The 57,671-nt window shown below is 52.6% G+C and carries 59 protein-coding genes, 2 tRNA genes and 1 other annotated feature (1 of these 62 running past the window's edge); of the genes, 2 read left to right on the top strand and 59 right to left on the bottom strand.

What is annotated here, in order from left to right; translation table 11 throughout:
• From lysS to IEW70_RS12270, 29 genes are all read right to left on the bottom strand, one after another.
• A protein-coding gene (gene lysS / locus IEW70_RS12130) for a lysine--tRNA ligase (protein WP_188648188.1) crosses the window boundary here: on the bottom strand, positions 1-43 show its 5' end (the start). 1,445 nt of this gene lie to the left of the window's left edge; only the first 43 of its 1,488 coding nucleotides appear in the window; the start codon lies at positions 41-43; the stop codon falls past the left edge of the window.
• 360 nt (positions 44-403) lie between these two features.
• Complete coding sequence (gene dusB, locus IEW70_RS12135) at positions 404-1,465, bottom strand: tRNA dihydrouridine synthase DusB (RefSeq protein WP_188648189.1); 1,062 nt, start codon at positions 1,463-1,465, stop codon at positions 404-406.
• Positions 1,386-2,042 carry a 2-amino-4-hydroxy-6-hydroxymethyldihydropteridine diphosphokinase gene (gene folK, locus IEW70_RS12140; protein ID WP_188648190.1) on the bottom strand — a complete coding sequence of 219 codons (657 nt, stop codon included), beginning with the start codon at positions 2,040-2,042 and terminating at the stop codon, positions 1,386-1,388. Before folK ends, dusB begins: the two co-directional genes overlap by 80 nt.
• Entirely contained in the window at positions 2,039-2,398 is a 360-nt protein-coding gene (folB, locus tag IEW70_RS12145) for a dihydroneopterin aldolase (RefSeq protein WP_188648191.1), read from the bottom strand. Before folB ends, folK begins: the two co-directional genes overlap by 4 nt.
• Before the next feature lie 12 nt (positions 2,399-2,410).
• Entirely contained in the window at positions 2,411-3,274 is an 864-nt protein-coding gene (gene folP / locus IEW70_RS12150; protein WP_188648192.1) for a dihydropteroate synthase, read from the bottom strand.
• Between the two features lie 417 nt (positions 3,275-3,691).
• Positions 3,692-4,288 (bottom strand): aminodeoxychorismate/anthranilate synthase component II, encoded by a 597-nt coding sequence (gene pabA, locus IEW70_RS12155; RefSeq protein ID WP_188648193.1) that lies wholly within the window; start codon positions 4,286-4,288, stop codon positions 3,692-3,694.
• A gap of 221 nt (positions 4,289-4,509) precedes the next feature.
• The gene (gene cysK, locus IEW70_RS12160; RefSeq protein WP_188648194.1) at positions 4,510-5,433 is read right to left on the bottom strand and encodes a cysteine synthase A; all 924 of its coding nucleotides are present in this window, start codon (positions 5,431-5,433) and stop codon (positions 4,510-4,512) included.
• Between the two features lie 148 nt (positions 5,434-5,581).
• On the bottom strand, positions 5,582-6,496 hold the full coding sequence (hslO, locus tag IEW70_RS12165; RefSeq protein ID WP_188648195.1) for an Hsp33 family molecular chaperone HslO: 915 nt from the start codon (positions 6,494-6,496) through the stop codon (positions 5,582-5,584).
• Positions 6,497-6,535: 39 nt separating this feature from the next.
• A complete protein-coding gene (locus IEW70_RS12170) occupies positions 6,536-7,303 on the bottom strand; it encodes a type III pantothenate kinase (RefSeq protein ID WP_188648196.1) in 768 nt (255 codons plus the stop codon).
• Positions 7,304-7,478: 175 nt separating this feature from the next.
• The gene (locus IEW70_RS12175) at positions 7,479-9,182 is read right to left on the bottom strand and encodes a formate--tetrahydrofolate ligase (protein WP_188648197.1); all 1,704 of its coding nucleotides are present in this window, start codon (positions 9,180-9,182) and stop codon (positions 7,479-7,481) included.
• Between the two features lie 223 nt (positions 9,183-9,405).
• Complete coding sequence (gene ftsH / locus IEW70_RS12180; RefSeq protein WP_188648198.1) at positions 9,406-11,367, bottom strand: ATP-dependent zinc metalloprotease FtsH; 1,962 nt, start codon at positions 11,365-11,367, stop codon at positions 9,406-9,408.
• Positions 11,368-11,429: 62 nt separating this feature from the next.
• Positions 11,430-11,975, bottom strand: coding sequence for a hypoxanthine phosphoribosyltransferase (gene hpt, locus IEW70_RS12185; RefSeq protein ID WP_188648199.1), 546 nt, complete (start codon positions 11,973-11,975; stop codon positions 11,430-11,432).
• A 205-nt stretch (positions 11,976-12,180) separates the two neighbouring features.
• Positions 12,181-13,596, bottom strand: coding sequence for a tRNA lysidine(34) synthetase TilS (gene tilS, locus IEW70_RS12190; protein ID WP_188648200.1), 1,416 nt, complete (start codon positions 13,594-13,596; stop codon positions 12,181-12,183).
• Positions 13,597-13,749: 153 nt separating this feature from the next.
• Positions 13,750-16,212: a stage II sporulation protein E gene (spoIIE, locus tag IEW70_RS12195; RefSeq protein WP_188648201.1), complete on the bottom strand. Its 2,463-nt coding sequence runs from the start codon at positions 16,210-16,212 to the stop codon at positions 13,750-13,752.
• Between the two features lie 332 nt (positions 16,213-16,544).
• A complete protein-coding gene (locus tag IEW70_RS12200; protein ID WP_188648202.1) occupies positions 16,545-17,033 on the bottom strand; it encodes a ribonuclease FAU-1 family protein in 489 nt (162 codons plus the stop codon).
• 186 nt (positions 17,034-17,219) lie between these two features.
• Positions 17,220-17,296: transfer RNA gene (locus tag IEW70_RS12205), tRNA-Met, on the bottom strand.
• 69 nt (positions 17,297-17,365) lie between these two features.
• A tRNA-Met gene (locus IEW70_RS12210) sits at positions 17,366-17,441 on the bottom strand.
• Between the two features lie 71 nt (positions 17,442-17,512).
• Positions 17,513-18,760: an exo-beta-N-acetylmuramidase NamZ family protein gene (locus IEW70_RS12215; RefSeq protein ID WP_188648247.1), complete on the bottom strand. Its 1,248-nt coding sequence runs from the start codon at positions 18,758-18,760 to the stop codon at positions 17,513-17,515.
• 248 nt (positions 18,761-19,008) lie between these two features.
• Complete coding sequence (locus tag IEW70_RS12220) at positions 19,009-19,383, bottom strand: FtsB family cell division protein (RefSeq protein ID WP_188648203.1); 375 nt, start codon at positions 19,381-19,383, stop codon at positions 19,009-19,011.
• A 40-nt stretch (positions 19,384-19,423) separates the two neighbouring features.
• Positions 19,424-20,026, bottom strand: coding sequence for a spore cortex biosynthesis protein YabQ (gene yabQ, locus IEW70_RS12225; RefSeq protein WP_188648204.1), 603 nt, complete (start codon positions 20,024-20,026; stop codon positions 19,424-19,426).
• Positions 20,023-20,316 (bottom strand): sporulation protein YabP, encoded by a 294-nt coding sequence (gene yabP / locus IEW70_RS12230; RefSeq protein WP_188648205.1) that lies wholly within the window; start codon positions 20,314-20,316, stop codon positions 20,023-20,025. Before yabP ends, yabQ begins: the two co-directional genes overlap by 4 nt.
• Positions 20,317-20,383: 67 nt before the next feature.
• Positions 20,384-20,659, bottom strand: coding sequence for an RNA-binding S4 domain-containing protein (locus tag IEW70_RS12235; RefSeq protein WP_188648206.1), 276 nt, complete (start codon positions 20,657-20,659; stop codon positions 20,384-20,386).
• Positions 20,659-20,931 (bottom strand): HU family DNA-binding protein, encoded by a 273-nt coding sequence (locus IEW70_RS12240; RefSeq protein ID WP_188648207.1) that lies wholly within the window; start codon positions 20,929-20,931, stop codon positions 20,659-20,661. Before IEW70_RS12240 ends, IEW70_RS12235 begins: the two co-directional genes overlap by 1 nt.
• A gap of 159 nt (positions 20,932-21,090) precedes the next feature.
• A complete protein-coding gene (gene yabN / locus IEW70_RS12245) occupies positions 21,091-22,557 on the bottom strand; it encodes a bifunctional methyltransferase/pyrophosphohydrolase YabN (RefSeq protein WP_188648208.1) in 1,467 nt (488 codons plus the stop codon).
• Between the two features lie 13 nt (positions 22,558-22,570).
• The gene (locus IEW70_RS12250; RefSeq protein WP_188648209.1) at positions 22,571-24,202 is read right to left on the bottom strand and encodes a putative polysaccharide biosynthesis protein; all 1,632 of its coding nucleotides are present in this window, start codon (positions 24,200-24,202) and stop codon (positions 22,571-22,573) included.
• A gap of 100 nt (positions 24,203-24,302) precedes the next feature.
• On the bottom strand, positions 24,303-24,845 hold the full coding sequence (gene spoVT, locus IEW70_RS12255; protein WP_188648210.1) for a stage V sporulation protein T: 543 nt from the start codon (positions 24,843-24,845) through the stop codon (positions 24,303-24,305).
• Between the two features lie 176 nt (positions 24,846-25,021).
• Complete coding sequence (locus IEW70_RS12260; protein ID WP_188648211.1) at positions 25,022-26,032, bottom strand: peptidylprolyl isomerase; 1,011 nt, start codon at positions 26,030-26,032, stop codon at positions 25,022-25,024.
• Entirely contained in the window at positions 26,019-29,558 is a 3,540-nt protein-coding gene (gene mfd / locus IEW70_RS12265) for a transcription-repair coupling factor (RefSeq protein ID WP_188648212.1), read from the bottom strand. The genes IEW70_RS12260 and mfd overlap by 14 nt, the downstream gene beginning before the upstream one ends.
• Before the next feature lie 100 nt (positions 29,559-29,658).
• Entirely contained in the window at positions 29,659-29,946 is a 288-nt protein-coding gene (locus IEW70_RS12270) for an anti-sigma-F factor Fin (RefSeq protein ID WP_373285962.1), read from the bottom strand.
• Positions 29,947-30,110: 164 nt separating this feature from the next.
• Here IEW70_RS12270 and IEW70_RS12275 point away from each other — a divergent pair, with 164 nt between their 5' ends.
• Entirely contained in the window at positions 30,111-31,103 is a 993-nt protein-coding gene (locus IEW70_RS12275; RefSeq protein WP_188648214.1) for an aromatic acid exporter family protein, read from the top strand.
• Positions 31,104-31,128: 25 nt separating this feature from the next.
• On the opposite strand, the gene pth is transcribed toward IEW70_RS12275, so the two are convergent.
• The 20 genes from pth to IEW70_RS12365 form a co-directional block, all read right to left on the bottom strand.
• On the bottom strand, positions 31,129-31,692 hold the full coding sequence (gene pth / locus IEW70_RS12280) for an aminoacyl-tRNA hydrolase (protein WP_188648215.1): 564 nt from the start codon (positions 31,690-31,692) through the stop codon (positions 31,129-31,131).
• A gap of 98 nt (positions 31,693-31,790) precedes the next feature.
• Entirely contained in the window at positions 31,791-32,441 is a 651-nt protein-coding gene (locus IEW70_RS12285) for a 50S ribosomal protein L25/general stress protein Ctc (RefSeq protein WP_188648216.1), read from the bottom strand.
• Positions 32,442-32,556: 115 nt separating this feature from the next.
• On the bottom strand, positions 32,557-33,507 hold the full coding sequence (locus IEW70_RS12290) for a ribose-phosphate diphosphokinase (RefSeq protein ID WP_188648217.1): 951 nt from the start codon (positions 33,505-33,507) through the stop codon (positions 32,557-32,559).
• Between the two features lie 41 nt (positions 33,508-33,548).
• Positions 33,549-34,928, bottom strand: coding sequence for a bifunctional UDP-N-acetylglucosamine diphosphorylase/glucosamine-1-phosphate N-acetyltransferase GlmU (gene glmU / locus IEW70_RS12295; protein WP_188648218.1), 1,380 nt, complete (start codon positions 34,926-34,928; stop codon positions 33,549-33,551).
• Positions 34,929-35,228: 300 nt separating this feature from the next.
• A complete protein-coding gene (gene spoVG, locus IEW70_RS12300) occupies positions 35,229-35,519 on the bottom strand; it encodes a septation regulator SpoVG (protein ID WP_188648219.1) in 291 nt (96 codons plus the stop codon).
• Between the two features lie 104 nt (positions 35,520-35,623).
• The gene (locus IEW70_RS12305; RefSeq protein ID WP_188648220.1) at positions 35,624-35,998 is read right to left on the bottom strand and encodes a RidA family protein; all 375 of its coding nucleotides are present in this window, start codon (positions 35,996-35,998) and stop codon (positions 35,624-35,626) included.
• Entirely contained in the window at positions 35,986-36,825 is an 840-nt protein-coding gene (purR, locus tag IEW70_RS12310; protein WP_188648221.1) for a pur operon repressor, read from the bottom strand. Before purR ends, IEW70_RS12305 begins: the two co-directional genes overlap by 13 nt.
• A gap of 84 nt (positions 36,826-36,909) precedes the next feature.
• Positions 36,910-37,779, bottom strand: a complete 870-nt coding sequence (gene ispE / locus IEW70_RS12315) for a 4-(cytidine 5'-diphospho)-2-C-methyl-D-erythritol kinase (RefSeq protein WP_188648248.1) — start codon at positions 37,777-37,779, stop codon at positions 36,910-36,912.
• A gap of 273 nt (positions 37,780-38,052) precedes the next feature.
• Positions 38,053-38,223 (bottom strand): small, acid-soluble spore protein, alpha/beta type, encoded by a 171-nt coding sequence (locus IEW70_RS12320; protein WP_188648222.1) that lies wholly within the window; start codon positions 38,221-38,223, stop codon positions 38,053-38,055.
• A 60-nt stretch (positions 38,224-38,283) separates the two neighbouring features.
• Complete coding sequence (locus IEW70_RS18170; protein WP_268234872.1) at positions 38,284-38,406, bottom strand: hypothetical protein; 123 nt, start codon at positions 38,404-38,406, stop codon at positions 38,284-38,286.
• A 6-nt stretch (positions 38,407-38,412) separates the two neighbouring features.
• The gene (locus IEW70_RS18535) at positions 38,413-38,574 is read right to left on the bottom strand and encodes a hypothetical protein (protein ID WP_373285963.1); all 162 of its coding nucleotides are present in this window, start codon (positions 38,572-38,574) and stop codon (positions 38,413-38,415) included.
• 227 nt (positions 38,575-38,801) lie between these two features.
• The gene (veg, locus tag IEW70_RS12325; protein WP_188648223.1) at positions 38,802-39,086 is read right to left on the bottom strand and encodes a biofilm formation stimulator Veg; all 285 of its coding nucleotides are present in this window, start codon (positions 39,084-39,086) and stop codon (positions 38,802-38,804) included.
• A 153-nt stretch (positions 39,087-39,239) separates the two neighbouring features.
• Complete coding sequence (locus IEW70_RS12330; RefSeq protein ID WP_188648224.1) at positions 39,240-39,713, bottom strand: ribonuclease H-like YkuK family protein; 474 nt, start codon at positions 39,711-39,713, stop codon at positions 39,240-39,242.
• Positions 39,714-39,742: 29 nt separating this feature from the next.
• Positions 39,743-40,624 carry a 16S rRNA (adenine(1518)-N(6)/adenine(1519)-N(6))-dimethyltransferase RsmA gene (gene rsmA / locus IEW70_RS12335; RefSeq protein ID WP_188648249.1) on the bottom strand — a complete coding sequence of 294 codons (882 nt, stop codon included), beginning with the start codon at positions 40,622-40,624 and terminating at the stop codon, positions 39,743-39,745.
• Entirely contained in the window at positions 40,608-41,195 is a 588-nt protein-coding gene (gene rnmV, locus IEW70_RS12340; protein WP_308423160.1) for a ribonuclease M5, read from the bottom strand. The genes rsmA and rnmV overlap by 17 nt, the downstream gene beginning before the upstream one ends.
• 182 nt (positions 41,196-41,377) lie before the next feature.
• Positions 41,378-42,157, bottom strand: coding sequence for a TatD family hydrolase (locus tag IEW70_RS12345; RefSeq protein WP_188648225.1), 780 nt, complete (start codon positions 42,155-42,157; stop codon positions 41,378-41,380).
• A 128-nt stretch (positions 42,158-42,285) separates the two neighbouring features.
• Complete coding sequence (gene lepB / locus IEW70_RS12350; protein WP_229751963.1) at positions 42,286-42,798, bottom strand: signal peptidase I; 513 nt, start codon at positions 42,796-42,798, stop codon at positions 42,286-42,288.
• 179 nt (positions 42,799-42,977) lie between these two features.
• On the bottom strand, positions 42,978-44,960 hold the full coding sequence (metG, locus tag IEW70_RS12355) for a methionine--tRNA ligase (RefSeq protein WP_188648226.1): 1,983 nt from the start codon (positions 44,958-44,960) through the stop codon (positions 42,978-42,980).
• Positions 44,961-45,002: 42 nt separating this feature from the next.
• Positions 45,003-45,244, bottom strand: a binding site (T-box leader).
• A 259-nt stretch (positions 45,245-45,503) separates the two neighbouring features.
• Positions 45,504-47,339: an ATP-binding protein gene (locus tag IEW70_RS12360; protein WP_308423163.1), complete on the bottom strand. Its 1,836-nt coding sequence runs from the start codon at positions 47,337-47,339 to the stop codon at positions 45,504-45,506.
• Between the two features lie 35 nt (positions 47,340-47,374).
• The gene (locus IEW70_RS12365; protein WP_188648228.1) at positions 47,375-48,334 is read right to left on the bottom strand and encodes a DNA double-strand break repair nuclease NurA; all 960 of its coding nucleotides are present in this window, start codon (positions 48,332-48,334) and stop codon (positions 47,375-47,377) included.
• A gap of 385 nt (positions 48,335-48,719) precedes the next feature.
• Here IEW70_RS12365 and IEW70_RS12370 point away from each other — a divergent pair, with 385 nt between their 5' ends.
• A complete protein-coding gene (locus IEW70_RS12370; RefSeq protein ID WP_188648229.1) occupies positions 48,720-48,995 on the top strand; it encodes an AbrB/MazE/SpoVT family DNA-binding domain-containing protein in 276 nt (91 codons plus the stop codon).
• A 190-nt stretch (positions 48,996-49,185) separates the two neighbouring features.
• On the opposite strand, the gene IEW70_RS12375 is transcribed toward IEW70_RS12370, so the two are convergent.
• From IEW70_RS12375 to IEW70_RS12420, 10 genes are all read right to left on the bottom strand, one after another.
• A complete protein-coding gene (locus IEW70_RS12375; protein WP_229751968.1) occupies positions 49,186-50,598 on the bottom strand; it encodes a PTS transporter subunit EIIC in 1,413 nt (470 codons plus the stop codon).
• A gap of 359 nt (positions 50,599-50,957) precedes the next feature.
• A complete protein-coding gene (gene rsmI / locus IEW70_RS12380) occupies positions 50,958-51,848 on the bottom strand; it encodes a 16S rRNA (cytidine(1402)-2'-O)-methyltransferase (RefSeq protein WP_188648231.1) in 891 nt (296 codons plus the stop codon).
• Positions 51,829-52,167, bottom strand: coding sequence for a GIY-YIG nuclease family protein (locus tag IEW70_RS12385; protein WP_308423161.1), 339 nt, complete (start codon positions 52,165-52,167; stop codon positions 51,829-51,831). Before IEW70_RS12385 ends, rsmI begins: the two co-directional genes overlap by 20 nt.
• Positions 52,168-52,527: a DNA replication initiation control protein YabA gene (gene yabA / locus IEW70_RS12390; protein ID WP_188648232.1), complete on the bottom strand. Its 360-nt coding sequence runs from the start codon at positions 52,525-52,527 to the stop codon at positions 52,168-52,170.
• Between the two features lie 137 nt (positions 52,528-52,664).
• A complete protein-coding gene (locus IEW70_RS12395) occupies positions 52,665-53,468 on the bottom strand; it encodes a PSP1 domain-containing protein (protein ID WP_188648233.1) in 804 nt (267 codons plus the stop codon).
• On the bottom strand, positions 53,440-54,453 hold the full coding sequence (holB, locus tag IEW70_RS12400; RefSeq protein ID WP_188648234.1) for a DNA polymerase III subunit delta': 1,014 nt from the start codon (positions 54,451-54,453) through the stop codon (positions 53,440-53,442). Before holB ends, IEW70_RS12395 begins: the two co-directional genes overlap by 29 nt.
• 18 nt (positions 54,454-54,471) lie before the next feature.
• Entirely contained in the window at positions 54,472-54,801 is a 330-nt protein-coding gene (gene darA, locus IEW70_RS12405) for a cyclic di-AMP receptor DarA (protein ID WP_188648235.1), read from the bottom strand.
• Between the two features lie 144 nt (positions 54,802-54,945).
• Positions 54,946-55,593, bottom strand: coding sequence for a dTMP kinase (gene tmk / locus IEW70_RS12410; protein ID WP_188648236.1), 648 nt, complete (start codon positions 55,591-55,593; stop codon positions 54,946-54,948).
• A gap of 29 nt (positions 55,594-55,622) precedes the next feature.
• Entirely contained in the window at positions 55,623-57,056 is a 1,434-nt protein-coding gene (locus IEW70_RS12415) for an aminotransferase class I/II-fold pyridoxal phosphate-dependent enzyme (protein WP_188648237.1), read from the bottom strand.
• A gap of 81 nt (positions 57,057-57,137) precedes the next feature.
• Positions 57,138-57,326, bottom strand: a complete 189-nt coding sequence (locus IEW70_RS12420; protein WP_308423162.1) for a sigma factor G inhibitor Gin — start codon at positions 57,324-57,326, stop codon at positions 57,138-57,140.
• Positions 57,327-57,671 lie beyond the last annotated feature (345 nt).

A 57,671-nucleotide genomic window follows, 5' to 3' on the forward strand; every position in this document is an offset into this window, starting at 1 on the left:
CCCGGCGCACCTGCAACAGTTCATTGATTTCTTCCTGGGCCATCTCGTTCAACTCCTCATTTGGCAATCAGTCAACGAAAAAAGAGTCCTACCTACCGTTATAGTCAAAAGAAACGCGGGATACACCCGGATTCCAGGCTTTATCGCAACAATGAAAGGGAATCAATAGGAACGATACGATAAATAAAAACGATGGATGAAGACAATCCTTACTTCACCCATATGTGAACCTTACGGTTTTCTTGTTGGCTGTGAAGAAACTCACGGAGTATCGATGAAATCCGGTGTCAGGCTGCTCGCCGAGAGCGCATATCAACCGGAGTGCATAGCTAAGTTCGTTAGCAACTGAATCGAGGGAATCCCCGACTGCGGGACCCCCTCGCTCCTCATCTCTTGACGAAAATCAGACGGCCGGTTGATTAACGGCACACGGCTTCACTTTGGAACCCGCGGCAGGCCGGCTGACCCGTTCCGCCTGTTTCTGCTCCCATTGCTCCACAAACTCCATCAGCACCCGTTCCATGCCTTCCCGGGTGGTTTGCTCATTTACCCGGTCTTTGATGCGGGCGGCACCGCGCAGCCCCTTCAGGTACCAGGAGGCGTGTTTGCGCATCTCCCGCACGGCCACTTCTTCACCGCGAAGCGCGATGAGGCGGTCCATATGCACCAGTGCAATCTCCACTTTTTCCCGGGCAGTAGGCTCCGGCAGGAGCTCTCCGGTTTCCAGGTAGTGAATCGTACGGTATAACATAAACGGATTCCCCAGGGCACCGCGTCCGATCATCACGCCGTCACAACCGGTTTCCTCCAGCATCCGCCGGGCATCCTCGGGGGTGAACACATCCCCGTTGCCGATCACGGGAATGTTCACCGCCTCTTTCACCTGACGGATCATATCCCAGTCGGCTTTGCCGGTGTACATCTGCTGACGGGTACGGCCGTGAAGGGAGACCGCCTGTGCTCCGGCCCGCTCCACTGCCTTCGCATTTTCCACCGCATAAATGTGATCCTCATCCCAACCCGTCCGCATCTTGACGGTAACCGGTTTGTCCACCGCTTCCACCACGGCGGATACCATCTCTTCGATTTTGTCTGGGTTCAAAAGCCAGCGGGCACCGGCATCGCATTTCACCACTTTGGGCACCGGACAGCCCATATTGATATCGATGATGTCGGCGTTGGTCTGTTTGTCCACCACTTGCGCCGCTTCCACCAGCGTTTGTTTGTCCCCGCCGAAAATTTGCAGGCTCAAGGGCTTTTCCCGCTCATCCACATACAGCATTTGCCGGGTTCGTTGGTTGCCGTTCAGGATCGCCCTGTCGCTCACCATTTCAGCGCAAACCAAACCGGTGCCAAACTCTTTGGCGATCAAGCGGAAAGCCGGGTTACACACCCCCGCCATCGGGGCGAGCACCACATTGTTTTTCGTTTCCACCGGTCCGATTTTCATCTTTTTCATCCACATGGTTCCAACACCTCCTTATCGCTGTTGATGACCGATGTCCAAGGAACTCGGGCTCATCCCGGGTTCCCCATCGGCAAGGAAATTGGTTATCGGTCCGCCGGACTTCGTTCGACACCGCCAACTGATCCAGCCATTCCGTCACCGATCGACCCGTGCCGGGAACGATGACATCCGGAGCGAGCTCTTGCAGCGGAATCAGGACAAAGGCGCGTTCACACATCCGGGGGTGGGGGATTTCCAAATCCGCTTCCTTTACCTGCCGGTCTCCGTAGAGCAGGATATCCAGATCGATCGTACGCGGCCCCCAGCGAATCCGCCGCACCCGGTGCAAGCTCTGCTCCACTGACAGCAGAGAGTCCAGCAATGTTCGCGGCGGGAGGGTTGTCTCTATTTCCGCCACCATATTGAGAAAATCCGGCTGATCCGTCAATCCCACCGGGTCCGTTTCAAATACGGAAGACAGACGGATCACACGGATTCCCTCCCTTTGGTCCAGCCGCCGGATCGCTTCCCGCAACAATCCGAGCCGATCTCCCAGGTTGGTTCCCAGACCGATGTAAGCTGTCACTGTGTTCATGTGCGTGTCCGCCGGATTTCCACACCGACCGACTCATAGTGCCCCGGAATCGGCGGATCTGGTTTGGTAACGCGAACCATCACTTCTTCCAGGGGGAAATTCTCCAGCAATCGGGAAGCGATGCGTTCCGCCACAGTCTCCACCAATGCAAAGGTGTGGGATTCTACCGTTTCCTTCACCTTTTCATACACTTCGGCATAGTCCACCGTTTGATCCAGGTCGTCCGTTTGTCCCGCAGGGGCCAGGTCAAGTCCCAGCTCCAAGTCCACATAGAAACGCTGTCCCAACCGGTTTTCTTCCGGAAACGCTCCATGATACGCGTAAAACTCCATCCCGTTGAAAAAGATGGTATCCATCCCGCGCCCTCCTTAGACTGCGGCCGCCCGCATCATTGCATCGGTCATCCGGACCACCCGGACCATCTCTTTGACATCATGGACCCGTACAATACCGCACCCTTTCATGATGCCGCAGGTCACAGTGGCCGCTGTTCCCTCCACCCGTTCGTCCACAGGCAGATCCAGCGTCAGTCCGATCATCGATTTGCGGGACGTGCCCAGCAACACCGGGAAACCGAGCTCGGTCACCACATCCAAATGACGCATCAGGTACAAGTTCTCTTCATAACTTTTGGCAAAACCGATACCGGGATCCAAGATGATCCGCTCGTCTTTCACCCCTGCTCGGCGGGCGATCTCCACGCTTTCCATCAGGTCCGCCCGTATATCATCCAAAAAGGAGTCGTAACGGGCTTCTTTCCGGTTGTGCATGATGATGACCGGAACATCGTAATGGGCTACCACATGCGCCATCTCGGGGTCTTTTTTCAGTCCCCACACATCGTTGATCATATGGGCACCGGCTTCCAGGGCCTGACGGGCCACCTCCGCTTTGTAGGTATCCACGGAAAGCGGAGCATCCACCGTCCGGGCCAGCCGTTGGATCACCGGTATCACGCGGGCCAGCTCTTCTTCCAAAGAAACCGGTGTAGCCGTGGGACGGGTGGATTCCCCTCCCACATCCAGAATGTCGGCCCCCTCGGCAACCATGTTACGGGCATGCTCCACTGCCCGCTCCACTTGATTAAAGCGACCGCCGTCAGAAAAGGAGTCTGGTGTCACATTCAGGATCCCCATCACCAACGTCCGCTCATAAAGAGGCAATGTATAAGAACCGGCGGTAAAAGGCTGTTCGGGCTGCACCCGATTCCGGGTACGGGATTCCAACAACATGGCCGCGTCTCCTCCTGTGATGTTTGTTCCATCGTCATCCATGATCTGTCTGTTTTAAGACAGCTTGCCTTTCTTGTTGAAAAGCTGTACCTTAGTAAAGGTGTTTTCCGGCCCGAGTGATAGACCGACAAGCTCGCTCAAACTTCTATCTATTTATCTCTGCCTACAACTTATCCACAGGTTTTCCATCCGATTGTGTATAACTTTTGGACGAGGATTCCTATGCTCAAGTACAGATTCTCACCAAAATCCTTTGCAAACACCCACCCGGAATCCCTTGTGCTGCAAGGCTTTTGCCAAAAAAGCTGCCGTCGGGAATCTTAGGATTCCCACTGGACACCGGCACTTGCTTTCCCGTTTGGGCAGGACTTATCCACAACTTATCCACAGTGTTGAGTGAATTCTAGGCCTCACGGCCTATCTTCCTGTGGATAACAGGGAATCCTCACGGTAGGTGTTTAAAAAGTTGGCCAGCAGCCGTTTTCCTTCCCGTGTCAAAATGGACTCGGGGTGAAACTGCACCCCTTCCAACGGAAAACGACGGTGCCGCATCGCCATGATCTCTCCTTCAGCCGTTTCGGCGCTGATTTCAAACTCCTCCGGAAGGCTTTCCCGCTCGACGATCAGCGAATGATAACGGGTAGCCTCAAAAGGGGACGGAATCCCTTCAAACAGCGTGCGGCCATCATGATGGACAGGAGAGGTCTTGCCATGCATCAGCCGCCCGGCGCGGACCACCTTGCCGCCGAAAGCTTGGGCGATCGTCTGATGTCCCAGGCAAACACCCAGTATGGGAATCCGGCCGGCAAAACGGCGGACTGTATCCAGGCTGATACCGGCTTCATCCGGATTGCCCGGTCCGGGTGAGATCAGAATGGCATCCGGCTGCATCTCGGCAATGGTATCCACTGAAATCGCATCGTTCCGGTGTACCTCTACCTCTTCCCCCAACTCGCCCAAATACTGCACCAAGTTGTAGGTAAACGAATCATAGTTATCAATCATCAAGATCATCGATTCAACGCTCCTCTCATCTCTGCTCCTCTCATCTCGGAACAACCCCCGTCGGTGCACCGGCAAAAGGGCACACGGGGGCAGTTTTTATCCCTCCCATCAGTTTACAACAAATCCCCCCGGGAAGAAAGGTTTGCAGCAAAGAAACCCCCGACGGATTCGCGGGGGTTTCTGGTGGATTGTCTAAGGCTTTCCAATAGGAACATCCACATCAGATGAGATTAATCAAATTGGTACAAAGCGGTTGTCAGATATCGTTCGCCATTGCTCGGGACGACGGTGACGACCCGTTTTCCTTCCCCGAGGCGGCGGGCCACCTGGATGGCGGCACAGACAGCTGCTCCGGAGGAGATCCCGCCGAGAATGCCTTCTTCCCGTGCCATCCGACGGGCCCATTTAAATGCTTCCTCATTGTCAACGGTAATCACTTCGTCATACACCGAAGTATCCAAAATGGAGGGCACAAAACCGGCACCGATGCCCTGAATTTTGTGGGGACTGGGACTTCCTCCGGACAATACGGGCGAAGCTGAGGGCTCTACGGCAAACACTTGCAGATCCGGAATCTTTTCTTTCAGATACTGACCCGCGCCGGTAATCGTACCGCCTGTCCCGATTCCCGCCACAAAAGCATCGATCTTTCCATCCATCTGCTGATAAATCTCCGGACCGGTTGTCTCCCGGTGAATCTTGACATTCGCTTCATTATCAAATTGCTGCGGCATAAAAGCATCCGGGTTTTCCCGGGCAATTTCTTCCGCTTTGGCGATCGCCCCCTTCATCCCTTCAGCACCCGGAGTCAACACCAGTTCCGCCCCGTAAGCCCGCAACAAATTGCGCCGTTCCATGCTCATGGTATCCGGCATGACCAAGACCGCCCGATAGCCTTTGGCCGCTGCTACCATCGCCAGCCCGATCCCCGTGTTCCCGCTGGTAGGCTCCACGATCATCGACCCCGGTTTCAGCTTGCCCTGCTTTTCCGCCTCTTCAATCATAGCCAACGCAATCCGGTCTTTTACGCTGCTGCCGGGATTAAAAAATTCCAGTTTCAAAAACACATCCGCATCGGTTTTTCCGACAATCCGATTTAACTTTACCACCGGTGTTTGCCCGATCAGTCCCAGGATATTCTCGGCTACACGCATGACAGGACCTCCTATACCCAAGCAATTCAATAGGTTTTAATGGTTTTATCGTACCAATCCCCTGCCAGGGTGTCAATAACGGCTGGCGTCATTTCATTCAAAAACCACAGGTGGTCACGTTTTCAGAAATCGCCTGACCATGGATGCGTTATTCCGCCGCATCCTTTACGGACGGATCATCATCCGCTTCCATCTCCTGCAACAGCTCCTCCAGGTCGGCCCGCTCCACACGATAACGTTCGTTGCAGAAATGGCAGATCACTTCCGCTTCTCCCTGCTCCTCCAACAACTGCTGTACTTCCTTTTTGCCGAGCCCTTTCAGGGTCGTGCGAATCCGTTCTTTCGAACAGTGGCAGTGGAAGGTGATTGCCTGGCGGTGATGCACCTGCATCTCTTCTCCAAGCACCCGTTGCAACAAATCCTCCGGGGTGGCTCCCTCATGGAGAAGCTTGGTTACCGGCGGCAAAGCGGTGATGGCCTGCTCCAACCGGTCAACCACCTCCTCGCTCGCTTCCGGCATCACTTGCACGATAAAGCCGCCGGATGCCAGAATCGATCCGTCCCGGTCCACTAACACGCCGACTCCCACCGAAGAAGGAACCTGCTCCGAAACCGTCAAATAATAGGTAAAATCTTCTCCCAACTCACCGGAAACCAGCCGCACGCTCCCGCGGTAAGGCTCCTTCAAACCAAGGTCTTTTACTACATGAAGGGTGCCGTTGCCCACCGCCTTGGCAACATCCAGTTTGCCTTTGCCATTGAGCGGAAGGTCGACGGCCGGATTTTTTACATACCCCCGCACCCTTCCTTTTGCATCTGCATCCACCACGATCTGACGCAGAGGACCGTCGCCGGTGATTTGGATGGTCAATTGGTCTTTTTCATTTTTCAACATCATGCCCATCATCGCACCGGCGGATACCGTCCGCCCCAATGCCGCACTGGCGACAGGCCAGGTGTGGTGCCGCTTCTGCAATTCACTCATCAGCTCGGTGGTTACCGCGGCAAATCCCCGAACCTGATTGTTAAAAGAAGTTGCCCGAATGGCATAATCCCGACTCATCTCATTGCCCCTCTTTCTCATCAGCCTCGAAACTCCATTTCAAGCCCGGTTCCTTTCGTAGATCAGCTTCAGCCCTTTCAGCGTGAGCAGAGGATCCACTTTGTCGATCGTTTTGGTTTCTTTGCAGATCAGCTCTGCCAATCCTCCCGTTGCCACAACCGCCGGGGGCTGGGACAACTGGTCTTTCATTCGGGAGACGATTTCATCCACCACGCCTACATACCCGTAAAAAACGCCTGCTTGGACCGCTTTGACCGTATTTCGTCCGACGACACTTTCCGGCTTCACGATCTCCACACGGGTCAATTGCGCCGCCCGCTGATACAACGCTTCTGTCGAGATACCGACTCCAGGCGTAATGGCTCCTCCGATGTAACGTCCTCTTTCGTCGATAAAGCAAAAAGTGGTGGCGGTACCGAAGTCGACCACGATGCAAGGAGTCCCGTATTCTTCAATGGCAGCCACCGCATTGGCGATCCGGTCGGCCCCTACTTCGCGCGGATTTTCATACTGGATGTTCAAGCCCGTCTTGATTCCGGGACCCACTACAAGAGGCGTCCGGTTGAAATATTTTTGCGATAACAATTTCAGTACATACGTCAACGGAGGCACGACGGAGGAAACAATCACCCCGTCAATTTGCTCCATATGAAGACCCGCATGAGTGAACAGGTTTTTCAACCGCATGCCGTATTCATCTTCGGTAGAATGGCGGTCGGTATGGACACGCCAATGATGAATCAATTCATCCCCTTGATAAATCCCCAACACGATATGGGTATTGCCCACATCCATCACCAGCAACATGGCATCCACCCGCTCTCTATAAAGTCCATCCCCATCATAGCAGGGGGGTCGGACAAATTCAACGCACGCCCGCTGGTTGTCGTCCGTCATGCTCGCGAAAAAAGGTTCCCACGTGACGTGCGAAGCCAATCATTCCCGTAGATCGATTCCCGGACGGATCCTCCTCAAGAAGCCGTCAAAAAAGCCCCCGGATTCGTCCCTGCCGGTTCACATCCATATCCAGGGCGGCAGGTTTCTTGGGCAACCCGGGCATGGTCAACATATTTCCCGTCAAGACGACGAGAAAACCGGCCCCCAATGCCGGACGGACCTCTCGCACATGCAGGGTGAAGTCTTCCGGCCTTCCCAGAAGGGACGGGTCATCCGAAAGGGAGTACTGCGTCTTGGCCATACATACCGGCAGCTGATTCCAGCCATGGGCTTCAATCTCCCGGATCAGTTTTTCCGCCTGCGTGGAGTACTCTACATCCTGGGCGCCGTAAACCTCCCGGGCCACAGCAGATACCTTCGCCCGGACAGATTGATCCAAGTCATAGAGAAAACGAAGCTCCTTCTCTGTCGCTTCAGCCAGCCGGATCACTTCCTGTGCCAGTGCTTCCCCGCCGGCACCACCTTTTCCCCAAACTTCCGTCAAGGCGACGGGTATGCCCTTTTGCGCACACCATTCCTGCAAAAAAGCCAACTCTTCTTCTGTATCCGTGGGAAAACGGTTCAACGCAACAACATGGGGCACTCCAAATTTGTTCATGGTTTCCACATGCCGTTCCAGGTTGACCACACCCCGGCGCAATGCATTCACATCGGCGGTTTTCAGACCCTCTTTGGGCACACCGCCGTGCATTTTCAGTGCCCGCACCGTTGCTACGATGACGGCGACGTCTGGTTGCAGTCCACCGATCCGGCTCTTGATATGAAGGAACTTTTCTGCACCCAGATCGGCGCCGAATCCCGCCTCCGTCACGGTATACTCGGACAGTTTCAAAGCAAACTTAGTCGCCAAGAGCGAATTGCACCCGTGGGCGATATTGGCAAAAGGACCGCCGTGGACCAGTGCCGGTGTATTCTCCAGGGTTTGCACCAGATTGGGCTGAACTGCATCCTTTAACAGCAAGGTCGCCGCCCCTTGGGCTCCGAGATCCGCTACGGTAACCGGCGAGCCGTCAAAACGGTAAGCCACTACGACGCGGCCGATGCGTTCCTTCAAATCCGCCAAATCCTTCGCTAGACAAAGGATCGCCATGATTTCCGAAGCCACGGTAATATCAAATCCGTCTTCCCGAGGCATACCGTGGGGCTTTCCGCCCAGACCGACCACAACATGGCGTAGTGCCCGGTCATTCAGGTCCATTACCCGCTTCCAGACGATGCGACGGGGATCGATCCCCAGCTCATTGCCATGGTGCAAATGGTTGTCGATCAGCGCACTGATGGTATTGTGCGCCGAAGTGATGGCATGCATATCCCCGGTAAAATGCAGGTTGATATCTTCCATGGGCACTACCTGGGCATAGCCGCCGCCGGCAGCTCCTCCTTTGATCCCCATCGTCGGCCCCAAAGACGGCTCCCGTAAAGCGACCACAGCCCGCTTCTCCAACCGGTTCAATGCCTGGCCCAGCCCGACGGTCACAGTCGATTTCCCCTCCCCTGCAGGTGTGGGGTTCACGGCGGTAACCAATACCAACCGACCGTCCGGCTGATGCGCTACCCGTTCCCACACATTCAACCGGATTTTGGCCTTGTATTTGCCATACAGCTCCAAATCCTCTTCCTGCAACCCCAGCTGTTTGGCGATATCGGTGATGGGTCGCTTATCCGCTTGCTGAGCAATTTCAATATCTGACGGAACGGCTTGGTTTGTTCCTTTTGATACAGGTGTCATACGGATTTTCCTCCTTACAGTCACGATGGATAGGTTCTTATAACAAAGGGAAGCTTGCCGGAAAAGGGATTTGCGCCACGGGGAAAACAACGTCATCGATCTTAGAATGCCCCAAATGATAGAAAGCCTATTTGCCCTTGCGGATGATAGCGGTAACCTTCCACGATAAAAAAACAGTCATCAAAAAAACGGGTGCCCCGTTGGGGCACCCGTTGGGATTTGCTTATTCTTGGTTGTCATCTTTCGGCTTCGAATCCGACTCCTGTTTTGGCTCCACGTCGGGATTCCATTTTTCTTCCGGCTCTCGGTCGGCCTTTGCCTCGTCTTTTTTGTTCCCTTGAATATTGACCGTCACGTCTTGCTCGACGGGTTTATCCAGTTTGCCTTTCTCGATCAGTTGCTTGATCTCCTCGGCATCCAGGGTTTCTTTCACCAAGAGAGTTTGAGCGATAAGCTCCAGTTTATCCCGCTTCTCGTCCAAGAGTTTCTTGGCTCGGTTGTAGCATTTGTTGATCATGTCTTGCATCTCTTGGTCGATTTCGTAGGCGATGGCATCGCTGTAGTTCTGCTCATGGCCCAAATCGCGGCCCAGGAATACCTGGCCTTGGGAGCGTCCGAATTGCATCGGCGCCAATTTTTCGCTCATGCCGTATTCGGTTATCATGCGGCGAACAATGCTGGTGGCCTTTTCGAAATCATTGTGGGCTCCGGTGCTGATTTCACCGAAAACCACTTCTTCCGCTGCCCGGCCGCCCAACAATCCGGTCACCCGATCCAAGAGCTCGTTCTTGGTCATCAGGAAGCGGTCTTCCTTCGGCAGCATGACAACGTAGCCGCCAGCCTGCCCGCGGGGCACCACGGTTACCTTATGCACGGTATCCGCATGCTCCAGGAAATAACCGACAATGGTATGACCTGCCTCGTGATAGGCGATCGTTTTCTTCTCTTTCTCGCTGATCACGCGACTTTTCTTCTGAGGACCGGCAATCACACGATCGATCGCTTCCTCGATCTCTTCCATGTTGATCTGCTTTTTGTTTTTCCGTGCGGACAACAACGCCGCTTCGTTCAGCAAGTTTTCCAGATCGGCCCCGGTAAATCCGGTGGTCCGTTGTGCAATCACGTTCAGTTTGATGTCGTCGCCCAGCGGTTTGTTGCGGGCGTGGACTTTCAATACTTCCTCCCGGCCTTTCACATCGGGGCGGTTGACGGTAATCTGACGGTCAAAACGTCCTGGACGCAAAAGAGCAGGGTCCAAAATGTCGGGACGGTTGGTTGCCGCCATGATGATAATGCCTTCGTTGGCACCGAAGCCGTCCATTTCCACCAGGAGCTGGTTCAAAGTCTGCTCCCGCTCGTCGTGACCGCCGCCCAAGCCGGCGCCGCGCTGACGGCCCACGGCGTCGATCTCATCGATAAAGATGATACAAGGCGCGTTTTTCTTAGCCTGTTCAAACAAGTCACGGACGCGGGATGCACCCACCCCGACAAACATTTCCACAAAGTCGGAACCGCTGATGCTGAAGAAGGGTACACCGGCTTCTCCAGCCACAGCACGGGCCAAGAGGGTTTTACCGGTACCCGGAGGTCCCACGAGCAGCACGCCTTTCGGAATGCGTGCCCCCACCGCAGCAAATTTGCGGGGGTCTTTGAGAAAGTCGACCACTTCGACCAGTTCGGCTTTTTCTTCGTCCGCGCCAGCCACATCGTCGAACATGACCTTTTTCTTCTCTTCGTTATAGAGCTTCGCTTTGCTCTTGCCGAAGTTCATGACGCGATTGCCGCCGCCCTGAGCCTGGGTCAGGAAATATAAAAAGAGGAGAAGGATAATCACAAAGGGTACGATGGAGGTAAAGAAGGTAAGCCAGATGGAGTCACCTTTCGCCTTTTCCACCGTAGTTTTGACTCCGGCCTTTTCCAGGTCTTTTATAACATCATTGGAAAAGGGGGCATTGGTGACAAAGGTTTGATAGGCCTGCCCTTTGTACTTCCCTTCGATGTGATAGGTATTGCCTTCCGGACGCACGGTCGCTTCTGCAACCTGTCCGGCTCCCAATCGCTGCTTGTACTCGGTATAACTCAGCTGATCCGTCTCCGTCCCTTGGTTGTATAACACATGTACAATCCCGACGGTGACAAGGATGAGAATAATATATAATCCGGAATTCCGGAAGATGTTTTTCATCCTTGACCTCCTCTCAAAATACCACTTTCATCATTTTACCACAGCCGGTAAACGGTCACAACTTAACTTTCCCCGTTGTAGACGTGTTCTTTTAGCACACCGATATAAGGGAGATTGCGGTATTTTTCGGCATAGTCCAGTCCATATCCCACCACGAACTCGTTCGGTACGGTAAACCCGCAGTAATCCGGTTTCAGTCCGGTAGTGCGGCGAGTCGGTTTATCCAGCATCGTGACCACTTTGACTGAAGCAGCATTCCGTTGACGGAGGAGATCCAAAAGATAGCTCAACGTCAACCCGCTGTCGATGATGTCTTCCACCACCAGCACGTGGCGCCCTTCAACGGAAGTATCCAGATCCTTCACAATCCGCACCACGCCGGAAGATTCCGTGGAAGCACCATAGCTGGATACAGCCATGAAATCCATTTCCAAGGGGATATCCATCGCACGGACCAGATCCGCCATAAAGGGAAATGCACCCTTCAGCACACAGATGCACAGCGGGTTTAAATCTTGATAATCCTCTTTGAGCTGTTTCCCCAGTTCGCTGACTTTCTGCTGAACTTCTTCTTCCGATATTAATACGTCTTTGATGTCGTCGTGCATAAGTACCTCCCGATCCGTATGTATCGTCTGTCCATCTAAATCAACTCTATCGACATGCAGTAACGTGCAACTTCGAAACGAGCCTCAGTATCGTTGGTAAACGTTATCCTTCCAGCAGGCAGAAGCCCTTCTTCTTCTAAGCCACGGACTTTGCCAACAGCCATCCACAGACTCGGCGAAAGTCGGGTAAAACCAACTGTCGCTCCTACGGCAAATCCTCTTCCCAAACCAACACGAGAGTATTCCGGGTCTGTTTCGTTACAGGCGCCCAATCGGAGCGAACCACTCCCGGAATCCAGATAATCTCGTCTCCATGCAAGACCAAAGGGATCCGATCCCTTAATCGACGGTGCACTTTGGCATCCACTAGTATATCTTTTACCTTTTTGGTACCGTTCAATCCCATCGGCCGCATGCGGTCTCCGGGGCGGCGGCTGCGAACCCGCAGGGAGTGTTGCAATCGATCCGCGTCAAAGACAGCCGTTTTTCCCGCTTCCTTTAGCGGAAATGCATTTCCCTCTTTCAGGCGAATCGTCAACCGACCGTTGAAAAAAGGCAAATCCACACTGCCCGGCACTGGCAGGGGAGGCGATATGTATGAAATCTGACGCTCGCCTTTGGTTCCCGTCTTGCGGCTGAGCCACAACCGCTGATACTCACGTACCGCCGTCACCCGACCCGGCAGATCCACCTGAATGGAAGGATGGTCACTCCTAGCAGCCTCCAACACCCGTTCCACAGCGTCCATCGTTATTTCACTCGTTCTATCTTGCACAAGACAATTTAATATTAGTTTAATCACCCTTCTTTGTAAAGCAACATCCAGTTCCAGCAAGGGTCTTACCAACAATACGCAACTTTCGTCATCCCGCCGCTCCACTACTTGCTTCATGACCCTTGCCACCTGTTTCCTCCACCACTGTTCTTCATCGGCAGCCAGCCGGCTGTGAGTGAGTATCGCTTCTTTAAATCGGGGATTGATCCTTTCCAGACGAGGGATAATCTCCCATCTTAGCCGGTTGCGGGTATAGGCGGTGTCCAGGTTGCTCTCATCCTGCCTGGGCTGGAGTCGGTGTTCTTCGCAATAGGCTTCGATTTGCTCACGGAACACCTGCAACAGCGGCCGGATAATGGTGATTCCTTTCCACAAACGGCAAAAGGGGATACCGGTCATCCCCGAAACACCGGTTCCCCGAATCAGCCGCATCAGCACAGTCTCCACTTGATCATCCGCGTGGTGAGCCAGCGCGAGGGTATCTGCTCCCCATTTTTGCGCCGCCCGGTAAAAAGCGTCATAGCGAAGCTCACGTGCTACCGCCTGTTTGTTGCCTCCTTCGGCTCGCATCCGGGAGCGCACATTCACCGCTTCCACCTCGCAAGGGATCCCCCATTCCCCGCAGCGGGCCTTTACATAGCGTGCATCTTCCCGGCTTGCCTCCCCTCGCAAACCATGGTCGACGTGAACAGCGGCCAACTGCCAATCATGCCGGGGAGCCAGTCGGTGAAGTACATGAAGAAGCGCCATCGAATCCGGTCCCCCGGAAACGCCAACCAACACCGTACTGCCATCCGGCAGCCAGCCGTGTTCCCTTATGGTTTGTGCGACCACTTCCGTCAGCATCGGCTTATCCTCCCGTAAATAGGAAACGGAGTCCAGGGTTACGGAAACACCCGGGGTGCCTCCCGGGTGTCTTTACACGTATCCAACCTCTTCTCTCTTTCTAAGGATATTGTATCCGGTTCGGTTTTCCGAATCAACGCTTCCCGTCACCTGTCACAATCCAGCCACACGCGGCCGTTCCACCCGAGTAACCCCCGGAATTCGGATGGTGGCCCACTCCGGTACGTGCTGTTCTACCTTCGCCACCACTACGGTCATGTCATCACTGATTTCCCCGCCGTGATACCGAATCACCCGTTCCAGCAGACAATCCGCAAATCCTTGGGGATCTTTCGTCTGGATGTCGGCGATCAGCCGTTTCATGCTTGCCTCTTTGTTTTTGTGACGCGGCGCATCATAGATGCCGTCCGTCACCATCACCAGCAAGTCTCCCGGCTCCAACTGCATGTCCACCGCATCCACATCGATATCCTGCAAAATCCCCGCCGGCGGATTGCCCGCAGACACCATTAGCACTTCATCCCCCCGTTTGATGAAGCCCGGTGTCGATCCGATTTTCAAAAAGCGGGACGCTGCCGAATTCAGATCGATCATCGCCAAATCGATGGTGGCGAACATCTCGTCCGTCGTACGCAGGCTTAAAATCGAGTTAATCGTTTGGACCGCTTTTTGCTCGTTCATCCCCGCTTGCAACAACTGCCGCAACAGTTGCAACGCAGCACTGCTTTCCCGCTGGGCCCGGTCCCCGTTCCCCATGCCGTCGCTGATAGCGACCGCATATTTTCCGGTACCCAGATTCATGTAGCAATAACTGTCCCCCGATAACCACTGCCCGCCTTTGGCTGCTCCCGCCACGCCGGTCTTTATCTCAAACCGCTGTGCAGAGCCCAGAGACACCACTGCGCCTGATGATCGTCCCTGTACCGCTTTGCGATGGACGGCTATAGGCTCGCCGACGATCTCCGTCAACAAGGGAGCGACCAGCTTCTGACACTCATCCAAGGCATCTGCATGAGGCATGGTGACCTCTATCTCCACTTTGCCCTCTTCCAAGTTGAGAACATCCACCCGCTGGATGGACAGCCCCAAATCCTCCAGCGCCTGATGGATCTGACCCTCTTGGGTGGTCATCACCTGGGTTTCGTGGCGAATCTCTTCCGCCAAGTCCGCCATCACATCGGAAACCCCCTCCAATTGTTCGGAAACCAGCCTTTTCGTCTCTTTCAGTCGCTCCCGCCATACCAGATCCTGCTCATACGTAGCATACCCTTCTTGTACCAGTCCCATCACTTTATCCGCCCGGATGCAGTGATCCTCCCAGGATTTCGGCGGACGTACCGGCTTGCCTCCTTCCATTTCCACCAACGCCATCAGGTCGGTTATGCCATTGTAGGAAGCCACAAAGTTTTTCTCCCAGCATTGTTGGTACAAGTGACACGATTTACAGGAGTTTTCGATCACCTCACCGATAAAGTGGTTCATATGCCCTTCGTCATGTTGCCGTGTTCGGGTGGTATCTTCCCGAAAGCTTTTTGCCAATTCACTGAACAGCTCCGTAAACTGTTCCACTTTGGCCGCCGTGATGTCCCGCAGACGGCGGGCGTATTCCTGCTGAGCGGTTTCATTTTCCGAAGTCCCCGGAATAAAGCGTCCTATCGCTTTAAACAGCGCCCCCGGTGTCAAGAGGAAGAGAAGTATCGCCGCCACCGACTCCCGCAGGGAAATCCAGACATCCATCGTCCCTCCTTGGTACAGAGACAAAATGGACGTTCCCAATATAAAGCCGATAGCAACGCCCCACCGTTTCCCTTCCCGAAACAGTCCCGCCAACAACCCTGCAAATGCCAGCAAGCTGATTTGCTCCATCGCCCCGGTGTCTGACAGACTCAGGATCATGCCGGTTACCACCCCGACCGAAGTCCCCAGCATTCCGCCGCCTGCTAACGCCAACACCATAATCAGATAGCGGGAAACGACATGGACCACCGACATGTCATCCAATGTCCAGCCCAATGTGCCCGTTACCACGGACCCCATCAGGATGACCAGACAGATGATTTCCTCATGCCGCAGGGAGAATTGCTTTCGCTTCACAGTAAAGAGCGGCAGGGACTGAACAAAGATGAACGTGAGGATAAAGCTGAGTACCACGTTCACACCGGCCATCATCCCCTGGTATGGCGTAAATCCTTCCAACCCGATCTGGGCGAGGTGGACCCCTGCGGTGGTGGTCAGCACGACAAAAGGGGCAAAATTGAGCTGTCCTTTTCCCAGCCACTGAAATACCTTCTGTACTACCAACAAAAACAGCAACGTAGCGGTGATCATTCCGGCATGGGTTACATCTCTCGTTGCCGCCCCCATGATCAACATCGCCATTACCCCCGGCCAGTGCCTGCGGGTCAGATGCAGGGCCACCGCCAGATACGCCGCGGCAAAAGGGGAGACAGTATCCAAAATCATCGCCCGTCCCAGTAGAAACCCCATCACCGCTACCGGGATGTTCCACGTATTGAGCATTCGATGAAGCAGTCGCCGCTGATACGAACCATCAGGGATCATCTTTTGAAAAGGACGTGTCAATCGCTCACCCATTCTTGCCAACCGCATTTGCATACCATCCACCCCTCGCTTGTCCTATATGTGGGGTTCATTATATCCGGGATGCAACAGGAAAGTTTGTCGCAATTGCTGTTCGCTGCTAAAAAATTTTCCGACAATTTAAGGCCGTCTTTATAGCGGAAAATCTACTATAAGTAAAAACTCGGGAACCAATCAAAAACCAGAACACACTTTCCCTCCAATTTGTCGTCTGCACGAGCCGAAATGGTGTAATCCGGTGTCGACTCGCCACAGATTCATGTCCTTTCCGACAAAACTTCCCAACAGATGGCATGCGAAATTGGAACAAAACAAAAAACACCTCCGTAAGGAGGTGTCGTTTTGTATTATTTTCGCTTGTTGCTCCCGTCGGAAAGCGGAAACATCCGGGCTTCGTGAATGTATTTAGGGATAAAGGAGCGCTCGGTTTGCATCCGGATCATCTTGTGCAGGGTTTTCAGCGAATGTACCTGCTGGCGCTTTTTCAACTGCCCTTTTTCGATCGCCACGGCAAATTCGTCTACATCGATCAGATGATACCGCCCATCGGGGTAAACAATCATATCCAGCAGTAGATCCACCATCACATAGCGCATCCGTCCCGTTTGACGCATCTCCATCACATCGCAGTAGTAATACATAAATTCTCCGGAACGATGAAACACTTTAGAAATGGTATACCCCTTTTTGACAAAGTAATAGGTCAAAAAGATCCGTTTGCCGTCCGGATTGGGATATTGGGTCGCAAAACAGTGCCGGCCGCGCCAATCCCTCACCTTTTCGGTGTAGGTTTTATTGATTGTCGTAAACTTGATCTTCTTGATCGTAACATCCACAGTACCACTCCCAGAGGTGCTGCGCACATCTTGAAATACCAGCCGGACCGTCATCTTCCTCTGACATTCTAGGATACCCCGTTGCGGATGGAACCAACCCGACCGCCCAAAATAAATTTTGGTCAAAGAAAAAAGGCGATATCCGGGTCCCTTTTGGATAAGGGCCGTAACCTCGCCTTCCCTGTGTGGTAGCGGCGGAGGGCCTCGAACCCCCGACCTTACGGGTATGAACCGTACGCTCTAGCCAGCTGAGCTACGCCGCCATATAGAGAGGGGAAGAGGGTTTCGTCGGAATGCTGCTTCCGCCGTATCCCCACCCCTGAATTTCCTTTTGGTTGCGGGAGCAGGACTCGAACCTGCGACCTTCGGGTTATGAGCCCGACGAGCTACCAACTGCTCCACCCCGCGTCAGTCACGAAAATTATTATACATAGGAATTCGTGACTGTGTCAAGGGATTTTTGCGAGGATTTTTTACCATCACAGATTTTTGGGCGGGTATATCAGATACTGCTGACGTAACTGCTGAAATTCCTTCAATTCCTCTTGCCAGCCCGCTTCGATTTCCGGTGCAGGAACCCCTTCGTCGATCTTTTTCCGGATACGATCCGAACCGGTCAGCTTGTCGATCCAGTAGGTACTGCCGTCTTTGCGCCACGCAAACTCCTCCGGATACAGCTTTTTAACTTCCTGAACAATGGTCATTCCTGTTAGAACCGGCTGGAAGGATTCCCGGTCTTCCACATATACTTGTACACCGCCGACTGGTTTCCCTTGGTATTTGGAAAACGTGGGCGTAAAATAGGCTTCGCGGAAGGACACTCCGGGCAGTCCTTTTTTATTCAGTGCTTCTGCCAGTTCCCATCCCTTGATGTAAGGAGCCCCCAACAGCTCAAAGGGCCGGGTCGTTCCTCTTCCTTCCGACAGGTTGGTCCCTTCGATCATGCCGGTTCCCGGATACACAACCGCTGTATCCACCGTCGGCATATTGGGAGACGGCAACACCCAGGGCAGTCCGGTATCTTCATAACTCTTCTCCCGTGTCCACCCGTTCATGGGAATGACGCGCAAGTCCGCTTTTTGGGAGAGGAATTCTTCATTAAAGAGCCGGGCCAGTTCTCCTACTGTCATTCCGTGCCGCTGGGGAATCGGATAGAGTCCGACAAAGGAGCTGTACTCCGGTTGGAGTACCGGCCCCTCCACTTGCGTCCCCCCGATCGGGTTGGGCCGATCCAGCACGACGAAAGGTTTCTTTACCTGGGCAGCCGCTTCCATGGCGTACGCCATGGTGTAGATGTAGGTATAATAGCGTGTCCCTACATCCTGAATGTCAAATACTAGTACATCGACCCCGTCAAACAGGGGAACCATTTCCGCCGGTTTTTTTCCATACAGGTTGATAAACGGCAGCCCTGTCCGTGGATCTTCATAGGTTCCCGGTATCTCCCCCGCCTGTTCCGTTCCCCGTACGCCATGCTCCGGACCGTATACTTTCACTACATCAATGCCTTCTGCCAGCATGGCATCCAGACCGTGCCGATAGTCACGGGTGATACCCGTCGGATTGGTGATCAGACCCACCTTTTTCCCTTTCAGCTGTTCGGGATGCTCCAGCAGCACATCCAGGCCGGATTTCACCTTTACTTTGGGGATCGGCCGCGACCCGTCCACGCTGGACGGTCCCACCACCCCAAATACCATCGCCGCGATCAACATGACTCCCCACATGTGTCGCCACCGCACAACTAACCCCTCCTCGCCGGATTCCGGGATTCCCGTTACGATTGTCTGCTTTTTGCATACGGTTCCATCGATTCTTGCCTCTTTCAGGATTCCCTGCTTCCATTTTCGCTTTTCTGAAGATGAATCCTTCCCGCCTTTTTCCATCTATTTATATAGGAAGAAATCGACGCTACAAAATTCCCTTTTCTTTTTGATCAAAAAACCGCTCGGATTTCGAGCGGTTCGTGCTTCACTTAGTTGGGAATGTCAAATACCTCTTCGCCTGGCTTGGAATACCCCATTTTCCGGGCCAATTCTTCCAGGTAATCCTTATCATGCAGCTGCCGGATCTCGTCTTTCAGCTGCTTCTGCTTTTCTTTCAGCGTGATTACCTCCGCTTTTTTCGCGGCCAATGCCGCTTCTTGGCCCTCGATTTGGCCCGACTGGGAATACAGCTCGTTCCCGAACCATACAAAAAACGCCAGCATGAGAAACAGCCACAACCTGCGACGGCGGCGAACACCTGGAAGCAGGGGGCTGCGTTGGGGTTTGGATGCTTTCTCCGGCTGCATCATTTCCGACGGACGGGTCGCTCGGAAGGAGACCACATTGCTCCTTTTATCCATCATGGACCATCATCCTTTTTCTTTCTTTTCATTCACCGATTCGTTAAGGGGAATCCGGGGGATCTCCGGGTGGTTCCTTTTTCCCCCGTAACCATTTTCGCAGTCGAAGCCACAGATTCCAGTATGGCAGCAGCAACGGACGAAGCCGTCCCCATATGCGGTTCATCCAGGGGCGCATCCACCGAAGCAAGGGGGAAGCAAGCCATGCCAGAAACCGTCCGATTCCGCGTAACAGGGCCAGCAGAAGTTCCCACAGTTTGCGGACCACTGTCCATATGGCTGTCAATGGGATCCATAAGGTCACATAAACGATCCTCATCAAAACCCGAAGCAGGGCCTCCACGATTTGGACAACCCATTGGACGACACGGGTGACCCACCGGCTGAACCAGACTTGGTACAGGGCAAACCCAATGACAATCGCGACAAAGATATAAAACCGCAATTCTCCCCAATTGCTCCACATCAACAACCCGAACACCAGACCCGTCGCCACCAGCCAATACAGGAGGTCTACCAGGGAGACGACCCATCCCCGCAGCCGAAACCGGGATTTCAGCACCCGGTAAGTATCCAGAATCACACCCATCAACCAGCCGGACCCGACCATGAGTCCCATGGTCAGCCACTGGGTGTAGAGTGTCACCGGAATAACCTTCCGAATAGACTCTTCGCCTTTTCCATGCGAGGGGTACCATCATCCAGGTAGCTCATTTCATACAGCTCCCCTTCAATGGCGACTCGTCCCTGTTCCAGGTCCAGGTTGCGAATATGCAGGTTCGTCCCCCGAATGCCCAAAAATCCACATTGGGTATTCAGCAAAAATTCTTCACTGTCGAAGCTTTCCACCCCGACGACTCCCGTCACTTCCAATGAATTGCGTCCCGCCATCACCACTTCATGGGTGGTTCCGCTTGTGTAGAATTCCTCCGCCATCGGGCATGTACCTCCTTTTTGATACATGATATGGACGGAGGACAGGGTTTAGAACCGGAAGGACAGGTTACGAACCGGTTGTGTCTGTCTTGATATGCTGTTCCGCCAGAATCGTGTACAAATCACCCGCTTCCGATTTGCGGGTGGTTTCCTGGAGAGAATCCACACGTACTCGGAGGGTCTTGTTGCCGTAGTGAATAGTGATTTCATCCCCCACGGACAGATCGGTTCCCGCCTTGGCCGTCCGACCGTTCACCTCAACCCGGCCTTGGTCGCACACTTCCTTTGCCAATGTGCGCCGTTTTACCAGCCGCGAAACTTTCAAAAACTTGTCCAGTCGCATTACTTGACCGCTTCTTTAAGCCGGCTCCCGGCTTTAAACGCCGGAACAGTAGATTCGGGGATCTCGATTTTGTCCCCTGTTTGCGGGTTGCGCCCGCTGCGGCTGGAACGTTTGCGGGTTTCAAAGGTGCCGAAACCGATCAGTTGTACTTTTTCTCCGGAACCCAAGGCGTTGGTCACTTCATCCAAGAAGCCGTTTACTACTTTTTCCACATCTTTTTTTGTCAACCCACTGTTGCTGGAAATGCGATCAATAAGGTCCTGTTTGTTCATGGGACATCCTCCTTTTACTCGTTGTGTGGGATATACATTCTTGGTGGAACAGCAAAATCCTGCTTGTTCAAGCAACAATTCCTTTCGAATTCATTGGATTGGACGGCGTGGATATATCGTTCATCGACCGCTGTTTGGCAGGAGCTAGTCAGCTGTATCTCATCCCTCTCCCTGTTCTTCCTCTTTCGCCTCGTCCCACCACCGATCCAGCTCTTCCAGCGAGCAGTCTTGAAGGCTCCGGCCGGCAGCCTGCGCTTTAGCCTCCACCTGGTGAAAGCGCCGGACAAATTTTCGGCAGGCGGAAAGGAGGGCTTGTTCGGGATCCACTCGAAAGTGGCGTGCCAATGCCACAACGGAAAAGAGAAGATCCCCCAATTCCTCCTCCCGTTGTTCTTCCGGCGCTTTCAGAAGCTCGTCCAGTTCCTCCAGCAACTTCTGCCGGACACCTTCTGGATCTTCCCAGTCAAATCCTACTTTGGCCGCTTTTTTCTGCAGCTTGACAGCCCGCAGCATAGCGGGGAATTCGGAAGGGACCCCGTCCAACACGAAAGTGGGGACAGCCGCTTCCTTTTCCTGCGCCTTGATGGCGTCCCAGTTCTGTTTTACCTCTTCCGCGGTTTCCGCCTGAGCCTCCCCGAAAACATGGGGATGCCGCCGGATCATTTTTTCGGAGAGGTTGGCAATCACATCCCGGATGTCAAAGGTGCCCTCTTCTGATGCGATTTGGGCATGAAGGAGCACTTGAAGAAGCACATCCCCCAGCTCATCGGCCATCGCATCGACATCTTCTTCCGCCACCGCCTCCAAAAACTCGTAGGATTCCTCCAGTAAATAGGGGCGCAAGCTCTCATGGGTCTGCTTCCGATCCCAGGGGCAGCCGTCCGGAGCACGCAGCCGGGCAATAATCCCCTTCAGCGTGTCAAACCGGCGGTTGAACACTTGTTCATCCGTTGACGGCGGGATATAGACCATCGTCAGGTTATCAAATAGATCCTCCCGATCCAGCTCATACAGCGGCAACACCCGGATCCGCTCCCGATCGGCCACTCCCAGGGCAGAAGCGACGGTGACCGGCGTATCATCCGGAAAAACTTCCATCAGGGAAAGCTTCAGTTCGGAAGCGACCATCCGATCATACACTTGGGTGATCATCACATGCAACCGGGGGTCGATCCGGTCAGGGTCCAAATCCGTTGCATCGAGCAAGGAGAATCCCTCCACGGGATCTACCTGCAACCGGGCAAAGGCGGCATCCAAAAAGCTGCCTCCGCCCCGGATATCCACAGCCACATTCTCCTCTTTTCCCTTCTGCAGCAACAGTTGGACTGTTCTCTCCGCCACCAACGGATGCCCCGGAACGGCGTACAATATATCTTTGCCCTCCCGGCCCTCTTGGAGCAATCGATCGACGATTGCATCGTAGACGGAGGGGAAATCTGTTTTCTCTTCATAAACCGCATCAAAAGAAGAAAAGGGAATTCCCTTCTGACGCAACCACTCGACCACGGGATGCTTTTCCGTACGTAAACGGATATTGGCGGACTCCGTTAACAACCGAAAACTGCCCAGAGGCAAACTTTCTTCATCCCCCGGCCCCAATCCGATCACCGTGATTTTCCCGCGCAATGCGCTCCCTCCTTTATTTCGGCAACAGCCGGAATCGATCCAGCATCCGGATCATTTTTTCTTTTCCTTTGGGTAGCTGCTCCACATCGGAACGGATCAGCACCCGCAAACGGAACAACGCAGTCAAATACGCCAGCGCACCCGTCATAACGGAAGCAAGAGCAACTACCGCCATTTCCAGGCGCAGCGGCCAATCCCCCGTCAATAGGAGGTGAAGCCCTTTGACAGTCAGCCATACGATTCCGCTCATGAACAGCGTGGCCAATATCAAGGATGGCCCCTTCCCGCGCAACCCAAACAAGTAGCCCGTCTCTTCCCGCAGCACCCGTAAGTTCAACCAGGCTGCCACCGCATAACCGGCTACCGTTGCCAGCGCCGCTCCACGAATATCCCACAGGGGAATCCACCACTGGTTCAACAGCAGTTTTACCACCACGCCGATCAACAGGTTGCGCGCAGGAAGGACCACCCGCCCAAACCCTTGCAATATCCCGCCGGAGGTCATTCCCATGGTGGAAAATAACGAAGTAAAGGCCAAAATCGCCAGGGCATCGGAACCGTCGCTATCTTCAAACAGCATCACATTGGTCGGCTCAGCAATGATGGCCAGCCCCACCGATGCCGGAACCCCGATCAACAAGGTGAGTCGCAACGCCAAACCCGCCCGCTCCCGGGCCGTCCGCTCATCCCCCCGGATTTTGGCGTCAGCAATCGCCGGTACGATGGAGAGCGCGAGGGCCGTCGCAAAAAAGGAAGCAAACTGAATCAGGGGTTGTCCACGGTCAAACACCCCTTTGGCATCAATCGCCTGATCTACACTCCAGCCTCCTGCGGTCAGCAAATTGGCGATGGTGAAGGAATCTACCAACGAAAACAGCGGCATCACCAGCGATCCCAAACAGATCGGAATGGCCAGCATCATCAGTTGGTGAATGATTCCCGTTACAGACTCCTCTACTCCTCTGGCATCGGAGGAAGCCGTTCCGATCTGTCGCTCTAAACCCAGGTTTTTTCGCCAATAATAGATCAAAACAGCCAAAGCACCCAATGCTCCGGTAAAAGCACCGAATACCGCTCCAGCACCAGCGTAAACCACTCCTGCTCCATTCTCCATGAACCACCAGGATAACAGAAGAATGGTAGCCACGCGGATGATTTGTTCCACCACTTGAGAAACAGCCGTGGGCGTCATGTTTTGATACCCTTGAAAGTACCCCCGGATGGCAGACAGCACAGGTACGATCAAAAGGGCAAAGGACACGGACTGAATCGGCATGGTCAGCATTTCCCGACTGCCCATCCATTCCGCAATCCGGCTAGCTCCCATATACAATAAGATAAAAAAGATAAGACCCGTCACTGTCAAGAGTACGGCCGTAATCCGGAACACCCTGCGGGCCCCGCCGGGATCCCCCGCCGCCAAACGTTCCGAGACCAGCTTGGAAATGGCGATGGGAAAGCCGGCTGTGGCCAAAATCAGCAGGGTGCTGTACAGGGGATATACTTGCTGATAGACGAACATCCCTTCATTGCCCGTGATGTTTTGATAGGGAACGCGGTAGACCGCACCGAGAATCTTTGTGAACAAAGTGGCAATCCCGAGAATCGCCGCTCCCTTCACAAAGGACTGTTTCGCTTGCGTCATGATTTTCCCCTTTCCTACACACTCACTTCGTCCCTACCTGACAATCTTACCGCACTTCATAACACAGAAAAAGCAGGCATTTCACCTGCTTCTCCTCCTGTTATTGCTCCATTTGTTTGCCGAGAAATGAAGCGGCCGTTCCGGCCAGTTTGGTTTCCAGGTCACCCATGCGTGTTCCTTCTTCCTTGCTGAGAAGAATCACGGCCCCGATGGGATCCCCTCCCGCAATGATGGGAACGATGACGTATGATTCATAAGACTCCGCCAGACCCTGAATGATCTCAGCCCGGGTCGGAGATGTTTCGGTATGGGTGCGGCGTTGGTCCATGCATGTTTCCACCACGCTTCCAATCGGCTTGTCCAGATAATCTTTCTTGGAAGCACCGGCTACGGCAATGACCGTGTCCCGATCACAAATCAACGTAACGTGTTGCAGGTTTTCAAACAGGGATTCCGCATATTCTTTGGCGAAATCCCCCAATTCCCCGATGGGGGAATACTTTTTTAAAATCACTTCGCCGTCACGGTCCACAAAGATTTCCAGCGGATCCCCTTCACGAATGCGCAGCGTGCGGCGTATTTCCTTCGGGATGACCACCCGGCCGAGATCATCGATTCGCCGAACGATTCCAGTCGCTTTCATTAATCGTGATGCCTCGCTTTCTTCGATGAGTTTTCCTTATCAGGCCATTTTTGGTTTCTGCTGCGGGTTACGCCCATAGTATTCATCCGCTTCCAGATTATTATGCGAAAGGCGAGGGGTAAAAAAAGAGCCCCCCTCAGGGAGCTCTCAGCTTGATGACAAACCTCTTGGTTCGCTTACTTTTTCGTATCGTTCGGGATGTTCAATTTTTTCACTTTGACTTCTTTCTTAATGAAATCTTGGTACATTCCCTGGATCTTTTGCCCTTTGATCTGTTCTTTTACTTTATCAAAGGGTTCTTTGCCCCGTTCTTTCACTTGAATGATATGGTAGCCGAACTGGGATTTGACCGGTTCGCCGATCTTGTCGATGGGCTGGGTCTTTGCCGCTTTGGAGAACTCCGGCACCCATTCTTTCGGATTGCCTTCCATTTCCCCGCCTTGGGCTTTGGAACCGGGGTCATCCGAGTATTTCTCAGCCAGCTCGGAGAACTTTTCTCCCTTGTCCAGCTTGGCTTTTACTTCTTCCGCCAGTTTCTTGGCTTCTTTGTCCGAACGCTTTTTCTTCCCTTGCGGTTCCGTCGCAATCAGGATGTGATTCAGCTTGATCTTTTCAAAGGCGTCGGATTTGTCGTATTCCTTTTTCAGGTCTTCTTCCTTGATTTTGGACTCAAAGTAGTCCGTGATTTTGTTGTTGTTTTCCAGGAAATGATGCAGTTGCCCTTTGGTGATGCCGTTTTCTTTCAGCACGGCATTCATGTCTTTCTTCTTCTCCTTGCCTTGGGCCGGCATCTGCTTCAGATTGTTTTCAAATTCCTTCAGGGCCTTGTCCGCTTCTTTGGTATATTTTTTGTCGTCCTTTACTTTCTGGACGATCAATTTTTCCGCGATAAATTGTTTTACGATCTCTTTCTTCGCTTCCGGATTGTTGATCACCATCGCTATTTGCGGCTGGAGGAACCGGAAAATGTTCAGGTAAAGGTTGAGTTCCCCTTCGGTCACTTTGCCGCCGTTGTATTCCGCAATCACTTTTTTGCTGGTTGTATCCAACGGCTTGCCCATTTCGCCCATGGGGTTATTATTGGATGCTGGTTTAGCGTCTTCCTTCTGGCCACAGGCGGTTACGATCATCGACAGAGCTAACAGCGCGCTTAACACCATAATAAAGCGCTTTTTAGTTTGCTGCATTTTTGAATGCTCCTTTCCTTTTGGGAACCGCTTCATATTGTACCAAAAACCGTTCCACCATTTCCAGTCCGTCCGCCACCGGCAATCCTTTCACTTTGAAGATAATCCCGATCCGCTGACCGGAGGAAAGGCGCACACGACCGGGGAACTGCTGAACAATCCGGAACAACTCCTGTCCATCCACTTCCTGATTTTGGTCTTCGTGCAGTTTGAGATGGATCTCTTGTCCCTTTTGCTTTATTTCCTCTATCTTATAACGAATGGCGTAGGCACGTAAACGGGCTACCCGCAGAAGATTTTGCACCGGTTGTGGCAAATCCCCGAAGCGGTCTTCGATCTCCTCTTCCAAATCCCGCGCTTCCTCCAGGGTGCGCACGGCACGGATCTTTTTGTAAATCTCGATCTTCTGTTTCTCGTCCCCGATATACTCGCTGGGCAGATAGGCATCCGCCTCCAACTCGATCTCCGGTTCGAAAGGCTGCTCTTTTTTCTGAGTTCCCTGTTGTTCGGCGATGGCTTCCTTCAGCATTTGGGTATACAAATCAAAGCCGACGGAGGCGATATGGCCATGCTGCTCCGCTCCCAACAGGTTTCCTGCCCCCCGGATGGAGAGATCCCGCATCGCAATCTTAAATCCGGAACCGAGTTCGGTAAATTCCTTGATCGCTTGCAGACGCTTCTCTGCGGTCTCGGACAACACCTTGTCCCGCTGGTAGGTGAAATAGGCATAGGCGATCCGGTTGGACCGACCCACCCGTCCCCGCAGCTGATACAGCTGGGAAAGCCCCATCTTGTCCGCGTCGTAGATGATCAGGGTATTCACATTGGGGATGTCCACCCCGGTTTCGATGATCGTGGTGCTGACAAGGACATCGTACTCCCCATCGAGAAAGTCGAGCATCACCCGCTCCAGCTCCGTTTCCGGCATTTGCCCGTGCGCCACGGCAACTCGGGCATCCGGAACCAGCATCCGGATCTGCTCGGCCATTTGATCGATGTTGTGCACTTGATTATACAGGAAGTACACTTGACCACCGCGGGCCAGTTCCCGTTCCACTGCTTCCCGGACCAAAGCGCCGGAGTACTCTACTACATAGGTTTGAACCGGGAACCGGTTTTCCGGCGGAGTTTCGATGACGGAGAGATCTCGTACGCCCATCATCGACATATGGAGCGTCCGGGGGATCGGCGTTGCCGTCAAGGTGAGCACGTCGATGTTATGCTTCAGCTGCTTGATCTTCTCCTTGTGTTTTACCCCGAAACGCTGCTCCTCGTCCACGATCAACAATCCCAGGTCCTTAAACTGCACATCTTTGGACAACAACCGATGGGTTCCGATCACGATATCCACGGTGCCGTTCTTCAAACCCTCCATCGTTGCCTTTTGCTCCTTGCGGGAACGGAACCGGCTCAATACCCGGATTTCCACCGGAAAATCGGAAAAACGCTCCCGGAATGTCTCATAATGCTGCTGGGCCAGAATGGTGGTGGGCACCAACACGGCCACCTGTTTGCCGTCCATGGTGGCTTTGAAAGCAGCGCGAATCGCCACTTCCGTCTTGCCGTACCCCACATCCCCGCACAACAGGCGGTCCATGGGTTGCTCGCTCTCCATATCCTTTTTGATCTCTTCAATGGACCGCAGCTGGTCCGGGGTTTCTTCATAGGGGAACATCGACTCAAACTCCCGCTGGTACGGTGTGTCCTTGGAGAAACTGTAGCCTTTGGCTGCCTGCCGCTGGGCATACAGCTTGATCAGGTCAGAGGCGATGTCTTCCACCGAGGAGCGCACTTTGTTTTTTACTTTACTCCATTCGCTGCCCCCCAGGCTGTACACTTTGGGGGTCCGCTCCTCGCCGCCCACATACTTCTGAACCTGATCGATCTGTTCGATCGGCACATACAGCTTGTCGTTGCCGGCATATTGCACCAGCAAGTAATCCTTGTGCAGCCCGCCTACATTGAGTGTCTCAATCCCGGCATAGCGGCCGATACCGTGGTTGACGTGAACCACATAGTCCCCCACTTTGAGCTCTTGGTAATCCTTGATCTTTTCCGCGTGATCCAGCTTGACGCTGCGCCGGGTGCGACGCTGCTTCTGTGTGAAAACCTCGCCTTCCGTCACCACCGCCAGCTTGGCACCGCCCATCTCGAATCCTCCGGACAAGGCACCCACCCGGATGACGGGCCGGTTGGCTTCTACCTTTTCACCAGGATCCCGGGCCACTTCCATGCCGTAGTCCGCCAATACCCGTTCCAAACGTTCCGCACGTCCCTCTGTGCTGGCGGTGAAAATCACCCGGAATTTGGACTTTGACCAACGCTCCCACTCGGTTTTTAGCACATGCATCTGGCCGTGGAACTGCTGCATACCCCGGCACATGAACTGGACAACATTATGCGGCTGGATGCCCGCCACCTGCCGCATAAACAGGGATAAATACACACGGGGAAACTGTTTCCGATCCATCAGGTCCTGATAGGACAGCGAAATGGAAAGTTGCGGCAAAAACTCCCCCTGTTGCAAGAGGGCCGTCTGCATTTCGCCTTCTTCCCGTTCCATCTGGCGGGCCGTCTCCTGGATTCGCGCCGGTTCGTCCATGATACAAACGGTTCGTGCCGGCATATAGTCCAATAAGCTTTCATATTGTGGATGAATCAAGGAAATGTATTTATAAATGCCAGTAAACAGCTGCGCGGATTTGAGCTGCTCAATCTCCCAGTTGATTTTTTCCGTCAATCGTTTCTTGGTTTCCGGGTCTTTCACTTTGTCCAGACGTTCCTGCAAAAGATTGGCTGCTTCATCTCCCGCCCGATACAACTCATCCGGACTGGCAAACAGTTCCCGCGCCGGAGGGAGCTCCACTTCCATCCACTTGTCTTTGGATCGCTGATCAGCCACAGAAAAAGGACGGATGGAATCTACTTCGTCATCAAACCATTCAATCCGAACCGGATCCGGGAAAGTAACCGGATACACATCCAAGATTCCGCCGCGGATGCTGAACTCCCCTGGCTTTTCCACCATATCCACCCGTTCGTATCCAACATGAACCAGATGTTCCACCAACGGATCGATGGGATGCTCCTCCCCTACCTTTAGGGTGACATGACTCTCCAAAATCACCCGATGAGGCGGAAACAGCTTCCGCAGCCCGGCAAAGGGCACGACAAAAACTCCCGAAAACCCTTTGGAGAGGCGGGAGAGTACCTCGATTCGTTCACTCAATGTTTCATGCCCGTCCAGGGCGATCTCAGTTGCCACTAACTCATTGGCGGGATACAGCAGCACTTGATCCTTGGGAAGCAGCTCATACAAATCTTCCGCCGCTTTTTGCGCCTGGTTGAGATTGTGGGTAACGAGAAGCACCGGGCGTCCTGTTTCCTGATACAAGGAAGCCACGTACAACATCCGTGCGGCTCCGGTCAAACCCGCCACCATCTGCTCTTGAATCCGGGCATCGAGAGCGTCGATAGTAGCGGTGAAATCTTTGTCTTGACGAAACAACTCAATCAGCGTCTCCAAGGCCATCCTCCTTCCGCGGGTTCAGTGATTTGCCCATACAAAAAGAGACCTCAGCTGGGGACAGCCAAGGCCGTTTTCGCTTTTATCCCCGGCAAACCCTTCATTGAAAGGGATTTTTAAGCAACAACAAGTCCGGGTTCTTCTCCAGCATGTCCTGACACGTCTCGCAAACTACACGGACATGTGTGTCACCATTCATATCATACGATATTATATCTTTCCGCTCCTCTGGGGTCAACCAGTGAAACCCCAACCGCATCTCGTTGACGGATTCGTCGATCTTTCCTACTGTTGACCGACAGTAACGACAGGTGTATGTTACAGTCATGGTATGCCTCCAGGTGTCCTGATATTCTCTAACAGTATCGACGAGGATCTGTAAATCCATCCAGTGGATTTTTGGTTACCCTAGGGTTAGGTTTTATTTAAGGGGCAACCCTTGTCTCCATCACATAGAATGGAAACAAAACCGGAGGAATTGCGTTAATCCATAGACTGGAACCTACACTTACCTTTTACTGACAACGAAGTAACAGAGGAGGCACCTTTTTCTTGAAAATCGGATATCGAACAATAAAAACAGCCGTCGGAGCCGGTCTGTCCATCGGGATCGCCCAAGCTTTGGATCTTCAGTTCTACGCTTCGGCGGGCATTTTAACGATTTTATGTATCAAAAAAACACAAAAACGCTCCCTGGAAAACGCCTGGGAGCGGTTCTTGGCCTGTCTGATCGGCATGTTGTTTGCAGCGGTTACCTTTGAAATCCTGGGGTATTACCCTTGGTCGATGACGCTGCTCATCTTGGCCCTCATCCCGACCATTATTTACGCCAAAGCAACCCAAGGAGTGATCACCAGTTCCGTGATCATCCTTCACATATACACGCTGCACCATGTAAATCTTTCCATCATCCTGAACGAACTGGCACTGATGATCATCGGCGTGGGTATCGCCTTGGTAATGAATTTGTATATGCCCAATAAAGAGCGCGATCTGCTGGAATATCAGAGCCGGATTGAAGAAAACCTGAAGCGCATTCTGCTTGAGTTTGCCCACTATCTGCGGGACGGGGAGTCCTCATGGTCCGGAAAGGAGATTACGGAGACGGCTTATCTTTTGAAGAAAGCCAAGACGCTGGCACTGCAGGAGATCGAAAACCACATGTTTTATGAGGAGGATTATTATTACCGATACTTTAAAATGCGGGAAAAGCAGTTTGACGTGATCAGGCAAATTATGCGCATTGTATCGGGAATGGACCATCCGTGCGAGCAAGGGGAGGCCATCGCTCAATTCCTCGAAGAGTTAAGCGAAGGGGTTCATCCCGGCAACACCGCATCCAAATATCTGAAGGCGCTGGATGAACTGCGGGAACGCTTTAAAGACACCCCGCTCCCCCAAAATCGGCAGGAATTTGAAAACCGGGCGGCCCTGCTACATTTTATCAATGAACTGGAACAGTATCTGCTAATCAAGCGACGGTTTGATCCCAAAGTCAAATCGGATAACCGGACGTTCAGCCGCCGCTTCTCCGGACAAAAGTAAAAAAACCTCCACTCTGGAGGCTTTTTTACTTCCGGTTGAACTCATTCATCACTTCAAGAAATGGTGTATCGATCCAGGCGTCCACTGCGTCTGCCGCCCGGTTCACCGCTTCCATGATCTTCGGTTCTTCATCCGGCGCAAAACGGGATAGCACATAATCAGGAATCGGTATCGGTTTGTCCGGGCGTCCGATTCCGATTTTGATCCGTTTGAAGTTTTGCGTACCAAGGTGACTGATAAGGGATTTCACCCCATTGTGCCCGCCGGAGCTGCCTTTTAAGCGAAGGCGAAGGTAACCGGGCGGCAGATCCAGATCATCATAAATCACCACGATCTCTTCTACGGAAGCTTTCAACCAGTCCATTGCCGGTCGTACGGCTTCCCCGGAAAGATTCATATAGGTTTCCGGTTTCATCAGGAAGACCTTTTCCCCCCGTACACGTCCTTCCCCCACCAGGGACTTCCACTTCTCCTTTTGCACCTCGATCCCCCACTTGGCACTGAGGCGATCAATGACCCAGAAACCGACATTGTGCCGGGTGGACGCGTATTTGATCCCCGGATTACCCAAACCAACGATCAGCTTCATCACTTTAAATCTCCTTTTTGATGATGGCACTTCCATTGTATATGTACACAAAAAAGGCGCAACCCCGTTGTTGCGCCCCGTCAAAGTAGGGGAAGAGGTTACTCTTCCTTCCCTTCCCCTTCCGCCCGCTCTGGCTCCTTGTTTTCCTCCGCTTCAGCCGCTGCTTCATCCAAAGCTTCCGCCTCTTTTTCCTGGCCCATCTGCGGGGGCAGCACAGAGGCCACCACTTCTTCCGGGTCAGAGAGAAGCTCCACGCCTTCCGGCAGCTTCACGTCACGCAGCAGGACGGAGTCCCCGATTTTCAACTCGCTGATATCCACAGTCAGCGCGTCCGGAATATTGGTCGGCAGACAGCGAATCTCCACAGTACGAAGCTGTTGCTGCAGGATACCGCCCTCTTTAACGCCTACCGGTTCGCCATTTAGCTCAACCACCGTTTCGGTGTCTACCGGTTCGTTCATGTTAATCTCATACAAGTCCACGTGCAGGATCAAATCTTTGACCGGGTCCTTCTGCAATTCTTTGACCATCACGTGCTTCGTTTTTCCGTCGGGAAATTTCAAGTTGATCACAGCGGAGGTTCCCTCTTGCTGCAAAAAACGGAGGAACTGGCTGTAATCCAAGTGCAAAAGTTCGTTCTCCGTTTTCTTTCCGTAAAGGACCGCGGGGATCCTTCCTTCGCGGCGCAAGCGGGTCAGGATCGACCGAGGCCGGTTTTCACGTTTTTGTGCTTCGACCGTATATGCCATCCTTCAATTGCCTCCTTGAAAAAAGTACCCTTTACCAAGTTCACTGCTGTTTTAGACAAACAGTGCGTTTTCAGTCAAGATACCCTTTCTTGAGACAATTTAAACCCTCTGTGCTTCAATCAAACAGCTTGCTGACGGACAACTCTTCATGAACACGGATGATGGCTTCACCGATCAACGGAGCAACGGACAAAATTTTGATTTTGTCCAGCTGTTTCTCTTCGCCCAGTGGAATCGTGTTGGTTACGACCATTTCTTTGATTTTGGACTCTTTAATTCGTTGGATCGCAGGACCGGAAAAGACGGGGTGCGTGCAACAGGCGTAAACTTCTTTGGCGCCGTAGTCCAGAAGAGCGTTGGCCGCCAAGGTAATAGTACCAGCCGTATCGATGATATCGTCAATAATAATGGCACGCCGCCCTTTTACATCCCCGATGATGTTCATCACTTCCGCCACATTGGGTTCCGGCCGGCGCTTGTCAATAATCGCAATCGGCGACTCCAACCGCTCTGCCAGTTTCCGGGCGCGGATCACACCGCCATGGTCCGGAGAAACCACGACGACATCATCCAGATTTTTCTTTTTGAAGTACTCGCCCAAAATGGGTACACCCAAGAGGTGATCCACCGGAATGTCAAAGAACCCCTGAATCTGTTGCGCATGCAGATCCATGGTAATCACTCGATCCGTACCGGCGGTTTCGATCAAGTTGGCCACCAGTTTGGACGTGATCGGATCCCGGGCACGGGTTTTCCGGTCCTGACGTGCATAGCCGTAATAGGGTATGACTACATTGATGGTCCGAGCCGAAGCCCGTTTCAACGCATCCACCATCACCAACAGTTCCATCAGATGCTGATTCACCGGGTGGCAAGTAGACTGAATCACATAGACATCGGACCCGCGAACACTTTCATTCAGCTTGACATGGATTTCCCCGTCGCTGAATTTACCAACTTCAGCATCTCCCAGAGGAACGCCGATATGGTCAGCAATGGCTTTGGCCAATTCCGGATTGGAATTGCAGCTAAAAACGTGCAGACGCGTCTGTCTTACAGTAGACATTTCTTCTCCAACCCTCCAACATTATTTCACTGGGCTAATCATTATTTGGAAAGTCTATCTTTCAGTTTCTTCGCGTAGTCTTCCTTGTTGGTTTGGCGCTCCCGCGCAATGGCCAACGCTTCTTCGGGCACATCATCCGTCACTGTGGAACCGGCCGCCACATAGGCCCCTTTTCCGACACGGACAGGAGCCACCAGATTTACGTTACAGCCTACAAAGGCCCCGTCTTCCACGGTGGTACGGTGTTTGTTGATGCCGTCGTAGTTTACGGTGATGGCACCGCAGCTGAAGTTGACACCCTTCCCGATATCCGCATCCCCTGCATAACTCAGGTGAGGCACCTTGCTTCCTTCGCCGAGCCGGGTGTTTTTCAACTCTGCGAAAGCTCCCACTTTGGACTTCTCACCCATGTGTGTCCCCGGACGAATATAGCTGAAGGGACCGACCGTCGCTTCCGCCAAAATCTCGCTGCCTTTCAAAAAGGAGTGGCTGATGCTGGTTCCGTCCCCCACGGCAATATCCGTCAAGTCGGCATGGGGACCCACCGTGCAGTCTTCACCGATCTGCGTTTTCCCGCGAAGGAAAGTGCCAGGATGAATCACCGTATCCGGCCCGATCACCACTTCGGCATCGATGTAGGTGTTGTCCGGATCGATAATGGTGACCCCGTTCATCATGTGTTTCAGCAAAATCCGCTTGCGCATCTGCTTTTCCGCTTCCGCCAATTGGACACGGTTGTTGACGCCTAGCGCTTCACCCGCATCTTGAATAGGACGGGCACTCACTCGTTCTCCCTCTTCATTCAGGATACCGATCACATCCGGCAAATAATACTCTCCTTGCGCGTTATCATTCCCCACTTTGGTAAGGGCTTGCCACAGCTTGCGGTTGTCAAAACAAAAGGTGCCGGTGTTCACTTCCTTTACCTTTCGTTCTTCCTCCGAAGCGTCCTTGTGTTCGACAATCCGGTCTACGCTGTGGTCTTCATTGCGGATAATACGTCCATAACCAGCAGGATCCTCAAACACGGCCGTTAAGATGGTGGCAGCCGCCTGAGTCTCCCGGTGGTGTTTTACCAGGTCTTCCATGGTTTCCGGTGTAAACAACGGATGATCCCCGTTTAAGACGAGGGTAATCCCCTCTTGATCCGCGAGGATCGACTCCGCCTGCATCACCGCATGGGCAGTGCCCAGTTGATTCTCCTGAATGGCGTAACGGGCCCGATCACCCACATATTCTTGTACAGCTTCGGCGTTGTGACCCACCACCAATACGGATTCCTTGACCCCCAGTTCGGACAGCATGTCCAAAATGTGGTCAATCATCGGTTTTCCGCAAACCGGGTGAAGCACTTTGTGTTTTTTGGATTTCATCCGGGTTCCTTTTCCTGCAGCCAAAACGACGGCATACAAATTTTCCATGTGTGAGAAGCACCCCCGCAATTCCTTGCAAAAAACTCCACATCCGACTATATCCCAAAGCCTTTTGGAATGCAACAATCCCAGGAATTCTGCCGTTTCCAAAATGATTTATCCCAGGGGAATTTTGGATCGGATAAAACGACAGGGATCCCAAAAACGGGACCCCTGTCGTCATGTGATTTGCTGCGATTTGTGCTTTGTGCCAAACGGCTTGTACGAGTGGAAACCACTTTTCGTTTCCCGGGGTTGATCTCCCGATGTGGCACCCCTTTGCAAGGCTTTCCGGCAGGGAACTACGCTTCAAGAAGCTCCGCCCAGTGCGGCATCCATCTCGTCTTCCCCCGCACGGTGATACGCTTCCAGCACCGCCCCTTCGATCTTCTCGCGCGTATCCGAAGAAATGGGATGAGCGATGTCACGAAACTCTCCATCCGGCCGCCTCTTGCTGGGCATTGCAACAAACATGCCGTTGTTGCCGTCGATCACCCGGATATCGTGCACGACAAATTCTCCGTCAATCGTAATGGATGCAATCGCTCGCATCCGCCCTTCACGGGCGACGCGCCGCAGTCGAACATCCGTAATTTCCAACCTGGTTCACCACCCATTTCCAGAGATGATGTATTTCACATATTCCACATGGGTGATGATTTTCCTTCAATATGTTGCCATCAAATTGGATTTTTTTGTGGATTTCAGTCCAGGGTGGCTATGGCCTCGATCTCAATCCGGACGTCCTTGGGCAAACGGGCCGCTTGCACACACGAACGCGCTGGCTGATGCGTGTCAAAAAACCGACCGTAAATCTCGTTCACCTGTGCAAAATCATTCATATCCGCCAGAAAGATCGTCGTTTTCACAACCCGGTTCAAGTCGGCTCCCGCTGCCTTTAACACAGCTTGGAGATTGTTCAGCACCTGACGTGTCTGTTCTTCGATGCCGCCTTCCACCAGCTCACCTTCCGGTGTCAGCGGAATTTGTCCGGAGGTGAACACCAAATTCCCGGCTTTGATCCCTTGTGAATAAGGCCCGATAGCCTGAGGAGCTTCCTGGGTTTTTACGATTTCCATGTAAACGCCTCCCCTGAAAAGAGATTCCCTTTCAATACTTGAATCCGTCGTTCCCGTTCATCCACTTCCGCCACAGTTACCAATGAGTAATATTGATCCACCAGCCGCTCCTGCGCCAGCAGCTCCGCCATCACTCCCACCCCCGCCACTTCCGCTTGAAACTCCCGGCAGAGGTCCATCATTCCTCGAACGGTGCTGCCGGCTTTCATGAAATCATCCACAATCAATACCCGGGATCCCTCTTTTAAACTGCGCCGGGAAAGGGACAAACTGCCCAAACGCCGGCTGGATCCGGAAACGGTATTGATGGTCACGACAGACCCTTCGGTGATCCGGCTGTCTCTGCGAACAATAGCAACAGGGACCCCCAACAGCCCAGCGGTGGCATACGCCAAGGGGATTCCCTTGGTTTCCACAGTCATTATCGCATCCACCCGCTCCTCGGCAAACACCGTCGCCCAGATCCTGCCGATGTCACGCACCATCAGGCTGTCCCCCAACAAATCCGACAAATACAAATACCCTCCCGGCAAAATCCGATCGGGGCTTTCCAACTGCCGGCACAGCCGTTCGGCTATCTCTTCCGCCTTTTCCCGCGTTGTCTTGGGGATAAACCGAACACCTCCAGCTGCACCCGATACCGTTTCCAACCAGCCGTAGCCTTCCTGGTGAAAGACTTCGTGCAAGATGGCCAGATCCTCACTGATGGAAGACTTGGCTGCCTGGTAACGATTGGCGAATTCACTGAGGGATATGAGACGGTGAGGTTGGAGGGTCAGCTGTTGGGTCATATCCACTAACCTCGTGCTCCGTTTCCACTTTTTCATCGTTACCCCCGCTAAAACCGAATATTGTTGATGGAAATATATCACTTTGTCCGGTTTAATTCAATCCCCAGCCATCATACTCCCTCAAGTATTCGCTTCCAGTCCGCCCATCATACGAACTGCGTATACTTGACGGCAAAAACCGCGCAAACCGTTGACCACCCGCTTGGCAGTATTCTCTCTGCGTACCAGCCCGAATACCGTGGGTCCGCTTCCGGACATAAGCACGCCTTCTCCCCCGAATCGGATCATGCGCTCTTTTAGGCGACGCACTTGGGGGTAGGCAGGTATCGTCACCTCTTCCAGCACATTGCTCAAGTTGCGGCAAATGCCGTCAAAGTCCTGATTCCGGAGCGCCTCGACCATGGCATCCAGATCCGGGCGCTTCCGGATGTCTTCCAGTCGAAGGGCACCAAACACTTCCGCTGTGGAAACTCCATGGGGCGGCTTGGCCAGAATCACCCAACAAGGAGGCGGCGACGGCAGAGGAGTCAGTATTTCGCCTCTTCCTCGGGCGATGGCAGTACCGCCGGTAACACAAAAAGGAACATCCGAGCCCAATTCCAACCCCAACGCTGCCAGCTCTTCCACGGATAAACCCAAATCCCACATCCGGTTCAATCCTTTTAAAACGGCAGCGGCGTCACTGCTGCCCCCCGCCAAGCCGGCCGCCACGGGTATATGTTTATGAATATGGATATGCACCCCTTTTTGGATGCCGAAGCGCTTTTTGATCAGAGCAGCCGCCCGGTAAGCGAGATTGCGGTCATCGTGAGGCACAAAACCGGATGTGCTCTCCAAGCTGATTCCCGAAGACGTTTCCGTCAAATCGATCCGGTCAGCCAAATCCACCGTTGTCATTACCATTTCCAGATCGTGATATCCATCTTCGCGTCTATGTAAGACATCCAGCGTCAAATTGATCTTCGCTGGCGCTTTCACCGATATGTCCAACATGATTGCCTCCCATCTGCCAGCCTCGAACCTTACCTCATCCATCACTTCATCCATCGCTTATCCCGTCAGCCGATTGTTGTCATCCCTATATCGATGGACGACTTTCAGCTGTAATCTATTGAAATCCGTTGTTCCAACGATTGCTAGCGTACTTATTTTAACACGGGGATTAGAGTGGGAAAAGCGAAAGGGCGGGGATGTTCACGGATTCCCGGAGAGCAGGCGCCAAAACTAAGGCCGGGGATTCACCCCGGCCCAACTGCTGTGACATTATCGGTCGGACATACGCTTTTCGGCCAATTCAATCGCTCGTTTGACCATGTTACCGGCATCCCGGGCTTTGATCCCGCCCCAGCCTTCGCGCTGCACCACATCATAAAAACCCAACTCTTTCGCCAACTCGACTTTCAAGGCTTCGGACATGACACCACGACGCGCCATGAAACTCCCCCTTTTTGTCACAGCAGATATCAATAGTATGGGTCGTTGTCTGGAAAATGCTCAGACAATCCTTTCCTGCAAAATGCTTCCCATCAAGGCCAGCAAAAGTTCCACGAATCGTCGGGACCGAAGCCCCACTTCTTCAAGCCGATAATCTCCCCGCCGGTCACAGACTGCCCTCATTCGATCTCATTCTACACATCCGTCCGCATCCACGGAGCTCTTCCTGAAGTCCACCGTAAACAGATGGGGATTTTCCTTTTTTAACTCGTGGTATATCCCTTGAAACAGAGCCAGGTGTGTCCATTCGTTCCGTTGGATGTATTTGATTTCCGAGGCGGTTCCGGTCATTTTCCCCTGCTGCGGGAACCAGCTCCGGATTCACACCGAATTTCCCTTCTCATCCCTAAGGACACCTAACACTCACAAACACAATAGATTGTGTTTTTCCTGATGCATCTTTACTTATACAACAATAAAAAAATCCGAGTCCAACGAGGGACACCGGACGCATGTTACCGCAAATTTGTGCAATTGCTCACATCTATATCTAAACTTCTTTGTTGCCGGTTCGTTCGTTATTGTTGAGGATTCTTAACGTACTTGACGGGAACTTGTCCACTGTCGTCACATACGGTCAGTTCGACTGTCTCCGTCAAAATATCTGCGTAGCTGTAGGATACCCGTTCAAAAGCGTGCTGTTCTTCGTCCAGTTTGACGATGAACACCGAGGGATAGGTTTCCTCCAGCACTCCGCTGCGTTCAATGGTCTTGCGACGTCCGCTGTTGGCCTTGAGACGGATCTTTTGCCCAACATAACCTTCCAACGTCCGTTTGATTTCAGATAGTGCATTCCTACCCATTTTAACTCGACCACCTCACTCGCAATCCATTATATCACGGTGAGGTATGTTTGTCAAAATTGAATTATAGCAAGTGATTTAGCTCTATGTCAACGGATTTTTTTAAGTTTGTCAGGAAAACCTGCACTCCGACAGAATCAGCCATCCTTCCGCTTATTTGGTGAAACGATCTGCGACAGCACTCGCGGCATAGGCATCTGGCTTGATCTTGGCCGTGTAGCCCACGGAAGTTACCCATCCCACTACTTCCTGTATCAGCTTGCGTGTCTCTCCCTTTCGCCCCACATCGAGATGGATTTCCACAGGCAAATCCATGGAAATGCCGAGAAACCCCTTTTCTTTGAGGCGTTCCATACACGTCAAACTGTATTCGGTCTCTTTATAGATCCGGTAACGAAGATCCATCAGCGGTCGGCTGCGCTTCTTGGAATAGTAAAAGAGAGCCCCTTTGCCCACCCGTTGTACAATGATCGCTGTTACAAACAACGTCTCGCTCCGGGAAGTTTGAGAATCCGTCCCGATGACCACCTTGTATCGGGCGGACGGATCCTCTTCCAGGTACTTGCGGATTTCTTTCACCATATCCTTCAAACGGATGGTTCCTTTGCGTGGATGGATAAATTGCAACAGGATTCCCCTCCAGGGATTCCCCGATTTTACGGGTTTTTGTCAGCTAAGAGGTTGGACAACTCAGCAAACTCCTCTAAAGATAAGGTTTCCCCCCGACGCTTCGGGTCAATTCCTGCTTCTTGCAACCAGCCGATCAGTTCATTTTTCTCTATACCCGGAAACAAATTGGCAGACAACGTATTGGACAACGTTTTTCGCCGTTGAGCAAAGGCCGCTTTCACCACCCGGAAAAACAATCCTTCATCACGTACGGAAACGGATGGTTCCTTTCGGATTCGCAACCGGATCACTGCTGAATCCACCTGGGGACGGGGCACAAACACATGGCTTGGCACGCGGGCGATCCATTCTGTTTCCGCAAAGTAACGAGCGGTAACCGTTATGGCACCGTATGCTTTGCTCCCCGGCTCCGCCGTCAAACGTTCAGCCACCTCTTTTTGAATCATGATCACGATATTGTGAAGAGGCAAACGTTCTTCCAACAACCGCATCAATATGGGCGAGGTGACGTAATAAGGGAGGTTGGCCACTACACTCCTCCGAGTGGTTCCGGCAAGTTTCTGTTCGATGATTTCCCTCAGATCCAGCTCCATCGCGTCACCATGGATGATGGACACATGGGGATATGCGACAAACAGCTGGGTCAACACCGGTACCAACCGGTTATCCAGCTCCACTGCCGCTACGGCCCCGGCCTCTTCAGCGAGCCGTTCCGTCAACGCACCGATCCCGGGGCCGATCTCCAGCACACCGGTATTGGAATCCAACTCCGCCGCACCGATGATCTTATCCAATATATGATCATCGATAAGAAAATGCTGTCCCAAACTTTTTTTCAAAGTAAGTCCGTGCTGTTTTAACAGCTGCCGCGTTCGTTGTGAAATCGAGCGCTCAGTCATCGGCTTCATCCCTTTCTGTGCGGCGCAACGCTTCTTCAAATTCCTCCAGGGTAATACGCAGCAAATGCAAACGCCGATAAAATTGGCGCGCGTTCCCATATCCGATACCCAATTGATCGGCGATGGCGTGGCGCCGTCGGCGGGCGGCTTCTCCGCCAACCAGGCCGGCTTCCATGTAACGTTCCCATGAAATGGCGGGTTCTCCCGTCTCTGTCGGTTCCAGTTCAAAGCGAGCGCTTTCCAACGCTTCTCGGATCGCTTCGGAAGTGGCGTGCTCCACCCCCACCTTATTGCCTCCCCTGGCTTGCTGCTGCGGAATAAACGCCTGCTTGCATCCCGGAACTTCCCGGGAAATAATGCGCCGGATTCGCTCTCCTGCAGCATCGGGATCGGTCAGGATGATCACCCCGCGGTTTTGCTGGGCGCGTTTCACTTCCGCGATCACTTTTTCTCCTACAGCCGACCCGCGCGTCTCAATGGTATCGGCATGAACCGCCCGTTGTACGGCTGCCGTATCATTTCTTCCTTCCACTATGATCACTTCTCTGATCTTTCGCTGTTGTTCTTTAATCGGACTCAACCTCTTCCATGTATTCACCTGTCTGCTACGATTCATCTCTGGCAAAGCTTTCGGATACGTACCGGCACCGTATCCCCGGGGGGAACACGGTGCCTTCATTGGATACCAGTATCTCGTGTGCGTTTCGGCTTAGGCTTTGATAGCGCCATTTTCCCCTTCCGCTCTCTTGTCAACAGGGTTTGTCACGATGATTCATTCAACCGAAACAAGCGGGACGCATTTTCATAGGTTTGGCGGGCCACTTCTTCCAATGTCATACCCCGGATCTCGGCGATTTTATCCGCAATCAGGCGGATATAACCGGATTCATTCCGTTTTCCCCGATGGGGATGAGGAGCCAGATAGGGACAGTCCGTCTCCACCAAGAGCCGGTCCATGGGGACCTTCTCCGCAATCACTTTCGGGTCTTTGGCGTTTTTAAAAGTAACGGGACCACCCAAGCCGATATAAAAGTTCAAATCCAAACAGGCTTCAGCCATTTCCCAATCCCCGCTGAAGCAATGCATGACGCCGCCTACTTCGTCCGCTTTTTCCTCCCGGAGAATCCGCAGCACATCTTCGTGTGCATCCCGATCGTGGATGATGATGGGCAGGTTTACTTCCCGCGCCAACCGGATTTGCTGGCGGAAAACGGATTCCTGTACCCCTTTGGGAGAAGTGTCCCAGTGGTAATCCAATCCCATTTCCCCTAGCGCCACTACCTTGGGATGATCCGTGAGGGATTCGATCCAGTCCAAATCCTCATCCGTACAATGTTTGGCCTCGATCGGATGCCAACCCACTGCACTGTAGATAAAATCATACGTTTCCGCCAGTTCCAGGGATGTCCGGATCGTCTCACGGTTGAACCCGATATTGACAATGCGGGAGACTCCGTATTCTTCCCGAGCACGGCGGATCACTTCCTCCCGGTCCTCATCAAATTGTCCGTCATTCAAGTGGGCATGGCTGTCAAAAAGCATCGGTAAAACCTCCTGTTGCTGTGATTCGTGTGTATCGCAAACCAGGTCTGGTTTGGGAAATGCTGTCGGCCTTTGAAGGAGGGAACAAACAGGATCCGGGGTTGAAGAAGCCGCTGGATTGGAATCATTTATCGGAATAACAGCTGAAATTCACGGATAGGCATAACGACTACATCTGCCCTGCCGACTACTTCTCCCATGGAGACAGGTCCGATCTCCCGACTGTCTCGGCTCCGGTTTCGGTTGTCCCCCATGACAAACAGATGGTTGGGCGGCACTTTCTTCGCTTCGACAACCCCTTTGATCGGGCCATTGATATAAGGCTCATCCAATTTTTTCCCGTTGCGGTACACATGTCCGCCTTTCACGGAAATGATATCCCCGGGCAAGCCGATCACCCGCTTGATAAAGTCTTTCTGTTCTACCGTATGAAAAACGACAATATCCCCGTAACCGGGCTTGCTCACATCATAAATCCACTTGTTGACGATCAACAGCTCTTGACCCTCAAAAGTGGGGTACATGGACTCCCCGTGTACCTCATACGGGGCGAAGAAGAACATGCGGATAATAATCGCCATGGACAGCGCCACCAGAATAGCCGTCAGCCATTCACCGGAAGAACTCGCCTTCTTCTTCACTTCAACCCCTCCGCTCTTTCTGTAGTATAAGCGACATCGTCAAACCGTTTTCGACTTCAGGCAGTGAAGATCCTGCAAAATTTCCCAATCGTTGATCCTGCTTCTTTCCCTGGCGGGTGGAATATGAAAAAGAATCCCCTTGTTGCAAAGGGGATTCAACTGTCGATATCCCTGGTTCCTTATTTCACACGGGTTCCGTTGGGAATGTCGTCGGAGACCGTGGCCAACACCAGCCGATCCCCTTCTTTAGCGGCCAATATCATCCCTTCAGATACTTCCCCGCGCAATTTGGCCGGCTTTAAGTTGGCGACGCAAATAACCTTCTTACCCGGCAATTCTTCCGGTTGATAATATTGCGCGACTCCGGCCACCACTTGGCGTCGGCCGCCCTCTCCCAGATCCAGCTGCAGCTTCAAGAGACGGTCGGCCCCTTTGATCCGGTCGGCTTCCACCACTTCCGCCACCCGCAAATCCACTTGGAAGAAATCGTCGATAGCGATCAGATTCTCCTTTTCTTCCTGAGACTGTTCTGGTTGTTTTGTTTCCTTTTCCTGAGCTGCAGAATCCACTGGTGTGCCTCCCATCATTTTGACGATTTCTACGGCTTCCTCTTTTACATCCAAACGAGGGTAAAGCGGCTTTTGTTTGTTTACTTTTGTTCCCGCGGGATAGGAACCGAAACGGTACAAGCTGTCCCAGGAGGTGGCTTCCCCTTCCGAAAGGCCCATCTGTTCCCACATCCGTCGAGGGGTGCGAACCAGGAACGGCTGAATGAGGATGCTGACCATCCGCAGGGATTCCATCACATGGTACAACACGGAGCCCAACGTCTCTTTTTTCGCGGGATCCTTGGCCAACTCCCAAGGCATGGTCCCTTCCAGATAGCGATTCGTGCCGCGGATCAAGTCCCAGATGGCCACCAGCGCCACGGAGAATTGCATGTTGTCCATAGCCGATTCCACTTTTTCCACCGTTTCCTTGGCCAGATTCTCCAAGGTTTCATCCAGTTCCGTCGCTCCCGGAATCCGCTTCGGAACGACTCCGCCGGCGTATTTTTCCACCATCGTCAGGGTCCGGTGAAGCAAGTTGCCGAGATCGTTGGCCAGATCGGCATTGGCCCGCTCAATGAATCCTTCCGGCGTAAACACCCCGTCCTGACCAAAAGGAACCTCCCGCAGCAGATAATAGCGCAGGACATCCAAACCATAGCGGTTGATCAACGGCACCGGATCGACCACATTACCTTTGGACTTGGACATTTTGCCGTCACGAAGCTGCAGATGGCCGTGGGCAAACACTTTTTTGGGAAGCGGAAGATCCAGCGCCATCAGCATGATCGGCCAATAGATCGTATGGAAGCGGACGATTTCTTTCCCGACCAAATGTACATCCGCCGGCCAATACTTCTCAAACTTGGCTTCCGCCTCCGGATCACCGGAGAGATAACCCAATGCCGAGATATAGTTGGTAAGCGCATCAATCCAGACGTACATGACGTGTTTCGGATCATCCGGCACGGGGATTCCCCAATCAAATGTAGTCCGGGATACACACAAATCTTCCAGCCCCGGCTTGATGAAGTTCTCAATCATCTCTTTTTTCCGGGATTCCGGTTGGATAAAATCCGGATTCTCCTCGTAATAAGCCAGCAGACGGTCCACATATTTGCTCATACGGAAGAAGTAACTCTGCTCCCGCACTTTTTCCACGGGACGGCCGCAATCCGGACAATTGCCGTCTTCCAGCTGCCGTTCTGTCCAAAAAGATTCACAAGGGGTGCAGTACCATCCCTCGTACTCATCCAGGTAAATGTCCCCTTGATCCACCAGCCGTTTGAAAATCTTTTGGGCGACAGATTTATGCCGCTCCTGGGTCGTCCGGATGAAGTCGTCGTAGGAAATCTCCAGCTTATCCCACAACTCACGAATACCCGCCACGATCTCATCTACAAACTCCTGTGGCGTGCAGCCTTTATCTTTTGCCCGCCGTTGAATTTTTTGACCGTGCTCATCCGTACCGGTCAGGTACATCACGTCATAGCCTCTGAGCCGCTTGTAACGGGCCATAGCGTCCCCTGCCACAGTGGTGTAGGCATGGCCGATATGCAATTTGTCGCTGGGATAATAAATCGGTGTTGTAATATAAAAGCTCGGCTTGGTCATTCTGTCTCGCTCCTTCTCGAAAACTAAAAAACCCCCATCCAACCATGGGACGAGAGTTTCCTCACGCGGTACCACCCATCTTCGGCGCCGCCTCACGGCAACACCCTCTGTCAGTGATGACACTGTCCCGGTAACGTCGGGCGACGCCCGTTCCTACACACCAGACGGCTTCAGAACGAGTTCTCGGGGGCCATGTTCACCCGTTGCTCCCATACCGGCTTTCACCTGCCCCGGCTCTCTGTCCATGGAAACGCGGAGTTACTCTTCCCCGTCAGCGAAGCTCCGTTGCTTTCCCTTTTCTTCTCCATCCATTATAGCCAAATTTTCGCCGGGGATTCAACAAGAAACCTCGATTCTGAGACGTTTCACGGGACCGGCTCGATGACATTCCTGTCAAGCCAAGCAAATTGCCCCTACCATCCCTCTTAGGCGTCAATATTAAAAGGTCCACTCAACGATATAGCCGACTACAAACCTTTTATTCCCTTTTCAACAAATCTCCCCCTTGTTTCACATGGAACGCAGACATGATTCCTTAAGGATCTATCCATCCACCTTGTCATAACGGGTGACGAACGGCGACTCCTTTTTGGCGATCTTCCCTTCCGCCGCCCATCGGTCCAGTTCCCCCTTCAGCCTGTTGACGTCCCAGTTCAGGGCGCACTCCCGGTTCAGATGGGTAACGACCTCCAATAAATCCGTATCAAAGACCGGCAAACGTTCCCCGATCACATCGAGCACCCGGGAATCCCTTTCTTGCAATACGGCTTTCAATTCATCAAAGGGATTGGCTACGTGGGGGCTGTAGGTATAGGAAGCGCGGATCCGCACAAAGATGGTTCGACCATAAACAGCTGAGGAGACGAAGGTGTCACCGGATTGAAGATAGGGAAGCCGCTTGCTTTCCTCCTGAGTCAAATCGGTTTCCTCCCGCAAGGTGGCAATATCCGTCCCCCGCACGGTCCGAAAGACAAACTTGGTATTGAGCTGGGCTGTGATCGTCTCATCCAGCAATGTGGGCCGCTGGGTGGCCAGCACGAGGAAGGCACCGTACTTCCGCCCTTCTTGGGCGATTTCTTTCAAAATCATTTTGGGCGGTGAATCCACCCCTTTGGGTGCAAAGTTGTGTGCCTCATCCGTCACGGTGACGAAAGGAGGGAAAAAGGTCCCTTCCTCCCCGTTCATGCGCGCATCTTTATACTCCCGGCGCTTTCGGTACAGCGAACCGATCACATAAGTGGAGAACACCTGCAATACCCAGGCGGCTCCCTGAATGACCACTAGCTTTCCTTGTTCCAACCCTTGCTCAATGGGGCGGATATCCTGCTGGAACAGTCCGGCTTTGTCCAACCGGTTCAACCGCCACTGCACACCGCGCACCGATGCCAAAGGCAAGCTGCCGTATTGCTGGTGCAGTTCCATCAAGTCCTTGATCCGTTCCGCTTCTGTCGGTGTCAAATCATCTTCCCGCAGCCGTTTTTTCAACCCGGACGTTCCCTCTTCGATCGCCTGGGCGACATTGTTCAGCCGATCGCTGAAAGAAGTGTAGGAATCCCTCCGCTTATGCAGGGACTGCACCACATTCACCATCGACTCCGATAAGGCTCCTCCGGCAGCCCCGATCAACCCCACCACATCCCGGGTAGACAGGTCAGTGAAGCGAATTCCCACTTCTTTGCCCACTTGCACGGAAAGCCAACGGTTGTCAAAAGTAGGCGATACTCCTTGCAGTTCCGGCATGCCTTCACTGAAATCCATCTCAAAATGCGGGTCAAACACCAGCGTTGGAATCGACAGCTTCATCAGCTCTTCCAGCATCACCCGGAGCCCGAAGGATTTACCCGAACCGGAACCGCCGAAAATCCCGATGTGGGGATATTGCTGCATCGCGGTGATATCAAACAAGAAGGGGACTCCCCGCTGGGGGCGCAGCTCCCCGTTTTCCATCAGATGAACCTGACCTTTCAGATCCTCATCCAGGCCGTCGCCGAGGGCTTCCGTCCCTTTGATTTCCCCCAGCACCATCCCGGACTGCGGCGTTGTTTTCACCAACAAGCGGCGCACTTCTTCAAAACGGGGAAGACGGACACCGCAACCGGTCTTTACCGGATGCGGCGCCTCAGCAAAAAGCCGAATCTTCGCCAGATTGATTTCATCGGAACCGATATCGTATCCGATATGCTCCAGGGACTGAATCACCTGGGTATCCACCAGGGACTTGTCCAATCCCATGGGGATCAACCGGTTGTAGGAAAGCGTCTCCACCACTTCCCCCTTGGGGTATTCCAGCGCCGCATCCTCGATCACTAGGATCTCATTGATTCGAAACTTGCGCTCTTTGGAAGCCACGTATACTTCCTGCTGTGTTGTTACACCCACTACTTGCAACCGTTGTACCTCCTTTGCCGCTCATTTCAAAGGTGTCGCTCGCTCCGTTTGGGTACCAACAAACGGTGGCGCAGGTCAGGGTCGATAAACTGTTCTACCATGGCCCGAACCAAGGGATCCGTTACCCGCACCTCTTTGTCCACAATATCCAGCCACAAGGGAATCCCCCGACCCTGAGCCGGCGTCATCGTATGTATCAAGTTCAGCAAATTCTCCCGTTCAGCAGCTTGGCTCAATAAGCCGTCGATCCCCACAGGTTGAGGACTGCGGGATGAGCACATCACCGCCTTCCACAGACCGGTTCCCGTCAACTGCATCGCTTCCGATTCATAAGCTTCACCTGGCTGCAACACCCCAAACAACACATCCCGATCCGAATAATTCTCCCGCTGGGGAAACAACAGCCGTGCCAGTCCTCTGGTGCCGATCTCTTCCGATATTCCGACCAACAGAACGCCCCGAGCGAGCGCCAATTCGGCCAATTCCTCCCACCCTTGCGGATCATCAATCAGATAATGAAGTAATGACCCGTCCATCATGATGACGCGCGGCCTCCACCGGATAATGGCCTCTTTGGCCACTTTCAGTTCCAAACCGGCCAATAGCGTTCCCCGCCGTTTGGCCTCCCGCGCCAGTCGCCCCTCTACCGGATCCGTCCCTTCCCGATCCAACAACGGTGTATATAGATCGGCTTCCCAGCATTCCTCCCCATGGGTCCCTTTCGCAAGGGCCTGAAAAACCGACAACGTGTGAGGGTCTGTTCCCGGTGTAGAATTGACGGAACCGTCCACACCCGCCATCACCCGTCCGTCCAACCAAGCAGTCAAGCGATCGGCGGGCCACTTTTCCATCGGATAAAAGGTACCGTATTCCTCCAGCTGCTCCCGAATCCACTCTTTACGAAGCTCTTCCTCCGGATACAGAAGCCGCAGCTCCCGATTGGTCTCTGCAAATTTCCTCTTTAACGCCTCGGATACCGGCAACATTCGACACACCTCCCATTCACCGATTATATCTATGATAACGCGATTTGCTCCCGGTGTGTCTTTTCCTGCTCCCAGAAAATCCTCAGCAGTACCCTTTTTCTTCTATTTAGTAGTTCTAACTTTCTGTCATCCAGAACAAAACCTTATTTTTCCACCATCCGCATGCGTCCACAATGAACAGATACTCTTTAAACGTATGAAAACGCATTTTTTTGTTATAAAGGTTCACTTTTTTAAAAGAAATTTTCTATAAAATTTGCCGCCTGTTATATTGACTATTATGGGAATCGCTGGTATGATGATGGTGATGCCGTTTCTGTCGAATTTTGACGGCTCAAGACCAAGACCCTAAAAAGACCAAAAAGAGCGAGAGGAGACATGAGCAATGCTCAAATCTACCGGGATTGTCAGAAAAGTGGACGAACTGGGTCGCGTAGTGATTCCGATCGAACTGCGCCGTACTCTGGGAATCGGTGAAAAGGACGCTTTGGAGATCTATGTCGATGGAGAGCGGATTGTGTTGAAAAAATACGAACCCGCTTGTATTTTTACCGGCGAAGTGGATAACACCGTCCGTTACAAAAACAAAGTCGTCAGCAAGAAGTGCATCGAAGAAATGTACAACCTGCTGAACAGCGAAGAAGCCGTATCCTCCAAATAATGCAGTGATTTACGAACCAGTACAGAAGACATAACCTTTTTGAAAACCATTGTCTCAGATGGTTCGCTATTGACATACCGTTTTTGGGACTCAAATCTCCATACTTAAGAAAAAGAGGCCTTTTTCGGCCTCTTTTTCAATTTTAAAACCAGCCTTATATATCTCAAAAGTTGGAAATATAACGGAAGGATCAGCTGATCTCTTTCACCATGTAGTCTTTGATCAACTCCGAGCGGGTGCCGAACACGGCCTGATAATTTCCCCGACCCACCCGGATCACACCTGCGGCTCCTAACTTTTTCAGCCGGTCCGTATCTACTTTGGCTTCCTCTTTAACGGATAACCGCAGCCGAGTGATACAGGCATCCAGCTGTTCTATGTTCTCCTTCCCTCCGATGGCGCTCAACACATCCTGTGCCAAGCGTTCCAACTCTTCATTCCCTGAAGGTGTACCCGTCCCTTCTTCCCGGGATTCATCAAAACGACCCGGTGTCGGCAAATTCAACACCCGGATCGCTAAGCGGAAGATGCCGTAATACAGACCGGCATAGATCAGGCCGATAGGGATGATCCACCACCCTTTGGTCGAGAGATTAAAGTTAAGTACATAGTCGATCAGACCGGCGGAAAAGCCAAAGCCGTGTTTAACCCCAAGAACATGTAGAAGCGCCAACGAGGTCCCTGTTAACAAGGCATGAACTACGTAAAGAACAGGGGCCAAAAACATGAAGGAAAATTCGATCGGCTCCGTAATCCCGGTTAAAAATGCGGTCAATGCCGCACTGATCAACACACCGCTGATGGCTTTTCGCTGAGAAGGTTTGGCTTCATGCAGTATGGCGAAACAGGCTGTGGGCAGGGCGAACATCAAAATCGGATAAAAACCGGCCATAAAGCTGCCTGCCGTGGGGTCACCAGCAAAAAAGCGGGACAGATCCCCTTTTACCACTTCTCCCGCCGCATTGGTAAACTGACCGAAGTTGAACCAAACCAAGGTATTCAAAATGTGATGCAAACCGAACGGGATCAGCAACCGGTTCAAAACGCCGTATCCGAACAGACCGGTCGCACCGGCACTTACGATCCAATTGCCCACACTGGCAATCCCATTCTGTACATACGGCCAAACTACCATAAAAACGCTCCCGACGACAATCATGGCACCGGATACCACAATCGGTACAAACCGTTTGCCGCCGAAGAACTGCAGCCAGTCCGGTAATCGAATATTCTGGTACTTGCGGTAGCAGTACGCTGCGATTATCCCTGTGATAATACCGCCCAATACATCCGTTTGATTTAGGTTCACTTGCCATGCCGGGTTGTCCGGGGCCGGTACATTGACGCCCACGATTGCATTTAATACTACATAGCCTGCCACTGAAGCCAATCCCGCCGCACCTGCGCCATTGGTCAGACCGACAGCTACCCCGATTGCAAACAGCAGGGGCAGATACTTAAATATGGCATCGCCCCCTGCTTTGAACACGTTTCCAATTTCAAATAGAAAAGAGCCGTCTGCCACATACTGAGGATCGGTTAACAGTGCTCCCAAACGCAGCAAAATGGCTGCCGCTGGCAGAACCGCGATCGGCAGCATCATCGATATGCCCACTTGTTGCAACTTGCCCAACCATTTCACATCCAAACACCCCCAAGAGAATCGATTTTTCTCTACATGTGTATGCGGTCTGTCCACCCTTTAGGCCGCCGGGACGATTTCGCCCCCTTGAGATACAACAATCAGCGGGTGGTGATGGTACCAACATTCTCTATCTCGGGGTCATTTTCCTGTTTCATCTGTACGTCTATATGCTGAATCCAAAGAATACAGCAAGAAGCTCTAGATTAATGACAAACCTTTATGATGCTTCGACTCATTTGCCCGTTGCTCCCTTTCCTCCTCCAGCTCATGTCAAGAAACTTTATCAGCAGTCTCGAGAAAGAAGCTCTTCTACAATCTTATTGCTCCTCATCCTCCTGGTGATACGCGTTGTATACTTCCCGTTTGGGCACATCCCGATCTTTCGCAGCCTGCTGGATCGCCTCTTTTTTTCGGTGCCCTCGCTCGATATAATGCTCCACATGCTCTTTCAGCGAAAGGGATTCCCACCAGACCAATTCCTCTGTCTGCTGTTCGCGGATCTCTTCTTCCGAAGCACCGGACACCACGATCGTAAATTCTCCCCGGGGACGGTGTTCCTCTAGCCAACGGCGGCATTCCGATACCTTGCCCCGCAGCCATTCTTCGTGCTTCTTGGTCAACTCCCGAGCGACGGCTGCTTGCCGGTCACCCAGAGTACTTTCCACATCCTTCAACATCGCCAACACTCGGTGCGGCGCTTCGTAAAAAATGAGCGTTGCCGGAGTCAACCGCCATTTTTCCAACTCCCGTACCCGTTCTTTTTGCTGACGGGGAAGGAAGCCGATAAATGCAAAGGGTTGAGGCGGGATGCCAGAGCCCACCAAAGCCGAAAGGGCCGCATTGGGGCCGGGGATGGGAACTACCGGGATCTCCCGCTGTACCGCCTCCCGGATCAAGTCTTCCCCCGGATCGGAAATCCCCGGCATGCCGGCATCGCTGACCAGAGCGATCCTCTCTCCCTTTTCCAAACGGTCCGCCAGTTCAGCCGTGCGGGACAGGCGATTGTGCTCATGGTAACTGACCGACGGAGTCGAGATATCCAAGTGGTTCAACAGTTTCCGAGTATGCCGCGTATCTTCGGCTGCGATCACATCCGCTTCTGTCAGCACACGGCGGGCACGCTCACTGATATCTGCCAAATTGCCGATGGGTGTACCGACGATGTATAATATTCCTTTTTCTCCGGGATCATTGGTTTGGCGAAACACGGGCCTTTCTCCCTTCTGCAATCAATCGATCTTTTTGTTGTCGGCTCATCCCTTTTATCATCTTTTCCCGCTTTAGTGCTTCCGAACGGTTCCACCCCGTTTCAACCCACCGGAGTGTAAAAGGCCCTCTCCCGCGGGTGTATCTGGCCCCGGTTCCATCCTCATGCTGCTTCAGCCGGCGCTCGATATCCGTGGTAATCCCGGTATACAAGGTTCCGTCCTTGCATTCCAAAATATAGACGCAATAGGTTTTGTCCGCATCTTTCAACTGAGTCACCTCTTCTACCAATGACAAAAAAGTGTCGGGTTTCCCCGACACTTACACTTTCTCGTCCTGAGCCGTTTTGTTCAGAAAGGAGAGGCAAAACAAGCAATCCCCGTCGGAACGCATGCTGCCGTAGTGAACGTTGCAAATATGGAAACCCTCGTTGTAGAGTCGGGCCAGATTGTCATGGCCTTCTCCTGTTCCTTCCTCTTTCCTGTCGAAGTCATCCGACATCGCATCCGACCGAACCGCTTGTTCCAACTGCTCCCGCAGCGCTTGATTTTCCAGCACCAAGCGCGTATTTTCCTCCAGCATCTGAACGATTTGCTCTTTCAAACCGCCCAACTCTTTGTATAGCTCCCCGATCTGATCCTCGATCCGGGTCATACGGGATAAAATCGCCTGTTTGTCCACGCCCCCCACCTCAGTCACCCTTTAATCTGGCGTAGATGTTCCTGTTGGAGAAGAGATCGCCGAGGGCTGGGGATGTGTTCTTTCCCCGTTTCGGACAGATCCCATCTTTGCCGCTTGCTTCAACGGCAGAAAACGCATCATGCCCTTGCCTTTACTTCCTCCGCATCGTGCTCCACTGTCCGTCCGGATTCGGCCAGCTCCACCTGTACGCGGCGCTCCAGCAGATTGAGGACCACCACTCGACCGTCTCCTTCCGGTGTGGACACCCGCGTACCTACGTCCGGCATCTTTTGTTTGGCCTCTACATAGGTATCATTTTCAAACTTCAAGCAACACATCAACCGACCGCACAGACCGGAAATCTTCGCCGGATTGAGAGACAGGTTCTGATCTTTGGCCATTTTGATGGAAACCGGCTCAAAGTCTCCCAAAAAAGAGGAACAGCACAGCACTCTTCCACAAGGTCCGATTCCCCCCAGCATTTTCGCTTCATCCCGCACCCCGATTTGGCGAAGTTCGATTCGGGTCCGGAATACAGAAGCCAAATCCCGAACCAGCTCGCGAAAGTCTACACGGCCATCGGCTGTGAAGTAGAAAATGATTTTATTTCGATCAAAGGTGTATTCCGCATCCACCAACTTCATATCCAAATCATGCTGGCGGATTTTTTCCGCACAGATCACCAGGGCATCCTTGGCCGCCTGGCGATTGGACTCCATCTGCGCTGCGTCATTTTCGTCAGCGATGCGAATCACCTTTTTCAACGGAAGTACGACTTCATCCTCCGTCACGTAACGAATCCCAGTTACGACATCTCCAAACTCGATTCCGCGCACGGTTTCCACGATGACGTGATCCCCGCGGCGAACGGCGAATTCTCCAGGATCAAAAAAATATATCTTTCCCGCTTGTCTAAAACGAACGCCTACGACTTTGTACATTTGTTGCTCCTCCCTGCATGGCCAGCACCATGAACTCCAGCACCGCTTGGGGTTGTACCGGGCCGGCCAATTGGCGTCGAGCGTCAATCACGGTTTCCATCCCATGGAGCAAACGAGACGTGCTCCATCGAGGAGCTTGACGCCGGCAGGAGTCTTCCCATTTCAAAAAAACGGGCGGTACGGTTCGTTTTAACTTTTGATTCAACAGGTCACGAAGCCAGAGAAGCATCAAATCAAGAACCAACTCCAACCGTTCTTTGTCAAGCTCCTTATGAATCCATTTGGTTTGAACGGAGAGCAATGCATCGGACTTTCCCGATACAATCTCTCCACTCCATTGTATCACTCGCTCACAAAGCAGGGCAAACCCATCTATCGAAGCAATTTCCCGAGCTTCATCCAATCCGGGAGCTATATGGGCGGCAACCCAGGCTTCTGCGGTGTTGAATCCTTCTCCTTCCAACTTTTGTGCAATCCAGTCCGCAGCCAATGGAGCAAACCGGAGAACTTGACAGCGGGAGAGTACCGTAGGCAAAAGGGAATGAACATGCTCCGTAATCAGTACAGCCACCATCGGAGTGATCGGTTCCTCCAAAAATTTGAGCAAGCTGTTGGCGGCTTGAACAGTCATCGTCTCCGCCTGTTGAATGATCATGACGCGGGTTGTGTTTTCTGACGTGGTATAATGAAAAGCTCGCTGCAATCCCCGAACTTGATCGATTTTGATGGATTGTCCGTCAGGCTCGATGATCCATACATCCGGATGATTGCCATTCTCGATCCGAATACAATTGCGGCATCGATCACAAGCGTCTTCTCTCGCCGCATCGCAGTTGAGCGCTTTGGCCAACTCTAACGCCGTTCGGTATCTTCCTACACCTCTTGGTCCCGCAAAACAATATGCGTGAGCAGTCCGGCGCTGTCGGATTCCTTGCTTTAGAAATTCCGTGACTTTGGTTTGGCCAGGTATCGCGTCGAATGACATGGCGCCTTCCCTCTTTCGTCAAAACTGTTCAAAGCGATCTACCGGCAGGATAAATACAGTCGCCCCGCCTACCTGCACATCCACAGGATAGGGCACATAGGAATCGGCATTGCCGCCCATCGGAGACATGGGGGCCATCATTTGCTTGCGGGACTGGCAGTTGTCCTTAATTACAGCGAGGACATCATCCACTTTCTCATCTTCCACTCCAATCATAAAGGTGGTGTTTCCCGCTTTTAGAAAGCCGCCCGTACTGGCCAACTTGGTGGCACGAAACCCATTTTCTACGAGTGCTTGGGACAAGTGGCTGCTGTCCTTGTCTTGTACCACAGCGACTATCATCTTCATGGTGAATTCCCCCCTTGTATCTCCAATGAATGTATTCTCGTTCATCACGTAACCCTTTTATCCCGTCAGAACACCGTTATCCCTTCAAGTGACAGCTTGATGTCAACGAGCTGGTGCTTCCCAGACATTATTTTGTCAGCAGCCTCAGCTTCTTTGAGAAGCTCTTCTCTTTTTCAAGTACGAATCCAAATCTTTCCGTAGTTCTTCAAACACTTGATCCACCGGCTGGGCGGCATCGATTACGCAGTATCGCTGCGGATGAACGCGTGCTAACTCCAGGAACCCTTCCCGAACCCGTCGATGAAAAGCTTCTCCTTTTTGCTCGATACGATCGACCCCTTTGCCGCGCTTGACCAGACGCTCTGCACTTTCCTCTACCGAAAGATCCAGCAAATAGGTCCTGTCGGGCACTAAGCCCCCGGTAGCAATGCGGTTGACCGACAACACTTCATCCATATCCCATTGGGGGCCATATCCTTGATACACCAAACTGGAATCGACAAAGCGGTCACACAGCACCACTTTACCTGCTGCCAAAGCAGGACGGATCACTTCTTCCACCAATTGAGCCCGGGACGCGGCATACAGCAACATCTCTGTTCGCTGCTTCATTTCTTCCGCTTCCGGATCCAGCAAGATCCCCCGAATACGATTTCCGATGGAAGTTCCACCGGGTTCCCTCGTACGTACACAAGGGATGCCCAAAGATATGACGTATTTTTCGATGCGGCTGGCCTGCGTTGATTTTCCGCTTCCTTCAGGGCCTTCCAATGTAATAAACAAACCCTTCAACACCCGTTCCTCCAACCATGATTTGTGCTTTATTGTAACACGTAGACTTTCAGGGGGGAACCTAAGGCGCAACCACGGACTTGTCCCCCTTGCAAATATACATGTTCAATGCATCGAATGGCTTGCTCTGTAAAAACTTCCCCCGGCAGGACAATCGGTATGCCCGGGGGATACGGAACGACCATCTCTGCGGCAATCTGATTTTTCGCTTGATGAAGCAGCACTTCCTTCCGAGGCATGTTCACTACCTCTTTATAGGTACCCCGACTTTCACTCCACAAAGGAAAAGAGATGGGCTGTATCACAGGCCCTTCCGGCATTTCCTGAACAGCTTGGTTCATCTCTTCTAAATGGGCCGCCAAGATCTCCACGTCTTTTTCCGTGGTTCCCATGGAAAAAACCGCAAGAACATGGCGATGATCCGCCATTTCCAAGTAACTTCCTTTCTCCGCCAGCCAACGAAGCATCCGCCGTCCGGCTACCCGTCGATCTTTTGCTCGGATGAGCAATTTAAGCGGATCCGATTCTGCCTCGGGAGAAACTACTGTCAAATGCGTCAGCTGATGGATATGCTTTCGCAATCCCTCCAACCATTTCAATACTTGTCCGATCTTTTCCTTTCCCTCGATGGCCGCAAGTCGACGGGCGACATCCAGCGAGGCCATCAGCGGATAGGAAGGGCTGCTGGATTGAAGCGTCCGCAGCCAACCGGCCGTTTTGTCCCGATCGATACGAGTTCCTTGAAGGTGCAACATGGAAGCCATCGTCATCGCAGGAAGCATCTTATGTGTAGACTGTACCACCGCATCTGCTCCCTGTATCAGTGCGGATAGCGGCAATTCCGGATGCAATCCCAGATGGGCTCCATGGGCTTCATCTACCAGCAAGGGAATTCCATACCGGTGGCATACTTCAGCCAACTCCGCCAGAGGCTGGCATTCGCCATAATAATCCGGGGAAGTGAGAAAGACGGCTTTCGCATCCGGAAAACGGGATAAAACTTGCTCCAAATCCGCCGCTTCCACCCGTTGGGAAGGACGATCCTCCCGCAGGCGCCCACTGATATAAATCGGTTTTGCACCAGCCAGCTTGCACCCGTTAAAAACGGATTGATGGGAGTTTCGCTGGATAATGATACGATCTCCTTCTTCACAACAACTCATCACCAAAGCCAGATTCCCTGCTGTACTGCCGCCTACGAGGAAGAAGGTCTGTTCTGCACCGAACAGATTGGCTGCCAGCTCTTGCGCCTCCTGAATGGGACCTTCCGCATGATGTAAATCATCCAACCCGGGCAATTCCGTTAAATCCAAAGACAATACTTGCTGAAACGATTCCTTTTCCCTTCCCGACCAGGCTCGTCCCTGTTTATGTCCTGGTACATGAAAGTTTCCTTTTCCCTTTAACAGATGATGATACAATGCATCCAGCAGGGGTGTCCGATTCTGGTCATTTTCGTTCATGTGATGCCTCTCACCGTTCTTTCCATAAATTCGCCAAATTCGCCGATAAAAAAGAAAAACAGGGACAGGCAGTGTCCCCGCTTAAACGTCGCTTTCACACCAGATTTTGCGCAGTTGGAAAACAAAGTGCGGATATTTTCGGTCTTCCACATCGGTTTGAACTATCTCGCGTTCACAGTGCTCACAGATGAACTCATCGAGCACTGAAATGCCGTTGGTTCTAGGCTTTTCGCAAACGATGCAGCGGATCCGATCCATTGTTTTTGACACGATCGACCCACCTTTACACGGTTTTGCCACCATTATTTCCCGTCAGGTTCACATAAATACCCCATACCCCGCACTTGTATACATGGGACTTCATTCCATCGATTATTTCAAATGTATGCCCATGGGAAGCCCAATGTGTTCCCTAATTCAACATTATACCATGAAGGGGAGAATATGTTCCCAGGAAACAAGTTTTCCGGAAAACGAATGAAAGGGGTGTTCCATACTCACAATAGTAATGGGTGAAACCAATGCAAACCAAACAACTCATGGTCGACGGAATTTTATTTGTCCTTGTCCCGCTTTTGGCGCTTTGTCGCACGTTTTTGTTTTATCTGTATCCAT

Source organism: Marinithermofilum abyssi, from assembly GCF_014641195.1.
GTDB lineage: Bacteria > Bacillota > Bacilli > Thermoactinomycetales > DSM-45169 > Marinithermofilum > Marinithermofilum abyssi.

What these genes read in the sequence shown, in the direction of transcription:
- IEW70_RS12345 (WP_188648225.1), bottom strand. Translation starts at nt 42,157, where the DNA reads ATGCTTTTTGACAGCCATGCCCACTTGAATGACGGACAATTTGATGAG.
- spoVT (WP_188648210.1), bottom strand. Translation starts at nt 24,845, where the DNA reads ATGAAAGCGACTGGAATCGTTCGGCGAATCGATGATCTCGGCCGGGTG.
- IEW70_RS12365 (WP_188648228.1), bottom strand. Translation starts at nt 48,334, where the DNA reads ATGTTGCCGGTATCCGAGGCGTTAAAGAGGAAATTTGCAGAGACCAAT.
- glmU (WP_188648218.1), bottom strand. Translation starts at nt 34,928, where the DNA reads ATGGAAAATTTGTATGCCGTCGTTTTGGCTGCAGGAAAAGGAACCCGG.
- IEW70_RS12270 (WP_373285962.1), bottom strand. Translation starts at nt 29,946, where the DNA reads ATGGATTTACAGATCCTCGTCGATACTGTTAGAGAATATCAGGACACC.
- folP (WP_188648192.1), bottom strand. Translation starts at nt 3,274, where the DNA reads ATGTTGTTGGAATCCCGTACCCGGAATCGGGTGCAGCCCGAACAGCCT.
- tilS (WP_188648200.1), bottom strand. Translation starts at nt 13,596, where the DNA reads ATGCTGACGGAAGTGGTCGCACAAACCATAAGGGAACACGGCTGGCTG.
- IEW70_RS12250 (WP_188648209.1), bottom strand. Translation starts at nt 24,202, where the DNA reads ATGACGCAAGCGAAACAGTCCTTTGTGAAGGGAGCGGCGATTCTCGGG.
- dusB (WP_188648189.1), bottom strand. Translation starts at nt 1,465, where the DNA reads ATGTGGATGAAAAAGATGAAAATCGGACCGGTGGAAACGAAAAACAAT.
- IEW70_RS12375 (WP_229751968.1), bottom strand. Translation starts at nt 50,598, where the DNA reads ATGATGCTGCCGATCGCGGTTCTGCCAGCGGCAGCCATTTTGCTGCGT.
- IEW70_RS12170 (WP_188648196.1), bottom strand. Translation starts at nt 7,303, where the DNA reads ATGTTGCTGGTGATGGATGTGGGCAATACCCATATCGTGTTGGGGATT.
- IEW70_RS12220 (WP_188648203.1), bottom strand. Translation starts at nt 19,383, where the DNA reads ATGATGGATAAAAGGAGCAATGTGGTCTCCTTCCGAGCGACCCGTCCG.
- IEW70_RS12305 (WP_188648220.1), bottom strand. Translation starts at nt 35,998, where the DNA reads ATGGAAATCGTAAAAACCCAGGAAGCTCCTCAGGCTATCGGGCCTTAT.
- IEW70_RS12320 (WP_188648222.1), bottom strand. Translation starts at nt 38,223, where the DNA reads ATGGCGCGTCGTGGTGTCATGTCCGAAGCCTTGAAAGTCGAGTTGGCG.
- IEW70_RS12240 (WP_188648207.1), bottom strand. Translation starts at nt 20,931, where the DNA reads ATGAACAAACAGGACCTTATTGATCGCATTTCCAGCAACAGTGGGTTG.
- pth (WP_188648215.1), bottom strand. Translation starts at nt 31,692, where the DNA reads ATGAAGCTGATCGTTGGTTTGGGTAATCCGGGGATCAAATACGCGTCC.
- veg (WP_188648223.1), bottom strand. Translation starts at nt 39,086, where the DNA reads ATGGGTAGGAATGCACTATCTGAAATCAAACGGACGTTGGAAGGTTAT.
- folB (WP_188648191.1), bottom strand. Translation starts at nt 2,398, where the DNA reads ATGGATACCATCTTTTTCAACGGGATGGAGTTTTACGCGTATCATGGA.
- cysK (WP_188648194.1), bottom strand. Translation starts at nt 5,433, where the DNA reads ATGCGTGTAGCCGAGAATATCCTGGGACTGATCGGGCAAACACCGGTG.
- IEW70_RS12415 (WP_188648237.1), bottom strand. Translation starts at nt 57,056, where the DNA reads ATGAACGAAAATGACCAGAATCGGACACCCCTGCTGGATGCATTGTAT.
- holB (WP_188648234.1), bottom strand. Translation starts at nt 54,453, where the DNA reads ATGTCATTCGACGCGATACCTGGCCAAACCAAAGTCACGGAATTTCTA.
- hslO (WP_188648195.1), bottom strand. Translation starts at nt 6,496, where the DNA reads ATGAGTCGGGATTATGCCATTCGGGCAACTTCTTTTAACAATCAGGTT.
- folK (WP_188648190.1), bottom strand. Translation starts at nt 2,042, where the DNA reads ATGAACACAGTGACAGCTTACATCGGTCTGGGAACCAACCTGGGAGAT.
- IEW70_RS12215 (WP_188648247.1), bottom strand. Translation starts at nt 18,760, where the DNA reads ATGTGGGGAGTCATGTTGATCGCGGCGATGGTATTTGGGGTGGTGGGA.
- IEW70_RS18170 (WP_268234872.1), bottom strand. Translation starts at nt 38,406, where the DNA reads ATGAGGGCAGTCTGTGACCGGCGGGGAGATTATCGGCTTGAAGAAGTG.
- yabP (WP_188648205.1), bottom strand. Translation starts at nt 20,316, where the DNA reads ATGGCGGAGGAATTCTACACAAGCGGAACCACCCATGAAGTGGTGATG.
- pabA (WP_188648193.1), bottom strand. Translation starts at nt 4,288, where the DNA reads ATGATCTTGATGATTGATAACTATGATTCGTTTACCTACAACTTGGTG.
- rsmA (WP_188648249.1), bottom strand. Translation starts at nt 40,624, where the DNA reads ATGAAGCCGATGACTGAGCGCTCGATTTCACAACGAACGCGGCAGCTG.
- IEW70_RS12285 (WP_188648216.1), bottom strand. Translation starts at nt 32,441, where the DNA reads ATGGCATATACGGTCGAAGCACAAAAACGTGAAAACCGGCCTCGGTCG.
- IEW70_RS12260 (WP_188648211.1), bottom strand. Translation starts at nt 26,032, where the DNA reads ATGCAGCAAACTAAAAAGCGCTTTATTATGGTGTTAAGCGCGCTGTTA.
- IEW70_RS18535 (WP_373285963.1), bottom strand. Translation starts at nt 38,574, where the DNA reads ATGACCGGAACCGCCTCGGAAATCAAATACATCCAACGGAACGAATGG.
- purR (WP_188648221.1), bottom strand. Translation starts at nt 36,825, where the DNA reads ATGAAAAAGTGGAAACGGAGCACGAGGTTAGTGGATATGACCCAACAG.
- ftsH (WP_188648198.1), bottom strand. Translation starts at nt 11,367, where the DNA reads ATGAAAAACATCTTCCGGAATTCCGGATTATATATTATTCTCATCCTT.
- metG (WP_188648226.1), bottom strand. Translation starts at nt 44,960, where the DNA reads ATGACCAAGCCGAGCTTTTATATTACAACACCGATTTATTATCCCAGC.
- IEW70_RS12235 (WP_188648206.1), bottom strand. Translation starts at nt 20,659, where the DNA reads ATGCGACTGGACAAGTTTTTGAAAGTTTCGCGGCTGGTAAAACGGCGC.
- spoIIE (WP_188648201.1), bottom strand. Translation starts at nt 16,212, where the DNA reads ATGCAAATGCGGTTGGCAAGAATGGGTGAGCGATTGACACGTCCTTTT.
- darA (WP_188648235.1), bottom strand. Translation starts at nt 54,801, where the DNA reads ATGAAGATGATAGTCGCTGTGGTACAAGACAAGGACAGCAGCCACTTG.
- hpt (WP_188648199.1), bottom strand. Translation starts at nt 11,975, where the DNA reads ATGCACGACGACATCAAAGACGTATTAATATCGGAAGAAGAAGTTCAG.
- IEW70_RS12290 (WP_188648217.1), bottom strand. Translation starts at nt 33,507, where the DNA reads ATGTCTACTGTAAGACAGACGCGTCTGCACGTTTTTAGCTGCAATTCC.
- IEW70_RS12395 (WP_188648233.1), bottom strand. Translation starts at nt 53,468, where the DNA reads ATGTACAAAGTCGTAGGCGTTCGTTTTAGACAAGCGGGAAAGATATAT.
- IEW70_RS12370 (WP_188648229.1), top strand. Translation starts at nt 48,720, where the DNA reads ATGCTCAAATCTACCGGGATTGTCAGAAAAGTGGACGAACTGGGTCGC.
- IEW70_RS12175 (WP_188648197.1), bottom strand. Translation starts at nt 9,182, where the DNA reads ATGACACCTGTATCAAAAGGAACAAACCAAGCCGTTCCGTCAGATATT.